Below are 57,671 nucleotides of genomic sequence, written 5' to 3'. Positions count from 1 at the left end.
TTTTTATCAAAAAAGGGGGATTTCACTTGAAAAAAGTATATTCTGAATATAAATTTTTTTTGAAAGTATGAAATATCAAAGGGGATGTTAATCAATTATTAGACTATATAGAAGATGTCAATAATTCCACAAAATCAGATGAGGATAAAACTGTACAAATTTTTGATAAAGCACTTGAAATATCTGAAGAAAATGGTAATGGCTCTAAAGTTAGGTACAGCTATTATTATCCAAAGTTAACACTTGCAGAACTATACTTGGTTAAGAAGTATCCATGGGCAGTACCTACAGTTAATGAAACAAAGAATTGGGCATTAACTATGTCAAGACAAATGTATCCACATGATGACGGTCTGTGGGATCATCAAGATGCTTTTAGACATGCTCACTGGAACGAACACATGGCGCATCGACTTGGACAAGGTATAGCTGCTGAATTCGCTACTGCCCATGAATCAACTAGTAGCGGAAATGATAAGAAGATGGATTTACACAATAATGCTGTCGGAAGAGCACACGCTGGTGAGGGCCATGATAAATTAAGACAATTAGCAAGATGGGGTTATTTTAGAGTATTTGGTGGAAATGGAGATTTAGTACCTATTTGGTATTAAATTCCTTTTTATCTTTTAAAATTACAAACAAGAAAAGAGTTTAAATGATGAAAAAAAACAAATGGTTTTATACGATTTTAGTAGTATTAACTATCTCGACTATAGGAATATTGTATTTTGTATTTTTTAATCATGGTTTTGATATTACAATTACTAACAAATCAGATCAAGATATTAAGAATCTTATAATTATTGATGGTGGGAAAACTAAACAAATTACAATACCTACTATTAATTCTAATAAACAATATAAAACTAAAATTTATTTAAAAGATGTAGGAGAAAATAGTTTAACTTTAAATTATCAAGATAATAATAAAAAAATGCAAAAAGTGGTTATATTTGGTTATTTTGAAGGTAAAGGTAAAGGTACAATAGATATTGTTATTAAATCTGTTCGTCAAGATGGAACGTTAGACATACAAGTAAAGCAAAAGTAGCTGAATGGGGTCACCGTACACTGAAGTGCATCCCAATTGCTAGACACAGTCTAACAATTGGAGGTGCACTTTAATTAGAGCTGACTATTTTATTATCTCAACCAATTTACATAAGACTCATCAAAATACATCCAACCTTCCACACCTTCACCCGTTACATAAATCCAATTTTCATAACGATAATGAACATCATAAGCGGAACGCTTGGTAATTTTATTGATAACAGCGTCACCTGTACTTGCACCTTTTCGCAAGTTAACATCAGTTGCATTGACCCATACAACACCTGTTGACTTGCGATCTTTATTAATTGAAGCGACATCATCACGTAACCAATTTTCTTCTAATACTTTGTACCAAAAATGAGAGCCGTCATAATGCCATTCATAATACGTATGCCCTTCTCCTTTTGTAGCTTGACGCATAATAGGTGCATTTACATTAGGTTCTTTACGAATATTAGCTACATCACAGTTACCAATTCCCTCTAATCTAAAACGCTTTTTAGTAGATAAAATGCTTAAACAACTCACAACTACACAGTCCGACTTTTACGTATTTCACAGAAAAAGCTCTATTCTCCATTTGGAGAGTAGAGCCTTTTCAATTACAAGCGTACATGTTACTTCTTATTACGATCTGCATACACTGCCATCGCATCACACATAAACTTCGCTAATCCTTCACCGAATTGATCAATATTCTTTGTAAATCGTTCATCATCGACATACATTTGTCCTAAACCTTTAAACGCATCCAATGAGTAATGACCAAAGTTCTGTAAATAGTTATACCATTCTTGAATTGCTTCTTGAGCCTGTTCTGATTCAGGTGAATCATTACGAAGCGTTGCAAGCTTTCTATAAATCGCATTATATTCTTCTTGTTTCTCTTTCGTCATACTGCTCGCTGCTTTATTAGCCTTATCAACCGCTTCATTTCCCCACCTTTCACGCGCTTCTTGCTCATACGGATTTTGACTAAAATCAAACCCCTCAAATTTTTCTTTGTTTGTCATTTGAATTTCCCCTTTCGAGTGTTGAATCGTCTTATCAATTGTCGCAATCACTTTGTCTAATCTAGAGCGCTTCTCAAGCAACATTTTACGATGCAAAACAAGTGCCTCTTGTCGATCAAATGAAGGATTATCGATAATTTCTTTAATTTTCTTTAAAGGGAAGCCAAGTTCTTTAAAAAATAGAATTTGTTGCAACGTCTCCAGATTATCATCGGAATAAAGGCGATAACCAGATTCGGTCGTCTCCTCTGGGGCTAATAACCCAATTTCATCATAATGATGTAGTGTGCGCACACTAATACCAACTAAATCTGCAACTTCTTTTACTTTCATTGTCATTGTTTTTCCCTCCCTTAATTCATACAATAAAGTATAACGTAACGTGAGAGTCAACATGAAAAGATAAAAATTTCTAAAGTCGCAGTTGCATATATGTTTACTTCAAATGTAGATAATACACATGAAAACAAACTGTGATATTCCCTGCAGAAGGATTATATAAAAGAAGGTTGATAACATTGAATCAAAACAACATTGTAAATGTAAATATTTTATTAACGAGTGATATTCATGGTACGGTTTACCCGATACACTATCAAAATAACGAAAATGCAGAACTAGGACTAGCAAAGGTCGCAACGCGCATTGCACAGGAACGCATCCAGAATGATCATGTTCTCGTAATTGATAACGGTGATTTCATACAAGGAACTCCGTTTACTTATTACTACGCCAAATATATGCAGAATGAAGAAAATCCAATGTCGATTCTCGCCAATCATATTGGTTATGATGCAGCGATTATTGGAAATCATGAATTTAACTACGGAATGGACGTATTAAATAAAGCTGTTGCTCATGCAAATATGCCTTATTTAGCCGCTAATATTATAAATAAACAAACAAGGGAACCTTACTTTGGAAAGCCATATATAATTAAACATATACATCCAGATATAAAAATTGCTGTTTTAGGAGTAACAACGCATTACATTCCAAATTGGGAACAGCCTCATCATATTGAAGATGTAATATTCGAAAATGCACTCGAAACAACAAAGCAGTGGGTTTCCTATATTAAAGAGCATGAACAACCACATTTACTCATTGTAGCCTACCACGGCGGTTTTGAACGTGACTTACAAACCGGAGAACCAACAGAGATTTTAACAGGTGAAAATCAAGGATATGCAATGTGTCAAGAAATTGAAGGAATTGATATTTTATTAACGGGGCATCAACATCGCTATATTGCTCATACAAAAGTAAATGGTGTAACTGTCCTACAAACTGGATCTAATGGCCGTTCATTAGGGAAAGTCCATGTCACTTTAACAAAGAATCAAAATCAGTGGATGATTGAAGAATGTCATTCTGAATTATTACCTATTGAAGGTATTCCAGCAGATGAGAAGGTGCTTTCACTTGTGTCGACATATGAAGAGCGAACGCAAGAATGGTTAGACCAACCTATTGGCTCCATTGTTGGTGATATGTTGATTCACGATGCGATGCAAACTCGCTTACAAGATTGCGCCTTTATCGAATTTATAAATAAAGTACAGATAGATGTATCCGGAGTAGATATTTCATGTACAAGTCTGTTTCATAACGAATCTTCCGGCTTTCCAAACCAGATTACAATGAGAGATATTGTTTCGAATTATATTTATCCAAATACATTAAAAGTTGTTCGTGTTACAGGAAAAGATATAAAAGAGGCACTTGAGTTAACTGCTGAATATTTCTCGTTAGATACAGATGGAAATATCATTGTAAACCCTGCATATATCGAACCAAAACCGCAGCATTATAATTACGATATGTGGGAAGGCATTTCATACATATTAAACATTTCAAAACCAGTAGGGGAAAGAGTCGTTTCCCTCCAATATGAGGGGTCTTCTATTCACTTGCATCAAGAGTATGAAGTTGTCATGAACAATTATCGGGCAAGCGGTGGCGGAAATTATGCTATGTATCAAAATAAGCCCATTATAAAAGATATACCAATTGATATGTCTGAGCTCATTGCAAATTACATATTAGAACGAAAAACAATCGAAGCGACAACGAATCATAATTGGAAAGTTGTCACCTAACAAATTTTCCTATCAAACTAAAAAAAGATGGGCTGCGCCCATCTTTTAATTTAATTTTGCATTATTTTGTATTTTTAATTCTTTTAACTTCTTCGGCGTAATGTCTTTACCTTCTTCGTTAACAACTTTAATTGATTTCAATTCGTTTAACATATTTTGACGAAAACCTTTTAAATATTGTTCACGGAGCGATTGACGCTCACGTTGCTCTTCTTCTGTTAAACCTTCTGCTTTAGCTTTTTTCGCTAAGAAATTAATGCGTTCAATGAGTTCGTGACTTAGCATCTCGAATCCCCTTTCTACTACAAACTGATTATTATCATACAATAGTTACCCTTGTTTATCAAGCGATTGCTTCGTATACTCCACATAACGGCGATGGACCGTTGCTTTTGATACATCATGACCAAAACCACGGAGCGTTGCTGCAATTTCTTCAAATGTTAACTCATTGCGGCGCAGACGAACAATCTCTTCAATAGGTACTTCTTTTTTCTCACGCCCTGTGCTTAAATGTCGATTCTTTAAGTTTTTTTCGGGACGAAATCCATTTTCTACAGCTCTCTTCATTCCTCGTTTAATCTTTAAATTATGAATCTTTCTCTGATATTCCTCTACTATACCAATAATATCAAGAACCATTGAATCTGAATCAGAAAGCTGTAATTCGCCATTATGTGCATGTGTATATACTTTTACCTCTTCTTTATTCAAACAATGCATTAAGGCAATTTTCGCGTTCCCTCTTCCGAGACGCGTTTCATCTTGAATAAGGAGCACATCAACATGTTCATCACGAATGGTATCTAACACTTCCAAAATCCCATCCCGTTCTATGCTATATCCGCTCGCTTTCTCTTCTACTACTCTTACGACATTCATTTGATACTGCTTAGCTAAATGCAATAATTCATCTTTTTGGCGTACTAATGATGTTTCCTGTGCTTCTTTCGTCGTGCTCACACGTGCATAAATAATCGCATTCATTTCAACCCTCTTCTCTATCTCATTTTTTACATCTTAGTGTATCACAAATCCAGCTTTCGTTCGAACTTACGTTTGTAGAATGGTTTCTTGCATGTTATAATAAAAATAAGAAAATTTATAGAAAACGAGGTGTGAAAAATATGGAGAAGTTAACGAAACGGCAACAAGATATTCTTGACTTTATTAAACAAAAAGTACAAGAAAAAGGTTATCCACCTTCCGTACGCGAAATCGGTCAAGCAGTCGGCCTTGCTTCTAGCTCTACTGTGCACGGACATTTATCTCGCTTAGAGGAAAAAGGATACATTCGACGCGATCCAACAAAACCGAGAGCAATTGAAATTTTAGGAGACGACACTACTCAAACAGATACGCAACCAGTCGTTCACGTACCGATTGTCGGAAAAGTTACAGCTGGTTTACCAATTACAGCAGTTGAAAGTGTAGAAGAACATTTTCCACTTCCAGCGAATCTCGTTTCGGGTTCAGATCAAGTATTTATGTTACGCATTTCTGGAGACAGTATGATTGAAGCAGGAATTTTCGATGGAGACTTAGTTGTTGTTCGCCAGCAGCAATCTGCATACAATGGTGAAATCGTTGTAGCTTTAACAGACGATAATGAAGCTACGGTAAAACGTTTTTACAAAGAAAAAGATTATTTCCGCTTACAGCCAGAAAACTCTTCTTTAGAACCTATTATTTTAGATAACGTTTCTGTTATCGGAAAAGTAATTGGTGTATATCGTCATTTACATTAAAAAACAGACCAAATTTGGTCTGTTTTTTAATCCACCTCGATTTTTATAGAGCCCGCTGATGTTTTCCCTTTAATCTGCACCTTTCCGTTACCTAAAGTTATTTCTTTATTTTCTTTTCCAAAAATCTGTACCTCTCCTACATTAGCGGAGCCTTTCACAACAGCATCTTTCGGCATTTCCTTCAGCTTAATATTGACATCTCCCGCTGCCGAATCCGCCTCAACACTATACTCTGGATTATGCTGCGCTATCTCTACACTTCCTGCTGCCGAATCTGCACGCACTTTTCCTTCTACTTTATGAAGAACAATATCTCCCGCACTAGATGACACTTTTACATTTTGCGCTTTTATTTCCTTCATTTTCACATCACCAGCTGCTGAATGCGCAGATATATTTCCACTTTGAATATTTTCTACACGAATCGTTCCCGCTGCTGTCTCTGCTTCAATTTTATTATATACACGTTCAGGCACAATAATTGTAAGGGTATCGTCTTTCAAATCAAATGAAAAAAAGGAAAAATCAAATATATGTTTCTTTTTCATTTTCACTTCCACTTGCAGCATTTCACCGTTCTCATTTACATTTAATTTTCGCTTTTCCTGATCACTGCTATATCGAACCTCAAACAAATCAGTCTGACCTTTTTCAATGACAACATCTCCAACATCTGTGTCAACATGAATATTTTTAATTTGCTCATTTTTAAATTGTTTCTGTTCCAATTTCTTTGTTTCTACCGCTCCATTCGCAGCTTTAATAAAAAAGGCTGAGCTTGTAATAAATAAACCGATTCCCCCAATCGCAATACAAACAAACGCAATCAATACAACTTTCCTCATCTTATCTACTCTCCTTTAATTACTTTTAAATTCCAATTAGCGTATTTAACAAATAGTACTTTAAACCAAATCGTACAATAATACGCACCAACCCCTAAAAGTAAACCAATGCCGAAGAGTATAATAGCGACAAATACATCAGATACAATAAAAATTTGGGCGAAAACTATTTTGATTAACAAAAGTAATGGTGATAATATACATGCAACACTCACTGTCCAAAGTGATAAAATAAGACTACCAATTGCTACTAACGGACCTAACATAATAACCAAATTTAAAAAACTAAGTCCAATAATTGCTACAATTGCTCTTGATACGTTAAAAATGGTTGGATTATGCTTCACTTGCTCTATACGATGAGACGCTAACGTTTCCTTAGCAATTACCTTAGGAGAACCAAGCGCTTTTATAAGTTCTTCCTCTGTTTTCCCTTCTTCTATTCCAAATTGGAAATGTTCTCTATAATCATATAAAATATCGTTTCGTTCTTCTTCTGGTAGTTTTCTAAGATGTTCCGATAATTCTTGAAGAAATTTCTCTTTAGTCATCCCCTACACCTCTTCAATAATTTCTTGTACTCCCCTTGCAAAATCGCGCCACTCTGTCACAAGTGCATGAAGCTGAGTTGCACCTTCATTAGTTAACTGATAATACTTACGCGGTGGCCCTTCCGAAGATTCTTTTAAATACGTCTGAAAGTACCCCTCTTTCGTTAGACGACGTAACAAAGGATACACTGATCCTTCTGATATGAAAAATTTATTTGAAATTTGCTGAACTAATTCATAGCCATAGCAATCTCGTTTCTTTACAAGCGCAAGAACACAAAGCTCCAATACCCCTTTTTTAAATTGAACATTCAAAAGTAATCCTCCTCTCCATCTAGTACTATTCAATGCAAGGTACCTTATTAATTATAATGTACCACTCAGTATTGAATAATACAAGGTACTGTTCCAATTTTTACAAATCAAAGCGAAGTTTTGGTTCACTGATGTCTTCTCCAACCTCTAACCAAACCACAATTATTGACATATAAAAGTTTTAAAGAGACTGTTTTTTATAAGGTGGTATTTTAATGATATACAATTGTTATCCAACCCCAACAATAGTTCCTTATCAATATGTTCCTTATTATATGGCACGTGAGACTCCATCTTTAACATATTCCTATCCACTTGTTCCAAATACACTTTCTCATTCACATTATGCGGAAACCATTCCTATCCTTCAAAGGAATCCGCCAGTTAGGGGGTCATGGACTCCTTTTTCATGGGTAGAAAAATACGCATATGCATTTGCAGGACCTTATAACAAGGCCGAAGTTGCTCTCACATTCGATGATGGTCCAGATCTCGTTTACACTCCTCAAGTATTAAATAAATTGAAAAAATATGGTGTAAAAGCGACATTTTTTCTATTGGGTGAAAATGCTGAGAGATATCCTGAAGTTGTAAAACGCATTGTTAACGAGGGGCATATTGTAGGAAACCATACTTATAATCATCCTAATTTAATAAAAATAGATGATAAGCAATATCATGAACAGCTGTTAAAAACGGAAAAAATATTACAAAAGCTAACTGGATACTCCCCTAAATTCTTCCGTCCTCCTTATGGGATTATAAATGAAAATCAGATGCAGTGGGCTACTGAACAGAACTTTATGACTATTCAATGGAGTGTAGATACATTAGATTGGAAAGGCTTAAATGCCCGGGAAATTACAAACAAAGTATTAGGAAATGCATTTCCTGGAAGTATTCTCTTACAACATACTGCACCTGGGGGGAATTTACAGGGGTCTGTAGACGCCCTCGATCAATTTATTCCTAACCTTACATCGAACGGAGCGCGATTCGTGACTCTCACACAAATGTTTAATACCTCAAAGCAAAGAAAATAAAATAGAAACCTTCATCAATAGGGAGCAAAATAGTTAAAAAGATGGTAAAGGCAAGATAGATTTGATAAACTTGGAGAAAAAAGCGAAAACTCCTCTCGTGTTTTGTCTAGTCAACAATTACGATACGGGATTTTCGCTTTTTTATAGTCTCTTATGAAAAATAATTTAATTCCTCTTAAGATTTGTGTTTATTTGGGTGCTACTATCCCTAAACACTAACTTCAACTTGATTTCCTAACAACTTACTAAACATACCACTTTCTTCTTTCGCCAATTGGATAAAGGCTCCTTTTTGAACGATTTTTCCCTTATCTAATACAATTACTTGATCAGCATTACGTATCGTTGATAAACGATGAGCAATCACGATAATGGTCATTTTTCCTTTTAATCTTTCTAGAGCAGATTGAATTTTTGCTTCGTTTTCCGTATCTAACGCACTTGTCGCTTCATCTAATACTAGAATTGAAGGTTTTCTTAAAATAGCTCTTGCAAGTACAAGTCGCTGTCTTTCTCCTCCAGAAAGCCTCACTCCGCGATCTCCAATAAGAGTATCAAGCCCGTGTGGTAGTCTTCGTACAAATTCAGCAGCAGCTGAAAATTCCAGCGACTCCCATATTTGTTCTTCACTTGCATTTGGTTCAACCATCAACAAATTTTCTCTTATGCTTGCATTGAATAAAAATGGATCCTGTGAAACATAGCTAATACATTTTCTGAATGATAATAAATTATCATTTGTGAGAGGGATTCCATCTATTAACACTTGTCCTTTTTCTGGCTGCATAAGTCCCATTAAAATATCAATTAGTGTACTTTTTCCAGCACCCGATTGTCCGACAATAGCAGTCATACAATTGGAGTTTATTTGGAAATTAATATTTTGAAGAGCATATAAAGATTCCTTCGAATTGTAACAGAAATAAATATCCCGACATTCAATCCCCTTATCTATAGACATTGGTTTTGCATCTTTATATTGTCGTTCTAAATCATGCAGTTCTGCGGCTCTGTGACAGTCTTCTTGTAATTCGATTAAAGACTTAAACGCAGGAACACTTGCAGCAAGTTGTTCCAGGTTAGACTGAATAGTTGTAAATCGCGGCCATAATCTAGAAAAAATAAGGATAATTAATATTAATTGTCCAGGCTGAGCTTGAAATAGTTTTACAGATGTAAAAATAAGAAATGCGATTAGAATAGACGATGTAACTTTATAAAAAAGTTGTGAGCTATTTTTCAATTTTATAAATGCCAATTGCTCTTGCTCTATCCTTTTGCACCAAGTATGCAACCATGTATATCTGGATTCTTCCAACATATTACTTTTAATATCTTTAACTCCATTAAAATAGTCTGTTATACCACCAAGATAACTTTTGGCTATCTCCGATGTTTGATTCCCTAACGTCCTTGACTTTTTTATAAAATGTCTAGAAAAATAAGCAAGTACTAAACCAGCGAATAGTACAAAAATTGTTATTTTTACAGATAGCCATAAGGCGATTCCGAACTGTATTATTGTAAAAACAAGTGCAGTTAACATCTGAAAAAATAAGTTTGTTCCATTTATAACGCGTCCTAATTCTTCAGTCATCGCATTGATAAGATCAGACTTCCTCTTTTTTATAAAAAAAGACCAATTTGCCTGTAATAAAGAACGATAAATTTCCAATCTTATATAGTTTGTAAAATTCATAAGAATTTTTGTATTGCGAAGAGCAAGATTTTGTTGCAAGAGGGACTGAGCTATTACCAAAAAGATATAAATGCCTAAAATAAGCAACAAACTTATTGTTTCAGGGATATTATGCAAAAATTTAAACATCTCTGGGACTGGGGTTGAACCACTATTTACCTTTACAACTCCACTGATACTTATCATAGGAATTAATAAAAGAATTCCTACCCCCTCTAAAAGACTGACCAAGGCCATTCCTAATAAATTTATATACAATATTTTCCCAGAAAAAGAATGTAACTTCTTTGCAAAATATAAGAGATGCTCCACTATTTTGTCCTCCTCATGTTAATTCGCGCTTTCTTATTTTTCTCCAGATGCATAAAATAGGACGTAAAGGAAAGTACAACATATGAAGTTGCTTAGGTAACGGCAATGTTTCAGCATCAATTGGATAAGGATAAAGGCAACTCATAATATATAAAAACTTTTGCTGATAAGACATTAATGAAAATAAATGCCGACTATGGTACATTGCTATATCTTCCGGAACAGGATCTGTATGTAAGTTTACCATTCTTTCCAAATAAAATACCGCTTCCTGCGCTAACATCTTCGGACGGTTACCAGATAACAATGGTTCCACTTCTTCAATTAATGGAGTCTTTAGTAACTGCGAAGTTAAAAACAATGCTTGACCACCTATATGAAAGTAATAATTTTTCTTCAATAACTTAATAGTTTTTTCCCAATCAAGTTTTTGCTTTACAATTTGATTAATGTCTACTAACCAACGTAGCCTTGACCAACCATGACGTGCACCATGAGAAACTAGAAATAAAAATAAATCCTCTCTACCTAAAATGTAAACAGGGGCACTAGTAAGAGAACTTATTCTCTTTCGATTCCATAGTTCCTCAAAATGTGGTTCCTTTCCTGGACCAGGATTTAATCTCCAATGAATTTCAATCTTAATGTTCTTCTGAGGATGAATATATGTTACATGATGATGTCTCCATTTCCAGTCGTTTAAAACGCTCTCAATATAATCATCTTTCACATAGCCAAGGTTCAATAAAAGTTCTTCCGCTCTATCGAGATGATGTAAAGGAATGAGAACATCCAAATCACTCGAAGTACGTAGAGAAATATCACCATAAAGATCATCAGCAAGTACAGGACCTTTTAATACAAGGAGACGAATTTCGTTTTGTGCAAACAATTTACTCATATGTTCCATTTCTGCACTTAAATGAAGCATTTGAAATGTATTCATCTTAAAATATTGATGTAAAGTTTGTATGACATATACAGGAACCAAATTCCCATCCAATTCTTTCATCTTTGGATAAATGAACGAGTACACACGGTGATGAATTGTTAATTCGAGAAATTTATCCCAATCGATGTTTGCAAACCAAGCCTTATCGATTTCTTGTAGCTCCGCAGCAGTTTCTCTTTTCATAATTTCCAGCTGCAATTTGAGCTCCTTAGTCACACAATTTAAATCAAGCCCACAACTATTATGCATGATATTCTCCTTCAAGATTTTTTAACCAATTTTTCTAGCAAATTTATTTACTACAGTGAATCTCTTCATTTCTTCTGCTCCAGTAATATAAAAAGGACCACTACGCAACCATGCATGAGCAATCATATTTCCGTTCTCATCCTTCGCAGTTCCTAAATATAATGTACTCTCCATTTGTCGTCTCTCTAGCATTTTCATTCCAGCAATTGCCCTTACAAGACACTTACTTTCCCAAAAGGTATGACGGCTCATAATATGTATTGCTTCGGAAATATCTCTCAATACAAATTTATTAGACTCATTATAACTTAAAGATGTTTCATTCATAGGAACACCTAATGTAGGAGCAATCTTAGAGAATGGCCTACCTTTAAGAATACGAGCCCACCCCAAATAAATATAAGCCTCTATAAATAAAGACATTGTTTTCATATCTAGTGAAAGAAACGTTCGCATCTTTTTTATACTATTCATACACACTTCCCTACTTCTTATCTAGGATAAAATACTAGATTACTCGGCTGTCCCGTCTACGATTTCAACCAAAGCTTCATCTAACAAGAGTTCCAAAAAAGAAATAACTTGCTTTTCACATGTAGACTGATCAATCTCATATTCTTGCATTAATTCAGTAACCACTTTCGTAACCGATATGGGTTTCTCTATAAGCGCCCAAATAGTTCCACCTACTGCACCTAGATTGTAGTATTTCCCATTAGAAATACTTAACATTACTTTTTCTCCATCCATATCACTTACTATATTCCCTGGGACTTGTGCAATAAATTGATTTAATAAAATATCCTGTTTTTTCGACATCACTTATTCTCCTTTTTTTACAGTGTTTATTACTAGGTCTACTAGTTGCGGAGCACTAAATCCAGACAACGGTCGACATAATCGATAAACAGCAAGGTTGTTTATCATATTTGTAGAAATATGAAAGTGCCAGTCCATTAATCCTAAGCGTGGAATAAGAAAATTACGATAAGTTTGACGGAAAATGGTATGTAAACGCTCAAGTTTTTCTATTGGTTGTAATTCAACCATTTCATTCTCTGTCTTTACTAATTCAAATACACCTGCAAGTGGTACTGGCTTAGAAAAATAATGAGAAGAAACTGGAACACTGTATTTATTTTCTCTACCATATATTGATTTATATTGACTTTTATCCATACCAAAATTATCAAGACTTTCTTGCCATAACTTTTGCTGCGGATATGATGGTGTTACGATAGGAACATTATCATTAGAAAGAGATACAGGTATTACATCATCACTTAGAAGTTTATATCCTTTCTTCATGAACGCCGAAGCTAACGTCGACTTTCCAGCACCTGACTCACCTACAAAAGCATATGCTTTCCCATCAATTACTACAGCACTGCCATGCAGTGGAAGTATTTTTTTTTGCATCAATATTACACCCATACATGTTCCAAGAATATAGAGCCTCACCAAACTATCATCTGCACCATCGAGCGGGCAAACTGCTATCCTTTTTCCCGCTTGAGCGGAAAAAAAGCCCACATCAGGAACATAAAACATCACTTGATTATCTTTAACAACATGTTTAAATGGTGTATCTACTAATTCAGAGGAAAAACTTAACATATTATCAATTTGAATTTCAATGTCTATTGAAACCTCTTGTTCATTTATTCGATGTAATTCCGGCAAAGGAATCTCACTTGAAATTTTGAAATCAAAGGCTTTATACATTACCTTTTTTTCAGTTTCTAGCATTATTTTCACCCCAATATATCCATGGTTAAATTAAAGACCTTTATACAATATAAAAGTATAAAGGTCTTTTTAGCATATACGAACTTAAAAATAAGAACATTTTACATATTTTCATAGATATACATTCAGCAAGATAAATTGTATATGCTAATCCTTACTCAGCTAGTAAAACGGTTCCAAGTATCAGGATTTTTTGGATCAACAGGGTGACCAGGGTTGTATGCTTCATCAGTATATGGACCATAAACTGTTGAAGCCATTGTCATGTTAACATCAAGTACTTCTAATACAGGTTGTTGCCATTCCTTTTTCATATTCTCACCTCCTTTCAAGTAAATTGTTGAATAAATCGATAAACAATTAAGCTACGCATTAAAATCTTATAATCAGGATCGATTGCACGTTCTGAAAGTGGCCCCTCTTTAGCTTTTAGAAGAGCTCGATTTATTACTTCACCATCTAAAAATTCTAAAGCTTTTTGGTCTGTACTCATTCGCTCTAACTCTTCTATAAACATATTCCAGTGCGGGCTCATTCGATGAACCCAATCCGCTCCTTGTACACCCTGAATATTTTGATTTAATCGTACTTTATCAGGCAAATACTTTTCGGTAGATCTACGAATCAACGCACGATCCACACCGTTTTGTACATATTGCTCTTCTGGTACAGATAAACAATAACGAATCACACGTATGTCATTACTTGGATCGCGTTTCCATAATGAGTAATTCAATGATAATTTCGTTGCCACTGTATTACTTGCATTCCAATAAAACAACTCTTCAAAATGGCTTTTTCTTTGTTCAAATAAGTTCGTTGTAGAAGCCCATTCCGCTTCATCAATGCCATTTTCTCTAAGTTTATTAAACACATCCATCTTTTTCGCAAAATCTGGATTTATTATCATCGGAAATGTATACGGCGCACCTGATGAAAGCGCTTTATCAATAGACGGAAATGCCAATCTCGCAATGTATGGTAACCTCCGTAATCTAGCTCCACCTACATTTTTACTATATTGATGCAGTTCTTGACCTAGGCGAATCCACTTTAGCCTTTTTAAAAGAAGAGCATAATAATCCAGAGCTGATCCCCATGATATAGATAGATTTCCTCTTCCACCATTTAAAAGGACTCCAACTTCTTCCTTGTATCCTTCCTCAAACATACCTTTCAGCCAAAAAGAATTCTCAAAGAATTTATATGGCATCTCCATTATTTCGAGAAAATCCGTTATTTCAGAAAAAGGATCTCTTCCCTTAAAATCTAAATAATTATCTTTTATACCTCCTACATGTCGTACCGTTTCTTTAATAAGCGGTCGCTCATCCGGCATTAAATGTTTAGGTGTAAAATCCTCGAAATCATTTGGTGGTATGTAGCTAAATGTATGTAATGGTTTGTTTTCTTCACGTAAAGCTTTGGCAGCAAAGCTCACAATAGAACCCGAATCCAATCCTCCACTTAACTGTGCTCCAACTTGTCGGTAAGTTCGTAATCGGGATGTAACAGCCTTTTGAAAAACATCTTGAAATGCTTCTACATATTCTTCATTTGACTTTAAGCGTAGCTTTCTTTCTGAAACTAACGTACAATATCTAGAAAGCGTTACTTTATTCCCAACTACTGTAATGCTATGTGATGGTGGTACTTGTTCTATATTTTTATAAGGCGTTATAGTAGTATCGGCTACATCGACAATTCCACATATCGCCAAGTATTCAGCAAGCCACTGTTCATTTAATTGCTTTTGTACATAAGGTAATGATAGCAATGGTTGTATCGTCGTACAAAAAGCGAATTGCTGTTGATTACAACAATAATATAGCGTTCGGCCCCCAGAAAAGTCCCTTGCTCCAAATAATTTATGATTTTTTTCATCCCAAATCATAAAAGCAAAATCGCCTACCAAATATTTAGGGCTTTCTTCCCCCCATTTTTGATAGGAGAGCAAAATCAACTGACTATCTGTTATCCTTTTCCTATCAACATAATCAACTTGCAACCTCTCAAATAACTCCTCACGATTGTCGATAATAGCATCTGCTGTAATTGCCAATTTTCTTTCATTATCATAAAAGGGCAATTGTTCACCAACGGACTCTGGTGTGATCCATTGTGCATGACAGCCGAGGAAAACGTTTTCTTTGTGCCATATTTGAATATCATTAGCAGGATATTTTTGCAAATCCTTCATTAATCTAATACCATATTCAATTGGTATAGACTCATTGTTAAAATGTAAAATTCCAGTTATAGCACTCATTTTTTCCTCCCGTTATGCAACAAATAAGTAAAATCCAATCGGATAAAGTGACACGGTTATCAAAGAGGTTTTCTTCACCTATTTTCTCTGAATTTCTCAGAATCTGAAGGTAAAGGTTTCCGACCGTTAATACAGGATAAATTTCCGCCAGTTTATAATGAATCTTTATATCATTAATTCCATTCATTCTCTTTAAAGAACAATCCTATATTATTTTACAAAAATGACAGATAAGATCTGCGAATTGATTCTATACATATAATTTTTTTACATCACCATTTTGTTCTATAAAAAGAACAAAATGGTGATGTGAATTATTATCCCATTATACAATATCATTATAATAACAAGAATTTTTCAGTTTAAAAAGTTTTTTTTCTTAAAGTTATTTTATAGAGAATATTTATTTAAAAAGTATATTTTATCCATTTTTCAACCGTTTATATACAAGCTGAATTAAGATTATACATTTTACTATTTAAATAATTATATTTCTTTAAAGAAAACATTTAAGTTAATTTCTGTTCTGTATAACGAACTTGTTTTTATTTTATATAATGATATTCAGTTTGTAAATATCTTTTTATAAAATTTGAAATAAATTTAGTTAAAGCGACCTTCTTTCCGCCTTTTTCTTTGTAATTTAAACGATTATGATTTTTTTGGTTATTCAGAATATTTAGTTGTTTATCTCTTACATAATTTTTAGTCGATCTTCAAGATGTGAGGTATTACTGTCACGTTTTATAAAAACGCTTTCATTTTTAGATGAAATAAAACATATTATATATAGTTATCTGAATGATGGAGGTGAAAAGATAATTAGAATGCCACTGTTAACATCGTTACATACGTTGTGCAAAACATATGTACACCAACAACAAGTTTGTGTAATCATGGGGGTATTCTTCATTTCTCTATAAAGTCAGCACATTAGAAAATGAAGAGACATTAATCTTTGTATGTACAATTTCTAAATGAAGCTACATTACTTAACATATTGCATACTTTCTCTGCCTAATTTACCCCTGAATTCTGCCATTTAATAAAATCGATTAATATTTTATAATCCCCGAGCTTTTCTTTATTAATCCCTGCCTTTTTTAATTCATAAACAAAATCAACCCACTCTTTTTCAATCTGCTGTATTGTTTCTGTATTTGCATTCATTTCGAGTAATGTATTAAGATCTGCTTCTAATACTAATCCTATCTTTTCTAGCACCTGGATAGACGGATTCTGATTTATACTTCTTTCAATATTGCTTAAATAAGATTTTGAAATTCCAGCCTTCTCTGCTAATTCGGATAAAGTAAGTCCCCTTTTCTTTCGAATTTGATAAATATTTCTCCCAATCATCCGTTTACAGTCCCCCTTTATAAATGTTTCTTAGCCCTATTTTCTGCATCATATAATTCTCTATACAGGAAACGATAGAAATTCATTGTGACTTTATAACATGCAGATCATGTTGTTCTTCCTAGTTTTAACTAAGTATGTGACAGAAACAGGCCCTCCGATTTTATACATGGTCAGATGCTACCTCTCCCTTAAAAGAAACTTTCATGTTCATTTATCAATTAGTATTTATATATTCCTTACAATATCATTAAATCATAATAATCGAAATGTTTAAAGGTTAGTAATACAAAAAATTTACATATTATTCATTTCTTTGCACCTATACCATTTAATGAGGAGGTGCGATTCAGCACTATGTTTTCACTTTTAATACGTTCATATAAAAAGTGAAAGAGAATTTTCCATATAGTTATGTATACTTATAACTATATTCTCTATAGGGATTGCCTTGATATTCAATTAAAAGAAAAGTTCTATAAAAAATGTACATACCATAAAAAATAAAGTGAAACTTTAATCAGTGGGGGCTTTCTTCATCCCCCACTGATTATTAGTTGAACCAATCGGGCGCATGCCAGCAGTTTATCTCCCGCCTAACTTCTTCAGAAAAACGGAAGCGGCTCGCTCAGAATCGCAGGACGTTGGAGCACCCGACAGGGAGGCGCTTTTTGCCTCGTCCGAGGGGGCGAAACGACCGGAGATTCTAGTCGCTAGAGCTGGGCAACGCTTTTACTGAATTTTGAGGCGGGAGTATTACTGCCCGTTAATGCGGGATAAATCCATCTACTTCTTATCATATTTAAGCTTCTATCAAGTAAAAAAAGCCTTCTGAATTTACACATTTCATTCAGAAGACTCTTTCATTTTATAAAATATTTTTAATGCATTGAATAACCTTTTGTTGATCCGTCTCTGTCATGTTTGAACTAGAAGGAAGGCATATACCTGTTTTAAATAATTGTTCAGACACATTGTGATTTTCACTATGAGAATAATATTTCACTCCTTCAAAAACCGGTTGCATATGAAGGGGCTTCCACACAGGACGAGATTCGATATTCTCTTCGGCTAGTGCCTCCAATAACGTTTGAATAGATATCCCTGTTTCTTTTTCATCAATCGTTAAAGTTGTGAGCCAACGATTTGAATGAGTATTTTCTAATTCAGGCATAAAAGAAAATCCTTGTATATTAAATAATTCTTGGTAATATCGTTCAAATATTAATCTTCTAGCCTTCACTCTATCTTCTAACACCTCTAATTGAGCTCTTCCAATGCCAGCTAATATATTACTCATTCGATAATTATATCCCATCTCGCTATGCTGATAATGAGGTGCTACATCCCTTGCTTGAGTTGCAAAAAATCGCGCTTTCTCTAGCGCCTGGGCGTCATCAGAAATAAGCATTCCTCCACCAGAGGTTGTAATAATTTTGTTTCCATTAAATGAATAAATACCAAATTTTCCAAATGTACCACTAGCTTTTCCTTTATATGTAGAACCTAAAGATTCTGCTGCATCCTCAATAATAGGAACATTATATCGATTTGCTAGAGAACAGATTTCATCCATTTTTGCACTCTGTCCATATAAGTTAACTGTGATAATAGCTTTTGGCATTTTGTCTTCTTTTTGAGCATCAATTAACGCACGTTCTAAGGCCTGTGGCGACATATTCCATGTTTCTGGCTCTGAATCGATAAAGATTGGTTCTGCCCCTACGTAAACAATTGGATTAGCACTTGCTATGAAAGTAAGACTTGAGCAAAATACTTTATCTCCTTTTTGAACCCCTAATAACCGAAGAGCTAAATGAATAGCTGCAGTACCAGAACTAACTGCCGCTGCATCTTTCACTCCAACAAATGATGCGAGTTCTTTTTCAAAAGCGTCTACGTTTGGACCAAGAGGAGCAATCCAGTTTGTATCAAATGCATCTTGAATATATTTTTGTTCGTTACCACTCATGTGTGGAGTAGAGAGATAGATTCGTTTTTTCTGCTGTGTTATTACCATTTTTTTCACTCCTATTAGTTCAATTACTTTATTACTTTGGCAGGAATTCCAACGGCTGTACAATTAGAGGGAATGTCCTCTATAACAACCGCTCCCGCTCCAATAACCGACCATTCCCCAATTTTAACACTTGGAATTAAAGTAGCCGCTGCCCCTATATGTGTCCCTTCTCCGATAGTGACAGAGCCTGTAAGTGTGGCATGTGGAGAAATATGGACAAAATCACCTAGTACATTGTCATGTTCAACAACAGAACCCGTATTGATAATAGCATGATTACCAATTTGGGTATCAGCATTAATCACTGCCTGAGGCATAACAACTGTACCGTTTCCTATCTTAGCATTCGGACTTATAACGGCTGTTTTATGTATTAACGTGACATAATAATTGTCAGGAAGGTCCAATTTTTCGGAAATTTTTTTTCTAACTTTATTATTTCCTATTGCAATAACAAATTTTGCTTGATTAATTTTGTTAATCATTTCATATGCACTTGAAATCGGGCCGCAAAAAATATGATCTACTATAGTTAAATCTTTATATTGATCATCTAAATATCCAACGATTTCAAATCCCTTGTTTGACAAAATAATATCCTTTATAACTTTACTGTGACCACCTTGTCCAATCATTATAATTTTCATTTGTTATCTTCTCTCACAGTCTAATTCATCCCTCTAAAACGTTCTATTGTTACATGACCATCCTGATTTATTCCTTCTGATTTAAACACTTTTATTATTGTAAGAAATAATATTTTCATATCAAATAAAAAAGATTGATTATTTACATACCATACATCTAATTTAAATTTTTCTTCCCAGGTAATTGCGTTCCTCCCATTCACTTGTGCCCAGCCAGTAATTCCAGGTTTTACATCATGTCTTTTAGCTTGTTCACTAGTATATAAAGGTAAGTATTCCATTAACAATGGTCTCGGTCCTACTAAACTTATATCACCTTTCACAACATTTATTAATTGTGGCAATTCATCTAAACTATATTTCCTAAGAAACTTCCCAAAAGTAGTTAATCTCACTTGATCAGACAAGAGCTTCCCCTTATCATCTCTTTCATCAGTCATTGTGCGAAATTTGTAAACATGAAACGGTTTGCCATATAGTCCTGGACGTTGTTGTTTAAATATGATAGGTGATCCTAACTTCAATCTAACCAAAACGGCTACTACAAGAACGACAAAGGATAAGCATAATAACAAAAACAAAGAAATCAATAAATCAAAAGTTCGCTTCATTAATAATCATACTCCTATCCAAGATTTTTGCGAGCACCTTTTCACAGATCAATAGTATGAAAGGCTTTCGTTATATATAAACCTTTTTGATTTTTCAACATATAAATTGCCGCTATGCAGAAAAATAGAACCTATACTCATTTTCTCTCTTTTGTTTCAATTTGAATGTATCAGAAAAAGTGCTGATCACATCTACACATGACCAGATTCTATTTCATTTAAAAGAACGGTTTTATGTCAATTTTCAATTCGTATTTATATAAATTTCATTTCACAATAAATCTTAGAATCAATTTTTTATCTCTATTTATTTTTTAGATTTATAAATTATTTTGATGTATTCATAATCGAAATAAGGTATTGTTTAATTTCTTCTATTAAACGTTTTACTTCCACATTGTTTGACTCTTCACCTTTCATGTATATATACATGAGTATCTCTTTAAATTGCTGCTCAGTTATTCTTTCAGAAATGTTCATGTTTAAACCCTCTTTCGATAAATCTGTTTCCATATACAAATTCTTGCTATTTTAATTGAAATTTGTATTATTTTCTACTCTATTACCAAAAAATTTTTACTCACTTACATCCCTTTTAATATATAATTTTATTCCTCATAACCATTTGGATTATTAAATTGCCATCTCCATGAATCTTCACACATTTCTTCAATCCCTCTATTAGCACACCATCCTAACTCTAATTTAGCTTTTGCTGCATTCGCATAACAAATAGCTACATCACCCGGACGACGATCTGCAATTTTATAAGGAATTTTCCTACCGGATGCTTTTTCAAACGCAGTGGCCATCTCCAATACACTATAACCACATCCTGTTCCCAAATTATATGCTTCTACCCCTTGAGATTTCGATATCTTTTCAAGTGCTTTTAAATGTCCCATCGCAAGATCTGCAACATGTATATAATCCCTCACAGCTGTACCATCTTGTGTTGAATAGTCATTCCCGAAAACACTTAATTGACTTAGCTTTCCAACGGCCACTTGCGTAATATACGGAATAAGATTATTTGGAATGCCTTTTGGATCCTCTCCAATTCGCCCGCTTTTATGTGCTCCAATTGGATTGAAATAACGTAAAAGAGCAATGCTCCATTCATGATCAGACACATACAGATCATGTAATATTTCTTCAATTATTTGTTTTGTGCGCCCATAAGGATTCGTTGCCTTAAGTGAAAAATCCTCGGAAATCGGTACTTGTTCTACCATTCCATATACTGTTGCTGAAGAACTAAAGACCATATTCTTTACACCATGCTTTTTCATGACTTCACATAGTACAAGAGTGCCTGTAATATTATTATGATAATACCAAAGTGGTAACGTAACTGACTCTCCTACCGCCTTTAATCCTGCAAAATGAATAACCGCATCAATCTGATTTTCACCAAAAATGCGATCTAACCTCTCTTTATCTAATATATCTGCTTGATAAAATGTGAAATCTTTTCCTGTAATTTCACGAACACGTTTTAAAGCTTCTGGTTTACTATTTGAAAAATTGTCAACTACAATTATCTCATACCCCGCATTTAATAATTCTACACACGTATGAGTTCCGATATACCCTGCTCCGCCTGTTACTAAAATTTTCATATATTTTTCCTCCTTGTTATCAATATCCTTCTCCATACATTTTTTATTGAAAAGTGTTTAACTTTTACATTAGGTATAAAAAAACATCCCAGTTCGTTGTTGTATAATAACGAATTGAGATGATTTTTTAGTTTTGTTTCTTACTGACTAAACAAGCGATCTAAAACAATACATAAAATCTACAATTAATTAATAACCGTATTATCTACCAACCTAGTACTTGTATTTATATCAGTAGATACATTGTTAAATACACACCGTGCTATCGTTACCGCTTTGTCCTTCGTTAACCACCGCAAGCTAACTACTGTGTCTTCTAAATAACTATGTGCAATAACGGTAACTGTAGAACTATCTGATTTCTTGATAATTGAGTTTAAAAATGTACTGCGATTATTTACAACGTTTCCTTCAAAATTTATGCCCACGTTTTGAAATAAGCAGTTGTCGGCATTTATTTTCCTCGTATATTGGACATTATTAGAACCAAGTGATATATCTCCACCCATTCGACTAGTTTTTGCTCTTAAGAACTTGCCGTTACTTAAATTACAACATTCTATATCTGCAGCACCTTCTATCAAAGTTAATCCTTCTACTGTGATAGGTCGTCCGGCATAATTAGCAGGTGGCTTGATGTTAATGTCATAGTTCTTGACGATAATGTTCTTAAGAACCCCTCCTGTCAAAAGTACTGAGAAGTTTTGTGCTACAGTATTATCGCTTCGCCACTCTCTTTCAATAGTAATATCTGAGATATAGCATCTGCCATAATCATATCTACTTATATTGAATCCCACTTTTCCTGCATCTGTTATCGCTACTGATGGTCCATTTAATGTTTCAGACACTTGAAAACTCGTCGGTGTTACATTTACCGTATAATACAGCTTATCTACACTAATCCCAGTGGGAACTTTTCCAACCCATTGTTCGAAACATATCTTTGCACCATTTCCCATTCCATGCGGTGAACTATAAGTAAATGTCCTAGTAGTGACATTTATAGCAGGAGTTCCAAAGTAGCCATAAATACTCGAAGCGGAAAATGAGCCATTCTTTATTTGACAATTTGTAACGACCGCTCCCCTAATATCTTGTAACTTTATATTTCCGTTATTACAAACTATTCCATCGACAAAGTTATCTCCTTTAACAGTGAGTTCACATCCAATAAAAGTGTTATTGAGATATTTAATATACCAGTTATTCTGATATGAACTCACCCCACCAACATTAGAACCTTCAAATATGTTATTTTCTATAACTACATGAATACCATCAACGTTTACAAAATGCCCACGCGCATTGTTATAAATGTAATTATTATAAATATAAATTCTAGTGTTCAATTCAAGTCCTGATTGATTTAGTTCAGGTCGCCATGTTGGTATATTACTTTCAGACCACAAAGACTCAATATCTATGCCAAACATTGGGGCAGTTCCATCCACTGTAACGCCATCATCAGCCTTACCAATAAGGTAGATTTTGTTATCAAAAATGTAGGTATCATTTGAACTACCAAGAGTAATACCTTGTCTTCTGCAGTTGTGGATATCGCAGTTATGAATGTAAATATGCGATCCCATTTGTTCTTGCGTATAGTCAGCTGGATTCGATTTATATTCTAACCAGCCTGTGGAAACGGCATCGCCAGTACAATCACTTATTTCTACATGATCGATTTCAACTTGACTTGAACCTTTTATTTCTATCCCTTGTCCCCACTCATGTGTATAGTTCTGACTATCAACTTTTGCACTAATTTTTGCAATTTGAGCATCACTCATAGGTGATGATGTGATATCAATAACAAATATCATCTTATTGGCATCTTCTATCGGAGCAAACCAACCTCTTCCTGTTGGAGAAGTTGGAGCAAATTGTCCGTTTGTTCTGACTCCGACTAACGTACTAGTTGAAATGGTATCTTTATATTGATAAAAACTATATCCCGTTGCAATTACTTCAGGAATAGACCATAATCTAAAAGATTTTAGTAGTCCTGGATTTTCATACCGATCTACTATCTCACTACGGATAAAGTTCGGATTATTATTTAATGACCCGTCAGAGTTTACACCTCCCCTAACAAACTTTACACCTATTTGATATATATGCTCCTTTTTGTCTCCGACTATTTTCCCACCAGAAATCCTAACATTTTTATTGCCTTTAACGTCAAATATTCTATACCAGGGGGATGAGTTCGCTTCTAGCTGTAATACGCATCCATCAGCCATTTCAAAATGCATATTACTTTGCATAACAATACACGAAAATGATGTACTATCAATCTTTAACTTATATGTGCCAGATGGTAATATAACATGATTATACCCTTGAGACTTTGCCCAAATTACTGCTTGATTTATACCTAGTGTAGTAGAAACAGAATTCGTCCCATCATTTTTAATACTCCATCTATCTAGTTCTATTACATATACAACACTTGTGGCATTATCTGCGCTTGAAATTGAAAGCTTTTTAGGAATCCACTTTGATTTAACATCATCATAAGTTAATACATCACCATGGGCAGGAGACATATTTGTTAAATCAACATCACTCATATCCCCAAGATTAGCGTTTAAATAACTTGTCATATATTTACACCCTTTCTCTTTTATATATTATGCTTCTAGAGACTAAATAGATTGGGTGTATGAGTTATAATAAAAAAGGAAAAAACCATTTTATGAATTTTCCCTTTTCAACAAATTTATTAAACTAAAAAATCCTCTCTGAATATGTTCATCATTTTAACCTGTAATTGTCACTATAGTTAATATGAGATTCCTTTTCCTAATTTAAAACGCTTCAATAACTTGCCCACAATACTTTTAAAAACACCTGACAAATACTTAAACTCATCTGTCTTACGAAAAATAAGCACATACATTATATTGGGCACTATTAGACAAACAATGCCTTTTAAAACTAAACCTAACCAACCATCTAACGCTATAAAGTTACTTATAAATTTCGTTATTAGATAGGTCACTATACATAAAACTACATAATACGAGTACGTTTTATAATAATTAATAATAGGTTTGTCAAACACTTTTTTATACACTAAATAAGGAGTAACCCAGAATGGAACAGTTAATACACTAATAAGTGTTCCTATAAAAACCCCTACTATACCTATATACTGAACTAAAATAATAGATATAATAAGGTTCACAGCAGCTTGAAACAAGGGAGCGTATCTATCCTCTTGAAAAATTCCTGCTGTAGTCTTCACTGTGGTTATCGCATTTCTCATTCCTCTTTCATAGAAGATCGCTATTAATACATATAATATCCCTTCACTCATTAAGAATTTTGGACCTATCCATAAAGTAATAAAGGGCTCTATAGTAATACACAACAGTATGCTGAAAAACGAATATAACCAAAAATTGAGGAATGTATAGACTTTATAAATACTATAAATTTTTTCTACACTCTCTTTTGCGACTAAATTTCCTACACTATGATAAATATTATTAAACACCTGATAGGTAAAGGTTCTACAAATCTCAATTAACATATTGTAGTTGGAATATAGTCCAACCGCTGCTACACTCACAAACGATGAAATGATAATATTATCTGTTCCTAATACTAGGTAATTCCCTATATTTTGTAGAACAATCGCTTTTACATTTTTTACAATACTATTTTTCGTTTCGCTATCTAGTTTACTAGTCACTTTTTCTTTTAGAAATGGATACAATTTACTTACTATAACTGCTAGAAGGATACTTGTAGTTATGGTAATAATACTATCTATAATTAGATAAAGAATGTAATTTTTTGTAAAATGCAATACTCCTATCTTAAGACTAGTGGATATAATGGAGGATACAGAATATACCCCTGTTACAACATACCCTTTCTGACAAACACTTAAAAACGAACTTCTATGTGAGTACAAATACGGTGCAACTGTATTCAGTAAAAATATTGCATAAATGAGATGAATATTTTCAACATTCGAATTTTTAACGAAATAACCTAGAAAAGGCATTAATGCGAGCCCTAGCAACAATACTATTAAGGCAATTACCAAGTATGCATTTCGATACAAGCGCATAAGCATATTTATTTTCTTCTGATCATTCTCGGCTACTGGTTTGTAAAGACTGTACATTATACTAGAACCTATTCCTGCCTCTGCTAAAGACAGCATAGAAAGTATATTAGTAAGTAATCCATTTATTCCTAGGTACTCGACTCCTAAACTATTAATGAACACAGTTCTTGAAATAAAGCTTAATGCCGTAATAATGATCTGATTACCAAGACCAGCAGATATATTAATTATCGAACTTTTTACTCTCATATTTTAAAACCTACTCATTATGATTTTCTTACATTTAACTAAGAATATAGAAAAGATTAAAGTAACAGGTTGAATCTCTAAGTATTCTGCAGCCTGCCTCAATTTAAAATTAGATTTTACAAAATCATAGTATAAATTATAATAAGATAATCTGCCTTTTAAGTTACATTCATAAAACTTAATTTGTTGTTTTATATAATACGCTGTACCTTTAGGACTTTTAGCAAATATCTCTTTCATATTATTCGTTAAGCCATCCTCGAGATAATCGCATATATAAATAGTTTTATTAAACCACCTTATTTTATATCCATCATGGGCCATTTTCTCCCACACTGTAGCCTCTGATATAAATTTCTCTCCTTCAAATTCATGAAACTTATATTTTCTAAGTATGTTCGTATAAAAGACTTCTGCTTTATCACCGGTTATATTATATTTTGTACGTTCAAGTGAAGTTGCATCCAAATAATCACCTTCAAATGTTGTTCCTAAAAACTCATTCGCTTGCTTTCCTCGATTACCAGATACACCACAAAATAGTTCTTTATTTTCCAAGTTTCGTTCCCAATTGTCTATACTTTCTAATGCATCTTTTGTAAGATAATCATCAGAATCTACAATGAAAAACAATTCTCCTTCTGCTAAGTCAGTAGCTTTATTAATCGCTCTATGTTTTCCACCATTTTCAATTTTATAATACCTTATGGGGAATGGATTTTTCTCTACTGTCCACAGTCTAAATAACTCTTCCGTGTTGTCACTTGAGCCATCATCAATAACTAACCATTCAAACTCCGTATATGTTTGTTCTTGTAATGATCTGTACAATTTTTCTATAATATAGCCTCTGTTGTATGCTGGAGTGAATACTGTTATTCTCATTTAACCCTCCCATTTTTACTGATCATAATTTTTTCTTTTCATCTATTTACAATAATGATTGAAAAATAAGCCCTTAGTTAAGGACTTATTTTGATAAAGGTACTTGTATTTTATGCGTTTGTTTTCGGAAACCAAAACGAATTTTCTTACGTAATGGCTCTTCGTAAAATTGATAAATGATTGAACTGAATAATAAAGAAATTATTAAACAAATCAAAAAGTTATACGTATTTGCTAAATGAAGAAAATTTAAATATCGAATCACTAATTGATGGATCATATAGAATGAGAAACTAATTTCACCCAAATAAACAAAAAACCTTTGTGATAATATTTTTGAAATCATACCACCTTGAAATGCAAAGATGAAAATTAACAAACACCATAATGGAACAAAATACACACCGCGAACGATTCCTACACCTAAGTTTACCGAATACAATAATAAGACTATGAATAACAATAAACATAGTAGTTCTAAAACGGTGAATATAGTCTTGTTTAAATGTACTTTGTTGGCTTTTTCAATATAAATTAATCCTAAAAGCACCCCTGTTGAAAATTCGAAAAACCTAACTACCGGAAAGATATGTAGTAACCAAATGTAAAATGAATTATCTACATCTAAATAATTATTTAATAGAAATAACACGCCCCACACTATCCAAAATATCAATACAGATTTAACTATATTTTTGTTAACTTTAAGTTTTGTAAATATCCATAGCAGAAAAGGAAACATAACATAAAAGAACGCTTCAACTGATAGCGTCCATGAAACACCATTAAAATTAAAATAAGTACCTTGACTTGGAAAAAAACTTTGTAACAATAGCAAATTGATAATTGACATAAAAGTAAGTTTTACAAAATATAAACCATTGGGGTGAAAGTATAAAATAACCAACGGCACAGAGAGCAAAAACGTCAATATATGAACCGGATATACTCTTGAAAATCTTGCTTTATAAAACTTTTTGATATTGTTTTTATTGATTTCTATAAACTTAGAATGGTAGTTATAGGCTAATATAAAGCCAGATAAAACAAAGAAAAACTGAACACCCGCTGAACCTAATTGGTACTGGCTGAACACCTGCATATGGAATAAGAACACCATTAATGCAGCAATAAATCTAAATGAGGTTAAAGAATTTAACAAATAAATTCCTCCTTTTTTCATTCTCCAAAAACAATTTATTTGAATTCTCTAACGAGCCATTACCTTTGTTAATTGGATATTTCTTATACAAATATAAGTAAAAGCTTATCTCTTACCTACATATAAATTGATTAATCTCATACAAAACCCTTGCGTAAACGGCAGTATATTAAACAACATCGAATATACTCCTATGTCTTTTGTGTCTCCTTGTGAAAAGTCAACTGCTCCGTTTCTCCTTGTAACTTTCATCAAATGATTTATAGCTTTATCTGTACCATTTAAACATTCTTTCGAAATCTCATCTATTTTTGAAGCGTTTAGCAGAAACCAGCCTAATGTAGCTGTAGCAGACGAATCCGGCCTACATTCATTCCTTGTTACAGTCCAATTCCAGCTTCCATTCTCTTGTTGAAAGTTCAAAGCAGCTTTTGCAAATTTCTTTACACTTTCCTCTAAAACAATTTTATATTGATTATCTTGCGGTAATTCACTCCATGCATCTATAAGGCCTATAGCAAACCACCCAAGACCTCTTCCCCATCCATATAATCCAAGAGGAACTTTATTCTCTATTTTATATACATGACTCGGGATATAATGCTTGTCTAACATTCCATACTGCTCATACTCTTTAATTTGCTTTACTGCTAAATCCACGCACTCTTTTTTATTATATTTAATGCCGTAAGCCACTAAAAATGGACATATAAAGCCGATAGTATCTACATACCTATAACTTTTCATATACTTTCTATACTCTACTGATCCATCTTCACCTATATGCTCTTTTATCATTTCCCAAACAGAGTCCAATGCTTTCTTATACTTATCGGTCTCTATAAAATCTACCTTCATAATAGAATATGCTAGTATAGCCCCATCTACATACTTTGGTTCTTCTATCCATTGACCATTACTATCAAATTTTGCATTCAAAAATTTCACAACTGCTTTTTTTACTTCCTGATCATCATGATTTTTTAAGTACTCAGATAGTCCTAAAACTAATGATGCTTCTTGCCAATGTTGTATCGTACTTTTTGTATAGTTTTTCTTTAGCATATCTATTACGACTAATCTTGTATTATCTGTTACTTTTATTTTTGGTACATGTAATAAAAATTTAGACCCTTTATTCGTGATAGCTTTATTCCATAAAGACTTATCATCGTATCTTCCCATATGAATTCTTAGTACCCAGTCTTTTAATAAAGGTACTAAGTCTATAGCCATCGTTATTAAAAGAATAATAATTATCGTGTAACACAAAATTTGAAATATCATCTCTATAAAGCCCTTTCAATATAGAAATAGTTTAGTTTACTTAACATATCCTATAGTATTCTTCAACTCTTCAGCCATCTTATTACCCATGTCTAGCGTTATATTACCACCTATTGTCCAATCATTATCATATACATGAGCAGTTTCCATATTTAATCTGTGCTTGTTTATATAATCTTCAGTTTTCCCGATTATTCTTGCTGGATTACCGCCAACTATAGACCCTTCAGGTACCGATTTAGTTACGATACTACCTGCAGCTACAATAGCATTCTTCCCTATTGTCACTCCGGGCATAATTAAGGCCCTTGCTCCTATAAATGCATTGTTTTCTATTTTTATTTTTGCTATTTTTGTATAATCTAAATACCGTTTCGTACTAGCGTCATGTGCAAGAAGATATACTTGTGGTGCAAACGTAACGTTATCACCAATTTCTATTAACCAGCAATGTGCATAATCGATTGTGCTCCCAGCTAACCCGGAACAATTTTTCCCTACCTTCATACCTCGTTGCAAACATGCTTCTACTGTTAGCTCTTCACGGGATAGCATTCCTAATCTTATCATTAACGACTTTTTTATTCGATTAAACATTGTTACCCCCATAATTATATTTTACTATTTATTAATTTGTACAAATTACCAATTTCATCTTCTGTTCCTAATTCCTCTTCTGTAAGACTATTAATAAACTTCCTTCTCAACATTTCATCATTTATTAATTTTTCAAGATGATCAGCTACTGAGATAGAATCCATTTCTGCAATCAATCCATCAATATGATTTTTTATATGATTATCAGCTGTTTCGAAATTAGTAATTACTATTGGTTTTGCCAATATTTTCGCTTCATCTATAGAAATTGATTTGCCTTCATATCTCGAGGTTTGTATATATATATCTGATTGTCTTATATAAGGATATGGATTTTCTTTTAAACCTAATAGTATTATTCTTTCTTCTAACTTTCTTTCTTTTATACTTCTTTCCAATTCTTTTCTTACATTACCTTCTCCAATTAAATACCACTTAATATCGTACCCTTTTTTAACAAGCCTATCGACTGCCTCTAAGGAAATATCTAATCCCTTTTCTTTCGCCAATCTGCCTACAGAAATTAATGATATACTTTTGTCACCTTCTGTTTTAAACTCTACCTGCTCTAATGACATTTTCCTTATCATTTTTGAAGAAACTATATTGTGTATACATACAAATTTTTCTTCATATTCAGGAAAGTTGCTTTTTAGAATATTCACTAATTCTTCCGATACAGTAACGATGTAATCTAATTGACCGAAATAAACTTTCTCTTTTCTAAAATCAATGCCTAACTTATTATAATCTGTATGTATCCATCCAATTTTTCTGTTTGCTTTTACCTTATCAACACAAAAATATATAGGGTTTTTTTCTTGAAACCCTATAACTGCATCGTACTCTTTATTAATTTCGTCTATCGATCTCGACATGTATTTCCATACTTTTTGTTCGATGATAGCTCCATTATTTTCTGTTTTAGCTAAATATCCTAATACCATTCTATAAAAAGATGTTTTAAAATCTCTTTTTTTAATTAACTCCATTAATGATTTTTTTATAGGCATATCAAAATATTTATAGTTCATAGGCCCCTGTAGTAAACGAACTTCTTTTGGTAGCTTATTTATAAATATTCCTTCATGTTTAAATAAAAACAAATCGACATTGTATAAAGAATAATCTATCGTTTCTAACAAGGATATTAGCGATTTCTCAGCCCCACCACATGTTAAATTATTCATTACAAATAATAAATTTTTTTTCATGAATGCCACCCACTAAAAAGTCTCATACAGCTTATTTATTTCTCCTTCTGTTCCTAATTTCAATTGGGATAAGTTATATTCTAATTGTTCTCTTAAACCTCTATCTTTTACAAGTTTTTCAACCCCATTTGCAACAGCATCTGCATCCATATCTACAATTAGGCCGTCTATGCCATCATTTATCTGATCTTTTGCTGTACTAAAATTAGTTACAATTATAGGTTTGTTTAATATTTTTGCTTCATCTATTGCGATAGACTTTCCTTCAAATCTAGATGTTTGTATATATATATCGGCTTGCTTTATATATGGATATGGATTGGACTTTAAGCCTAATAAACGAAAAGTTCCTTCTAATTTATTTTCTTTAATTAAATTAGTTAGTTTCTCCCTCTCTTCTCCTTCACCGATAATATTCCATTTTATGTTATATCCTCTGTCTATTAGTTTTTTACAAGATTCTATAGCCAACTCAAAACCTTTCTGATAATGTAATCTTCCTATAGAAAGAAGTACAATTTCATTTTCCTTCCTATCATACACATCAGTGTTACTTTGATTTGCCATTTTATTTATCATTGTCGGTGAAACGATATTATATATAACCCCTACTTTATTCTTTTGGCTTGGGAACCTATTCTTCAATGTATTTGCGCATTCTTCCGAAACAGTAACGATATGGTCTAATTTTTTAAAATAATCAATATCAAAATTTGGATCCATACCTAATTTGTCATAATCAATATGAACCCATCCTATTTTTTTAAAAGCATTTACTTTATCTACACAAAAATATGTAGAAGTTTTTTCTAAAAATCCGATTGCAACATCATATGTTTTAGGGATATTATCCAAGGATTTAGAAAAATATTTCCAGTTATATTGTTCTCTTATTGATATATTTCTAGCATTTCTATTTCTTATAGAGAACATAACTCGGTTATATGCTAGTGTCATTTTACCTTTTACAATAAGCTGCTTAACAGATTTAAATAATGGTAAAGTAAATAAGTGATAAGTTTCTGGAAGTGATAGAATTTGTACCTCTTTTGGTACAAATTCCATAAACATTCCATCATGTTTTAATAAAAACAAATCAACATTATATAAATTGTAATCTATTTGAGATAATAAATTCACTAAACTCTTTTCTCCACCAGCAGCTGTTAAGCTAGGTATAACAAATAACAAATTCTTTTTCATTGATACACCTCACTAAACTAGTTCAGTTAAATATTCTACTGCTTTATACGACATCTTCTTTATATTAGGGATAGATTTCTGTAATGTTTGTCTCAATTGTATTTCTTCGCTTACCATTTCATCAAATTTAGCCTTTAATTTCTCACTGCTTGATATCTCTTCTAACCCTAAAACTAATTTTTCTTCTCCAAATATATCTTTCGATATTCCTTTTGACTTTATGCTATACCCTAACACCATAGTCGGAACACAATTCGAATAAGCTGCTATAGTCGCATGTGTTCTAGCTCCTATGAAGAATCTCATTCTAGCAATATATCCCTTATATTGTATTGCATTTAAATCATTTGGAAGTATGATTACTCGCCCAGTATTTTTGAATTCCTCATAATATTTATATAAAACTTCATAATCGTTATTTCCATCCATTATTACATGAGGTGTAAGAGCAATTGTTGAATCTGTAGTATTTAATATATGATTTATTAATTCTCTTACTGCAGCTTGGGAATCTTTATTTCTCTCCCATACAAGTGGGCTAAAGTTTAATCCAACTGTATTTCCTTCTTGCCATCCCTTAGGAAGGTCTAGTTCCTCTTTGGCCATAGTAAATGCCGGATCAGCACATAATTTAACATTATTGAGCCCCTTACTTTTTAACATATTATAAGTAAGGCTTTCACGAGCTAATATTGCATCAAACAACTTTAAGTCTTCTAATTTTTTCTTAGACATGTCCTCTTCACCGATAGAACATCCCCATAAAACTAATTTTTTCCCTTGTGCCTTTACTCTTCTATCTATCTCATACAATGCGGGCTGCTCTCCATAACAATAGTTGTCCCCACCTATAGATAAGCATACATCTACATCTTTTATACGTTTAATAATGTTATTTTCCATTTTAGCTAATGCATAAGATTCATCATTCAAAAACTTTACTTTAAGTAAAGCCATCCACCAATCATAAGAATACTTCTTTATACTACTGCTAGAACCTTCATATATTTCATCCAATTGGGGAATTATCTTGTCCGTTTCTGGTTTACTTGATACTAAGTACACTTTTGTATCATCTATTTTTTCTTTTATAATATTCGTAGAAGAACGAACGATTGCTTCGCATCCTCTATTTAAACTGCCTCCATGGGCAAACATCATAATTTTCATTTTAAACTCTCCCAATATTATTTACTTCGAAATCTACTGTAAGCAACTGCACAATATAGTCCGATTGTTAACTTTTTTCTCATCATGTTTATTACAGCTTTTTCATATCTTCCTAATTCACTGTAATTTTCGCTACAATAAACAGGTAATGCCTCTTGTACATGTTTATTTCGAATCATATTTTTTACATATCTATACCTCGTACTAAAACTTACCTTTTTAGATGGAGTAAAATAAATATATATATAAGACATTACACTGTTTATAAATTTTATTGATTTTAGCTGATGGGCCCTTACTTTGTCGACCTTATCAGTATATGTTTGTGGCAAGTCCATGTTATACACTTCCATAGCCCTCTTAAAATAATCTTTTTCTACTATATTTCTAGTAGCACTACCAGTTACCTCTCTATAATGGTATCCAGCATAATTTATATATTTCATACTAGTTGCATTACTAAAGAATTCGATATTAAACATACCGTCTTCTCCTAACGCAACTTTCTCTGGAAATTTCACATCATTTTCATTTATTATTTTGGTTTTATAAATTTTATTCACAGCAGTATTTAAATGATCTGTCTTAAGAAAATAAGGCAATAGCTCTTGATCTATATATTCTTTTTTAAGAACAGTATCTACTGGAAATGGATATTTTATTGCTACCTTATGTCCGTCCATTTCGCCGTTAATATTTGATATAACTACGTCACAATCAACTTGCTTTGCAGAGTTATATAATATTTCATACATATCTCTCTCTATGTAATCATCAGCATCAACAAATCCAACATATTCCCCAGTCGCTACACTCAATCCTTTATTCCTTGCAATACTTACACCCTGATTTTCTTGATTTATAAGTATTATTCTACGATCTAGTTCTTTATAACTCTCAATAACTTCGCTACTATTGTCCGTCGAACCATCATTAATAAATATAAATTCACATTGCTCTAGTGTTTGATTTAAAAGTGATTCCACACACTGTGTAATATATTTTCCTGCATTATAAACCGGTATTATTACACTTACTTTTATGCTCATGCCTAAATCCCGCCTCTACCAGGAAACCCTGCATTATAATAACCAATTATTATCTCCTAAATAATTTGTTTTAGGTTTCTATAATTTTATATAATTTATTTAACTCATAGCTATTACTATAATCTCTACCTTTTAGATGATGAATCAATGTATTTCTGAGCTTATCATCTTTATATAGAGTTTCAATTCCTTTAACTAATCCCTCAATACTTGAATCACATGTTATACCTTCTACTCCATCTTCCAACTGACTACCTGCAGTAGGATAATTCGTAATCAATATAGGTTTCTCAAGTATTTTAGCCTCTGTAACCGTAACTGCTTTTCCCTCGTATCTAGACGGCTGCACGTATAAATCGCATGCTTTCATATATGGATATGGATTGGCTTGCTTGCCTAATAGTATAAAACTATCTTCTAAATTATTCTTTTCTATAAGTTCTTTAAGAGTAGTTTCATCTGAGCCATATCCTATCACATACCACTTTATATTATTAAATCCTTTGTCATGCAAAATTTTAAGTGCTTTTATAGCACGATCAAACCCTTTTGCGTAGGACAATCTTCCAACCGATACGATATTAAAAGTGCAATTATCTTCCTTATTAAAATCTACAACATTATCAGCCATTTTCCGAATAAACTCTGGTGAAGTAATATTTTCTATAAGCAAGATTTTCTCTTTCAGTGATGGGTATACAGTCAAGAACGTTTTTGTACATTCATCCGATATAGATGCAATATAGTCATACTTATTCCACATAGCAAGATCTATTTCATTATCAATTTCTAGCGTACTGTAATCTGTATGGATCCAAGCTACTTTTTTATCAGCATTTACATTATCAGCTAAAATATCGTGTGGCCATGCATAACTAATTGCAAAGTCATACTTTTTTTTCTGTTTAGGCAAGAAATGTGATACATATTTTGAAACAAGCTGCATCTGAATGTATCCTGATCCTTCTTTAAATTGCTTTTGTTTTGATTTCCTGCCTGCGATATACTTGCTTACTATTCTTATAAATGGTGCTAAAAAATAGCCTTCTTGTATGCATTGTCTAATAGATTTTCTAAATACAGTGTATTTACCTATTTGCGGTAACACATTAACCTTATTAGGAATTAAATGTATGAAATCTCCTGTGTGATTTAATATAAGTAAATCTACGTTATATTTGTCATAGTCAAAGGTCTCTAACATATTAATTAGGCTTCTTTCCGCACCGCCGATTTCCATATCATAAATAGAAATTAAAATATTCTTTTTCATGTAATTCCCCGCGTTCATATTTTGTTCTTGATTTAAGTGAAATCATTATACATTATGAAAGTATATAGACGACACTTTCACATGAACCGCTTCAACTAGTGCGATTGATACATACGTTTTCTCGTTTATTTACAAACAGCGTATTTGAAGGAATATCTCCTTTTACAACACTGCCAGCGGCTATCACAGTATTATCGCCAATAAACGTATCTCTCAATATAACTACATTAGAACCAATCCAAACATTCTCTCCTATCTTTACTTCACCCTTTATTAAATGACTATCTTCAATGTTCTTATAATTATGATCATGGTCATTAATACTTACATTAGGAGCTATCTTTGTGTTTTTTCCAATTGATATTTTATTGATACAATTAATGTTACAGTTATCATTAATAAATACTTTCTCGCCTATATTTAGTACCCCATTAAAATCAATACGAATACTCGTATTTCTTCTGACAAACACAAATTTTCCAATATTGATTTTTGAATGCTTATTAAAAATCTCTATCCTACTTTTTGTTTGAAGTGCAAAGATTGAGCAATTTATATTACGGAAGTATATTAACTTATAGAAAGCGCCTCTTAATACACCGATTAAATGTGAAATATTCATCAACACTGCAAAATATAACCCTCTGTTACGACTTTCTGTAACTAGCGTCTGGAATATTTTTTTAAATATATTAATCATGCATTTTCTCCTTAAAAACTTCTTTTCGCCCCGCACGTTGCCTTAACTTAGCAATATTATCTCCACCTATAATTTTTGCTAAAATTAATTTTATTTTACCCTTCACCCGCGCTTTAGCTGGTAACCAACTCTTATGAAAATGATGCATGGCATATGTATTTTCCGTTATAAATTTTCTACAATTAATATAGTCATATGGTGAAAAATATGTTTGTGGATAGAAGGTTCCTATCCCTTCTATTTCCTGATACTCTCCATCTGTTTTTAAACCTAAATTTTTTAATATCTCTGTCACAATAGCCACATTCGTCAAATCATCGTAAGTACCATCCTCTTTAATGAAACCCTTTTCTTCGTATGAATCTAGGAATGTTTTTATAAGCTTATTTCCTTTAGCCGCTCCTATTGTGCTTGTAGCTATGTAATTTTCTTGTTCAAATCCCCAAAATGAATCATGATGCAATAGATTATTAAAAGATTTAAATACTTCCACATCAGTATCCAAATAAATACCGCCATAATAATATAAAGCATGTACTCTAACATAATCACTTACAAATGCAAACTTACTAGATTTGTATGCCTCTGTTACATATGAATTACAGCTTATATCAAAATTATCTTCATTCCATTCTATTATTTCATAGTCTGGGAGATTCTTTTTCCAACTCTCTATACATCTTTTGACAATATCAGGTTTTTCATTTCCTCCAAACCAGCAATAATGTATAGTCCTGGGTATTTTTTCAAGTTTTTTCACTTTAAAGCCTCCTCTTTAAAGTAGGAAGTCCCCTTTTTATGCTATATTCGTTATACTTATTCGAATATAGTTCTAAAGTTTTATAAAGTCACTTCCATATCCAACGCCTGCAAGGCTTACTACACATTCATAGTAGTAATACATAATATAGAATAATAAAATACCATAATAAATAAGCTTTTGATCTTTTTCCCTAAATAATTTTACAACCCAAGAAATTAATATAAGTTGATACAATCCAAAATAAATAGAAAATCTAGCAAATATCCAGTTTTGTGTTGAAATAATCATAAAGACAAGCCCTAATATAGACATATTTACAACAGCATCACTTTGAGGAAACAACTCTCTTAATCTATCTTTTCCTAAGTAAGCGAGAATAATTGGTACGGCATAAACAATAACCCTAAGTATATTTGCACCGCCCTCAGAAAAGTTTTTGTACTCACTATATTGACTATTTTCTATAACCGCAAATAAAGCATCCATAAATTGATTAAATCCTATTACGATAAGTACCGCACAAACGAGAAGAATATACGTTTGCTTTGACCAGGCTTCTTTCCTAACTATAAAATAAATAGGAATGAGGATAAGCGCAGTCTGATGTACAGTTGATGCAAGTAGGATAATTAAAATATACTTTTTCCAATTACCTTCAAATATATATTTTGTTGCAGCAAATACAATTGCAGCTGCTAAAAATTGCCTTATTCCATTCATTGAAGTTAAAAACATACCACCTGTTATATAGACATATAAACTTAACTCAAGCATTCTTGCATGTTTATATAAAACAAGCACGATTAATAAGTTTGTAATTAATGCTGTTACAAAAATCAGAAGTTGCGGATCATGGGAAAAATTTTGTAAAAACATTTGATAAATATTAAATCCAAGATCCTTTTCCGACTTAATAGTTTCCCAGCTAAAATTGAGGGTGGCATATGAATGCATATAGGCAAAAGTATCTCCAATATTATTACGGAGGCCAGATACTAATATTAAAGTTGTCATGGCACAAAATGTTAAAAATTTATTTGGTTTGATAAAAGATCCTCTCATAATAACCGGTTTAGAAAAATACCTTGCAAAAAAAGAAAAGAAATAAACTAAAGCAAGATTCAACCATAATTCAGTCATTACCAATCACTTCCACATCTTAAGCGTATATAACTATATACCTATTCTTTCTACCTATACCTCTCTTTGTTTTATTTACTTTTCAAAACAGTAGCTTTATGTGTGTTCAAAATATAGCAATAAAGTAAAAAACCAAATGGTGTTGCTAGGAAAGTAGTCCATTTACATGGTGACTCTTTTAAAAACCCATAGTTTTTTATTATCAAATTACTAGACACATAATGCATACATTCTCGAAATTTATCTTTAAATGAAGGTGCATATTGCATAGCGATTTTTCTAAAAAAAGAAAACCCACGTGGATTTCTCTTATATTGCTTAATAATGTTCATACTTGACCCATCATCTAAATATTCTACAAAGCACAACACTTCATTCATTATAAGTAAAGGACATTCTTGATCAATAACAATATACTTATAACTAAGTGGGCAATACTTTTCCCCTGGAAAAACTGGATACGGCGGGGAGTTTCGTGTCAGTTCGGATCTGTATACAAGTTTTTTATCGCCTTTTACTTTATGTTTCACATATAAATCTGAAAGTTTAGATGCCGTTAAACCTGGCGGCATTTTTGTTCCGATAATTTCTCCATTTTGATTAGCATCCAATCCTACTATACCAGCATAACGATCACTTCCATTTTGTTCCCAAAAGGAAAGGATTCTCTCCACAGCATCATCAGCCATATAATCATCGGAGTCTATACAAACATTGAGTTCTGTGTCAATTAATTCATAAGCTGCATTGTGAGCCCCGTGCATTCCCTGATTTTCTTGATAGTGATAACGAATTGGAACTAATTCCTCTGAAATCCACTTTTCCACAAGTTCTTTTGTGTTATCCGTAGATCCGTCATCAATAATTAACCAAATAAAGTCTTTAGAAGTTTGTCTTTTCAAACTGTCGTAGCATAGATGTAGTGTATACGCACGATTAAATGTAGGTGTAAAGACAGTTAAAGTATGACCCATCACAAAACCTCCAGAAATCTAAGTTTGTTTTACATGTAACTATGATTTAAATAATAATCCGTTAGCCATTTCGCCATCGTAGCAGTGTCATATCCGTTTTTACGTAATAAACCGGACGTATCTTCATGGTCATATGATGAAGTAAGAATTTTTTCTGCCCATACCTCTGGCGTTTCCTTTAAGCCCACAAATTCTATTCGACCTGACACATCCGTTTCATCAGTTATCGTATCGGATACAACACATTTTAAGCCAGCAGCCTGCGCTTCAACCAGTACAACAGGCAATCCTTCAAATAGCGAAGGAAACAGAAATAAATCGAACCCTTGCATAAGGAATGATATATCTCCTCTAACTCCTAAAAACCTTACATGAGACGATAACCCTAAGGCAGCTACCTTCTTTTCTACCAATGGTCGTAATTGACCATCTCCTACCATAACAAGCAGGGAATTAGGATTCTTATCGTGCACAGCTTTAAACACATCAATTAGGAAATCGTGATTTTTTTGCTTATTAAATCTTCCGATATGTCCTAATACTAATTTATCTTCTGCACCTATTTCTTTCCTTATTTGCTTCCTAATTTCTTCATCATATTTAAATTCCTCTACATTAACTGCATTGTTCAGAACAGTTACTTCCTTAGATTCACATACTTTCCGTCCAAATAACCATTGGCCTGCATTTTTTGAACATGCAAAATACTTGTTAGGATTATCCTTCATAGAAAATCTCGCATACAAACGAAATGGTAGCTTTATATCTATACCCAAATCACTTAAATGACTATGCGCAATACGGCAAGGAACACCCGCACGTTTGGCTGCTCCAAGTACAAAACTGCTATTTTCGTTAATATGAGAATGTACTACTTTATATTCAGGATGATCAAGAAAGAATGTATCGAGTAATTTGAAATATGAACGATAATTGCCAGGTCTTATTTGCGGCATTCGATAAATTCTTCCGCCAAGACTTAATATTTCATCATCATAATGCCCTTTTTCTTCTCTATGTACCATGAAGTCAAACTGTATCTTATTGCGATCAAGCTTTCGATAATAATTCATTAACATCGTTTCAAGCCCGCCACGATTCATGATTGTCACTACTTGCAATATACGATTAGGTTCCAAGATTCTCCCCCTATCTAACTATTTTTCTAAGTTTATCAATTACTACCAAAATAAAATAATATCCTAGTGTGAATCGGAATTTTGCACAAAAATAAAATACCCTCCAAGCAATTGAAAAATATTTAATTTCAAATTGCCTAAAGGATTCTTTGATGCGTTTATCCTTTAATATGGAATGCAACCTACTGATTTTCATCAAAGTAGATCCCTTATTTTCTTTGCTTATTGTGTTTAAGCCGAGCCCTAATGTACCAAGACATATCCGATTATTTAAGGCTATATAAAAGTCTTTTTCCATTTTCTTATTATCTAAGAAGTTTTCAATTATACCGTAAAGATTGAACCATTGATTCATTAAATTGGGCTTATAAGACGTTGTAACTGATGTAGTGTTTACTCTCCAATAATGATAATAAGGTTTATTTATAAAAACAAAAGTTTTTGCATAATAAAAAGCGTATATATTAAACAGGGAATCCTCATTAGTCCCTATTTTGCTTAAATCTACAAATTCAAGATTATTTTCTTTAAGAATATCTAAGCGATATAACTTTGACCATACTGTCCCCCATGCATCGAGAAGTTCTGGATTTGCTATTTCTTCATTTAAAGGACCAATCAAACGTCTCATAACTTTTAATTGGACTTCTTCATTGCGATAACAGACCTTTTCAGGAAGGTTGAATTCTTTTATCTTTGAATGAGTACCAAACTCTCGAATATACGTACACATAACAATATCAGCTTTTTCCTCAACTGCGCTTTTATACATTGATTCATACATATCTTTATCTACCCAATCATCTGGGTCAACAAAACCAATATATTCTCCTTTAGCTGCACGTATCCCCTCATTCCTAGCTGAAGAAACCCCACCATTTTCCTTTTCTATCACCACAATACGACTATCTTTTTTTGCATAATCGGAAAGTAATTTTGCACTTCCATCTGTTGAACCATCATTTACAGCTATAATTTCTACATCATTAAAATTTTGTGATAATAAACTATCCAAACATCTACTTAAGTATTGTTCAACATTATATATAGGAACTATCACACTAATTTTTGGTTTCATTTACATCCCTCAACATATATTGTGTATAAATATTATTCAATTCAGTACCTACTTCGTCAACCGAGTATTTTTTTACTCTATTTACATTTTCAATCTTAATCTTTTCTCGTAGTGTTCTTGAATGAATACACTCTAGTATTCGTGATGCAAAAAGCTCTACCTCTCCAGGTGTTACAAGATAACCGTTTGTTGTATCTATGATTAGCTCCCTATGCCCTCTATTATCAGTAGCTACAACTGGAAGACCACAAGCCATAGCCTCCATAATATTTACAGGCAATCCTTCTCGAAGACTAGATGCAACAGCGAGATCACACATTGATAATAAGGAAGCAATATCAGTTCGATAGCCGATAAAATGAACCATTTCTGCAACTCCTAGATGAACAGCCAGCTGCTTACACTCGTCCATTAATGGACCGTTTCCTGCAAGTAAAAGCTTTGCATTCGGAACTTCATTCTTTAATAAAGCTAATGATTGAATCAAGAATTGCTGATTTTTATTTTTGTTAAACTCAGCAGCATAAAACATTAGGAAATCATCTGGTTTATAACCAAACTTTATTTTTAAATCTTGTTTATATTCATCTTCTACCAATTTAAATTGTTCTATATCTACGCCTATTCCATGAACATGTTCAATGCACTTTGCTTTAAAGCGATGTTTCACCGCAAGATTATAATCTTCTGAATTGATTGTTATGAGACAATCAGTATAAGAAGCTAATCCTCTTTCAATTGGATAATATGCAAGCCAATTTATAAGGGGAGCACCCTTACAAAAATGAAATCCATGAGCTGTATAAATCACCTTTGTTCCTTGTTTTCTTGCTTTTTTTGCAGCTAAGCGAGCAAGAACTCCTCCCATAGGTGTATGACAATGAATAATGCTGTACTTATTGTTATTGATAATTGATGAAAGCTTCTTATAGGCCTCAAAATTTTGCAGTCTAAAAGGTGATCTCTGAATAGGAATATCATATTTTTTATGTACGTATGGAAGGTCCATATTACCACTTGCAGCAACATGTACCTCCCACCCTTGTTCTGTAAACCATTTCATATATGGTAAATGAAAGGCCTTAAAATGGTAATCTACTGTTGCACAAAACAACACTTTCTTAGACAATTAAATCACGCACCCATTTAACTATATTCTTGATTCAAGTAAAGCCTCAACAAATCGTTAACCCAATGCTGGTGTTAACACTTTCGAAGCGTTATGTCTATTAGCCAAATCTAATAATATGTTTCGTAATTCTTCTTTATCCAAATCAGAGTGTGTAGAAATAATCTTTTCGATTTCTTCTATATAAATATTAGTTTCTTTTCCTACATAAATTCTCGGATAAATTTGTTGTTCAATCATTTCATCATCTTTTAATAGCTCTTCAAAAAGCTTTTCTCCTGGTCTCATTCCGGTAAATTCTATTCCAATCTCTTCAACAGAATTTCCTGATAACTTTATTAAATTTTTGGCCAAATCAACAATTTTTACTGGTTCTCCCATATCTAATACGAAAATTTCTCCGCCCTCAGCTAAAGCTCCCGCCTGTATAACTAGTCTCGATGCTTCTGGAATAGTCATAAAGTAACGAACCATATCAGGATGCGTAACTGTAACTGGTCCGCCTTTTTGAATTTGCTTCTTGAATAACGGAATTACACTACCTCTACTTCCTAATACATTTCCAAAACGAACGGCAACAAACTTTGTTTGACTCATTTTATTTGTATGTTGAACAATCATTTCAGCCAATCTTTTCGTTGCTCCCATAACATTCGTTGGATTTACTGCTTTATCAGAGGAAATCATAACAAACGTCTCGACATCGTGCCAACTTGCTGCTTGTGCAACATTCATCGTTCCCATCAAATTATTTTTTACAGCTTCTTCAGGGTTATATTCCATTAATGGGACATGTTTATGTGCAGCAGCATGATAGACAACATTTGGACGGTATTTATTCATTACTAACATCATTTTCTTACTATCTTGTATATCGGCAATTTCCGGAATAAATGTAATCTCCATATTACCATATAGCTCTCTTAGCTCCATTTCAATGGAGTAAATACTATTTTCACCATGACCTAATAAAATTAACTGCTTTGGATTAAATTTTGCCACTTGTCTACAAATCTCTGAACCGATTGAACCACCAGCACCAGTCACTAAAATGACTTTATCGGTTATGTATTCAGAAATACTATTCATATCCAACTCAATCGGACTACGTCCTAGCAAGTCTTCTACTTGAACATCGCGGAATTCATTAACTGAAACTTTCCCTGTTACTAAATCTTCTAGCATAGGAAGAATTTGCGTCTTAGCTTTTGTCTTTGAACACTCTTTGAAAATAGCGTTCAATCCTTTTTTACTAAGCGAAGGAATAGCAATTACGATACTATCAATATTAAGTTCTTGAACAACAGACTCAATTTGGTTTACTCCCCCAATGACTGGAATTCCAAGAATATCAAGATTATGTTTCTTCACATTATCATCAATAAATGCAACAGGTAATAATTCTGTTTCATTGTTTTGTAACAATTGTCTTGTCACCATTGTTCCAGCTGAACCGGCGCCAATAATTAAAGTTCTCTTTTTCGTATCATCCCTTTTAAAGTATGCATCCCGAAGCATCCGCCAAATAAAACGGGATCCTCCAATTAACAAAACATGTATCATCCAAGTTATAGCAAGTAACCGAAAATAGACTTCATGTATTACTAGTTGTTGTACCAAAGCTGTAGTTGCAATAGAAAATGTAATAGCTTTAAAAATAATTAATAATTCCCCAATACTTGCATATTCCCATGCTTTTTTATACAACTTATAAATAAAAGCAAAAAAATGATGGCTACATAATAAAGTGATAGAACTAACTACAGATGTTAATGTAATAACTCGAAAACTACCATTTACAAAAAAATAACTAAAATAAATCGCACTTAATACTATAAGTGAATCCGTTAAAAGCAATAACGACAACCTTTGCCGGTACGTCATATAATTCCCACCTTTTTAATCATTACTTAAAAAAATTAAAGTTTTTAACTATGAGATCTTTCCAAAAACCCATAGTTAAAATCTTTAATAAAATTTGGGCATCAAACCCACCCTCACACCACACTCTTGACGACTAGCATCTAAGGTATATTTCAACCCACAGTATAGCCGAGTATCTCCATTGATATTGGTAAGGAGACATCACCATATTTAATCTTTCAAAAGAACCACTTTGTACTTTATAAAGAACATGTCGGTTTAAAATCTTTTTATCTCATTAAATAAATATACTTTATATTTATAGGATACTCCTATATATTAGTTGAAATTCATTTTTACACTTCTCAATTAAGTAGCCAATTATCATTCGAATTCCCTTTATTGGATACTGAATTTTATTGATTTTGACGATGAGTGACTTGTAAAAGACATTTTATTCAACTTATATAAATCCATTTTGATTTTTCAATATACAAATCTCTTCTATGCAAAAAAGTGACTTGCACTTATCTTCTCTCTTGTTTTCACTAAGTTTTGGTAGAAAAAAGCTCCCCAACCAATTCAATGCATAGCCAGATGCTCTTCCCTACCTAAAAAATGGTTTTATATCTTTTTTAATTCACTATGCCTTGTTGTTTAATATAGCTCCCCGTAGTTTCCCTTTTGTAAAATTTAGTATTTTTTTAGCTTCAATTGCATCCTCATTCTTAGTATGGTTATAGTTTACTACTAGCAATACACCATCACATTGATCAGCTAAAATACTTGTATCTGCTACCCCTAAAATTGGTGGAGAGTCAATTAATATGATGTCATACTGATCCATTACTTTTTGAATTAAATTCTCCATTGCGATCGAACCAAGCAACTCAGCGGGATTATGTGGGACTGGACCACTTGTTAATACATGTAGTCCTCCAATTTCTGTTTTCTTTACAGCCGATTCCATTACTTTTTGCTCACTCAAAATATTTGATAATCCAATTGTATTTTCAAGCTGGAATATTTCATGAAGTGCCGGCTTTCGTAAATCAGCATCAATTACTAATACTTTTTCACCTTGTTGAGCTATGGAAACAGCCAAATTTGCGGCAATAGTCGATTTTCCATCCCCAAATCTTGGAGATGTAATAACGATGGTTTTATCTTTACCATTGATAGATGAAAATTGGAGATTTGTACGAATTGTACGATATTCTTCAGCAATTTTGGAATTTGGCACAGTATGAGTAACTAGGCTTTCATTTTTACTTTCGTCTCTTTTTCTTCTGATTTTGAAAACCACTTGCCTATCCTCCTTAATGATGTAAATTTCTTTTCACTATATATATCTAGCATACTACTCTCATTCACTTTAGAAATACTTCCTAAAGTCGGGATATCTAATAACTTTTCAATAGTTCGTTCTGACTTAATCTTATCATCCAAAGAATCAAGTAGAAAAACAAGACCCACACTTAATACTAAACCAACAATGAACGCAGTCATTATCGCATTGATATGATTTATGTTTATTGGTACAGCGTATTTATTTGCTGTTGCTTCTGTTAAAATGCTAACACTATTAAAATTTAATATTCTTGCAGCCTCTTTCTTATAAACAGCAGCTGTAACATTTGCAATTTTAGCAGCCATTTTTGGGTCCATATCAACCACATTTATCTTCAAAACTTGCGAACCTTGTACATTTTCAGTACTTATTTGTCCGCTTAACGCACTTGCTGGCCTATTAATTTTCAATTCCGCAGCAACTTTCTCCATTACAACAGGTTCATTTACCAATACTTTAAGTGTATTCATAGATTCACTATTTGCTTGAATAAGTATTCTAGCAGAAGATGTGTATAATGGAGTTTTTAAGAAGAGACTATTAATCGCTCCCACTAACATAATCGTTAGTGTAACTGCAATAATTACCCATTTTCTTCTTCCTATCACAGCAAATAAATTTTTAAGATTTATTTCCTTTTCCATAGTTTCCCCCTACATTTTTAAAAATGAGTCTGACCCTTAAAACCAAACTCACTCATAAATCATTATTATGCACAGTTTATCATGCATAAAAGCACTACTTAATAAAACACAATTGTTCTATTTAAAATAAATTTTAGTTCTTTATACAGAACAAGTCAACATAAATATTCTATCAAGACATTCCCTCTTTTACAGATTTTTTTCTATCCCAACACTATTCAATATTGGTATTCTGTATTTAATAAAACTTCTTTCCATACTAATAATCCTTCTACAGAATCTACAGATAACTATCTATATAAATTCATTTTGATTTTTAGGCATATAGATTACTGCTATGCAAAAAAAGAATCCGTACTCGCTTTCTCTCTCCAATTTCCAATGCGCATATGGTAGAAAAAATCCCTGACTGCTTCTATGCATGATTATCTGCTCTCGCCCACCTAAAATGAATAGTTTTATGTCATTTCTTCACTTATATTTACATAATTCCCCTTACTAAAATGATTTTACATATCAAGTAAACATTAAAACCCCTTAACACCGAACGCGTCAAGGGATTAAAACTCTTAGTATAGATCAGTCTTCTCTCCATAAAATGAAATATAAGTTCCACCTAATCAATACTCTCATATTAGTAGGAGATCTATCTTTTACACTGTTATATAATACCTAATATTGATTTTTTTCGCGAAACCATAATGTTGCAATTCATTTTTCTCCCTCGTTTACTAAACAACCCTCATGTTTCGAGAGCAAATGTCGTTCATCAGAATCTTTTTTACAGTTTTCAAAAATTAATAACGTTCCTTCTGACGGAGCTATCTTAATATTAAGCATAGGAAAAAAGTTTCTCCACCTGAATTCACATTATTTAAATAAAGAAGTGCAGTAATAATCCTCTGTCCATTTTTTGAAAGTTGCCTTTTTCCTAGTGAAGTCAAAGGATTGAAAGCATCAAAATGAGCATCGAATTTCCCACCAACTTGATACCTTGCTATCTGTAATTGTTCAGCATAATTTAGTGGATATCCAACGACAGACGCAATGCGCTCGCATATTTGAAGAATAAGTTCGTTTAAATGATGTTGAAGCCAAGTAGTGTCTGATTTCCTTACAGTTGAAATTCCTAATCCTGATTGTCCTATAATTTTCGATGGTTGAAGATTATTTTGGGCTACATCAATTAATTGCCGACATTCTGTTTGTGTTGCAACTTTTTCATAACAAGCTATAAAAGGTTCATTATATAACAGATTTTCAGGATTCTTCATATGCATCCCCCCTCTATTCTTTAAACATGAAATTTATATGTTTATTTGATACTAATTTAATGTATGCATATGCCTAATAATAGTGAATAAGATTATGTTTCATGTCTAATTATGAAAATACAAAATCCAGAAATTAACATTTGAAATATAGTATCTATTATCGCTTCGCTAAGACCACCCTCAATTACTTCATAGCTAACAATTTGAATATAAACTCCCTTTATTTACTTATATTTGGACACATTTACCAATATTATTTTCCGAAAATTTATGTTAAATTTATTTAGTCAAGTGTGCCATTACTTGACAAATTGCCCTAAGAAGCCCCGTATACCCCGGGGCTTCTTTTTTTGACTCGATCTACAAAATGCCCGGATACCAGCAGAATCAAGGCCTTCCATTCTTATTGAACTACCCCCACCTACCGTTGCATAACCAAATAACCCGTCTAACTTTATGGAGTCACTTCATGCGCGCTTGAGGTGAGGTCTTCTCGCCAAATATGATAAAGAATCATATATTGATTACGTCCCATTGATGGACTTGCATTCTGCAACATAACCTAACTTTTTATATACTTTCACACCACGCTTTAAATAAATAAGTAACTACTCAGCCATACATTTCATTTAGAAGTTTGGTAAGAAGTATGATTCCAGTGAAAATACACTTCCACAAAAACTTTAATACCCATAAACGCCATGCAATTTCCTAGAATAACCGGTTTTCCCCTTCCCTTCCCCTCACCTTTTCTCCTAAATTTCAATATAAATACAAACATTCGATTATAACGATAAATTAATACAAAATTGTTGCTATGCAAAATTGCATAACACACAGCCATTATAATATGTTATCTTTATATAGTAATATCTTTTATCTACTTTTGTATTTGTAATGTCATAACAAATGTTTGATAAGAAAGCCGTTATCTTTTCAAACAGCAACAAAAAGCCCTAGTATACTTTTTTAAATATAGTATACTAGGGCTTTTTGTTAGTTATCAAAACTAACTTTCATATGATTTATCGAAATTAAAAATGTTTTATCCACAAAAAACTCCGATACCAGTAGTATCCAGGCTCCCTAATCTTAGTAAAGAGTCATCTATTGATCGCGTTCCTATTGATAATCTTGCGTACGGAACAGACTCTAAACCATAAATGTAAATCAATATACATTTAAAGTATTGATTTATCACCATTTCGAAAATTAGATACCTCAAAATAAATCAAAATACACTAAAAGAAATCGGGCAATTACCGGGCGTTTCTTCAAATAAAAATAAAAGAGCACAGTATGTATATATCGTAGGCCAGGTAAACACTTGCTGTACCCTCATGAGTCATTTTACATTATGCGGGATTATTTAGGGAACGTTTACCAAATTGGTGACGTTTTTTTGTTTCTGAGGGGAGACATATATAAATGAAGAAACGCATCAATATTTTAGCAACCGAAGACTCCTGCCACAATCTTTTTACATTTAAAGAAATTGCAGAACTTAACAAAACTGCACGTGAATACAGAGACATTAATAAATCGTCTATTAAGCGTTCCGATGTACACTCTAAACTTATTGCACTACTTGAAATTTTAAAGCGCCACAGCTGCAAATATGTAGGTGTTAGTTTCCTGTGTAAAAATTCAATTGCACATATAATGGAAGTTTCTTATAAAACTGTACAACGTTTAATGAAGAAACTCGTTGACCTAGGCATGAAACGTAAATCTGATATGCTGCAAACTGCTAATGCTATTATCATTCAACCTATTGTGGAAGAAATGTCCGACAAGGAACCTGTAAAAAGTCCTGCAAAGTGTCCGACCAATAAAACAACTACTCCTTCCTTAAAACAAAATATAAAAGATATAAACAAACGTAATAGTAATGATAATAGCAATACACCTGAAGAGAATATTCAACAAGCTGACTTTGTTGTTCATTGGGTACCAGAACGTTTTGTTTCTTTAGTAAGCTGTTTTTATACCAAATCAAAAACAATTCCAGAACTGCGGAAGGTCGTAAGACAATGTAACAGAGTTATTAATCATACAACAAGTGATAAAGCGTTTAGCAAAGACCAGGAGCTTGAAATCGGTGTACGTGCAATCAAAGAGTTTGTTATGAAAGTGAAAGCTGGGGTGAAGATGAAGAATGATAAGTTTGCATATTTCAACGGGATTGTAAATAACTTAATGGACAAATATTTCTTTGATGATGATTTCATGTGTGCGTAAAAAAAGAGGAGTGGCTTTTTATTGCCATCTCCTACACCAAGTCGAAAAATATGCAATTTGAGTATATGTGTGGGATAGATCGACGCAAATAGACGAAAACTCATTTCTCTATGAGTAAAATTATATTTTTAGAAGGGGTCACCATACATTTCCATCAACTTAAAATTTTATAATGCCCCCCAGAACGAAACTCTCAGCAGCTGCTAACTTTTTTGGGTAGCGTATCAATGATTTCAACGGCTACCCTCACAAAGACATTATTGCGCCACTCCAAATACATTGAGTTCAGCCACACTTGTCCATGGATTATTGTTTATCTCGCTTAAGGCACGCAGTTTAATATAGCGACCTGTCTTAGTTGCAAAACTGACTTGTTTTAAAGTGGTATCATTTGTAAAGTTACCTGTGGCTACAGCTGTTCCCCAATTCACTCCATCACTACTAACGTAGAACTCATAGTCCTTGATCGTTCCGTTCACTTGGGTGTCTTGTCTTGGCAAGTAGCTGAATTTGGAGATATTATAGGTTGCGCCTAAATCGATTTGAATCTCGTGCGGCATTGGAGCTGCGGGGCCCCAGCTCGTATGCCAAAACGTGTCTTTGTTTCCATCAAAGGCATAATTACCTAAATTGTACCAATTATAGCTGTCTACATATTTTAGTGTCCAGTTTGTTTGCGGAATCCAATTAGCTTCTTTTGTTGTGACTGCTACATTCATAGCAGAATTACTTGTGCTTGTCGTCGTAATCGTTACTCCCGATTTTTCTCCAGTGTAGGTATTACTGTTCGGATTGGTGTCTGGACCAAAGGAAGCAGCATGATTGTTATTCGTGTAATAGAATGGGTCCTGGTATTCACTGATGGATTGCTCTATATCAATGAAAGGATGAGGGTCATTAGTATCATTAATCATGGATTCATCAATATGCCAAACCGCGATGCCACCAGAATTTGTTGGCAAACTTGCATCATACCCAACTTTTTCACGATTTTCAACTAAAAAATACGTATTATCCTTTAAAGGAATCTTTAAAACATTATAGTTATTTGGGATCGCATTTAGAGTAAAATTGTTGGTAGTATTTACTACAGTTGGTGTTACAAATCCTAATTTTACTTTTGACCAGGCATCCATATGATCGGGTGTAGCTCCCTGATCTTCTCCTTGAAGACTATTCCAGGCTCCATTAGCCATTATACTTAGACCACCCACATGATTATTAGTGCCATATAGATCTGGAAGGCCAAGGGAATGGCCCAATTCATGAGCAGTGACACCAATCGTTGCCATATGACCAAATTGTTTTTCACCCTGCGTCGTATACAGACCTGATACTGTAACACCATCGTGATTTGTGTTAGGAGCATACCACTTATGTGCCCAAATATTAGGACCTGGATCACCACTAGCCTCTTCATTGCCAGCAAGAACAGTTACAATGTAGAAGCCATCTTTAGAGTCGATGACTTGATCATTATTGGTATCCAAACTAGCAAAATTCACCTGAGGATCAGCTTTAGCCAGTGCATCTGTTATAACCGTTCTAATGTCTTTTCCCGATGTATCCGGATGAGCGTAATCTAATTTTACTTTAACCACCCCATCATTTTGCGTACCATATGTTTCGGATGCCGGAGTGATCTGTGCTTTTCCATTACTCACTTCATTATAGTAATTCTTTACTGACTTTTGATTTGCAGAAAAGAATCTGTTGCTCCAATCATTCTCGCTATATGCGATATCAACATCTGTAAACCCAATTAACAAAACAAGTAATTTTTGGGGTCCTGAAACTGGAGTGACAGTTCCGTCAACATTTTCTGGTGATCCCGTAAATTCTTTCATGAGCTCCTGTTTTTTCTTTGCTTGAGGATTGTATTCCTTTATCCATTTATTCAAATTGTTTTCATCCACCGCTTTTGCAGGCTTCTTGTCAACTTTATATTTTTTCCCCGTCGATTTCAGTTCGTCTGATGTAAGTTCAGCGTAATTCCAATACCCCTTCTGATCTTGTAAAAGTACGTCGCCATCCTTTGTGCTTGCCCAATGGATCCATTCATCTCCATGCACCGTGGCTTGAAACGATTCGCCTGACGGTTGCTCCATTTTGACAACTCCATCGTATGCTGGTGCGGCAAAAGCGTTCGTTTGAAAGTACAAAACACAAATCAAAGAAAAAACGGACATGAACAGAAATTTAAAACTTCTTTGCATAAATCTTCCTCCCTTTAGTGGTTGTTATCATGTGGAAATAGTTTCCTCTATAGATTCATAAAGATCGCCTCCCCCCTTTAAAAAGTATTCAACAGCATAACTAAAATGCCATTTTGTGGAAAAAATTAAAGGGTTTAAATAAAATAAGTTGAGAAATATGATTTTATTGGAATTATAAATGGATAAAGGAATTTGTTTTGTAATTCCAATTGGCTGAACACTTCATATGTCTTCTATAGAAACCTTAATTACAAGATAAAAACTCTTTAAAAAGGAGTAAAATATATAACTGATTCCTTAACGTACAGGGAATCGGTTAAATTGTTTCTAAACGTATAATTTTCTTTTTTAATATGGTGACCCCTATAAAATGAAAAAAGTGCATAAAAAAAGCCCCCAAACGCTAAACGTTAGAGGTCGAATAAGGGTAAATTGGGAAGAAAAGCATGCAGAGGGGGGGATTCCCTACAACCGTAGTACATGTTATCATATTATTAAAATCCCTAAGATTTCCTTTAATTACAAAAAATGTTATTATATTTGTTTATTTATTTTATGTTACAGTTCCATATGTTAGTCAATTACAACACTGTTAAGAAGGAGTATACATAATGAAAGCAACGAAACTCGTATCATTAGCAATACCTATTCTATTATTAGTAGGTTGTGGGGTAGGAGATAAAGATTCTATCCCTAAGACTGAGGAAACTAGTAAAGCAATGTCGAAAACAGTAATATCTGAAAAACAGTATCCGTATTATATTTGTGAGCAACTGGTAGAGTTTCAATTCAAGAAGGATGAAATATTGTTAAAACTAGGAGAAGCTTCAAAAGATAATAAGAAATATAAAGATGTATTTAAAACAGCAAACGCTATGGATGAAGCCTTAGACCGTATGGAGAATATAATAGTACCTGATAAATACAAAGACATTCATAAACTCGTACAAGAAGGGATAACAGATGCAAGAAAAGGAACAAAGTTAATAAAAGACGCTGATAAAGACGATGGACTGAAGATTCAAGAAGCTGTATTAAAAAGTTCTCCACATATGTCAGGTGTAGATGGAGAACAGTGGAGAGAAGCAATTTATAAGTTAAATCAAGAAACCAAAGATGCCTACGCCAAAGCACTTGATAAGAAAATGGAAGAACATACAAAGTAATAGAGTAACTTGTAATTATACATACAATCATTCAACTAATAAGGGGTAATAGAAATATGAAAGCAAAGAAACTTGTAACGTTAGCACTTCCAATCATGTTATTAGGTGGTTGCGGAACAGACAAAGCAGACAGCGAAGAAAAGAAAGCAGACGTGAAAGTAGAACAAAAGTCAGATGATAAATCAGCGAAAGTAAAAGCGGATAAAGACGTAAAAGAAACGAAATCAGTAAAAGCAGACGATAAACAAGCAGAAGAGTATGTATCTACTGTCCTACATTTCATGCAGGAGCCTGGTAAACCTAAGTATATACTTCAGAGGAACGTTCAGCGTTACTAAAAGAAAACTGTAAAAAGTTAAAAGAATTAACTCCTCCTTCTAGCTTTGTAGAAGAACACAAACAGTTAGTTCAAGCAATAGACATTTTAGAAGACTCATTTAAAATGGAAGAAGCAGGTAAGACTGAATTAGCGAATGCGGTGTCGAAGGGTGCTATTAAGCAATTCGATAATACACTTAAACAGATTGAAGAAAAAGCAGAAACTATGGGATTATTTAACACATCTAAACAAAAGTAGAGTCTAAGTAAAAGGGGTATACATATGAAACAAAAAGTACTAGAATTACTTCTATACTTGACTTAAGTAAAGAGTTAGAAAGCACATTATCTACAGAAGAATTAAAAGAGTTACTTATGAATGCTAAAGTTTAATACATAGTAAAAAAGCCGACTCAATTAAGAGCCGGCTTTCTTCATCATCTAATCCAATGAACATATTCACCAAAGAACATCCAACCTTCAACGCATTCACCTGTTACATAAATCCAGTTCACATAACGGTAATGTACGTCATAGGCGGAACACTTTGTAATTTTATTAATTACTGGGTCTCCTGTGGATGCACCTTTTTTAAGTTTAACATCAGTAGCATTCACCTAAACAACACCTTTTGATTTACCATCTTTGTTAATAGATGCTGGATCATCTCGCATCCAATTATCTTCTGCTACCTTGTGCCAAAAATGAGAACCATCATAAGCCCACTCATAATACGTATGCCCTTGTCCCTTTGTGGCTTGACGTATGATAGGCGCATTCACATTAGGTTCTTTACGAATATTAGCTACATCAGCAGTCGTTGTAAGATATCCTAGTACCTCTTCTCCATTTTGTTGTGATTCTTCTTGATGTTGTTCATTACCGATAAACCATTCTAGTGACTTATCGCCAATCAGTTTATTTACATCACACTTTCCAACACCTTCTACATAACCACCTGTTGCGTTGTCAGCATATTGCCATAAGTCACATGCAGTATTACAACTTGAGGCTGGTGTCAGCATGAAGTATTTACAAGAACGTCTTGGACACGGCAGCATGCAAATTACAGCCGATGTATATTCCCACATTAGTAAGAAGTTAGATCAAGAAGCAATGACCAAATTTGAGGAACATATGCGGAATATCTTAGAATGATTTCCTAGATATTTGTGGGTATTTTGTGGGCATGAGTTTAAAACACTAAAATTATAGTTATTTTGCCCACAAATAAAAAAGCCCCGATACCAATAGTATCAAGGCCTCTCACTCTTAGTAAAGAGTCATATATTGATCGCGTTCCCATTGATGAACTTGCGTACGGAACACATCCTATCCTTTTATATGCTTTCACACCATACTATAAAACATTAATATATAAGTGTTTTCATAAAATTGATTTTCACGTTATTTTATACTAATTTCTAATTCCGTGGCTGTTTTGTGGCTGTTTTTAAGGGAACTTTGTGGCTGTTTTTCCTTTCAATTCTACATGAAATTATATTCATACTGATAAAAGACTATTGGAGATATCAGAAAGGAGATATAGATGAACATGGCTATTTAAGTCCAGCGGTTAATCGGGCTCCAGGAAGTAAAAATATAGCTGCTGATAATCGAATACAGTCTCATCACCCTATACAAAATGAGTGGGCTAAAAATGGTGACTTCGATTATAACGAAAAGAAGGCTCAAGCAATACTTTTACCATCAAGTTCTGGTTTGCCACATGCGAAAATTTCTGCTATGCAACGAAAACGAAGAAGAATTGAGGGGTATGATACTGATATACGCTATGAATTTAATGTAAGCTATAGGGAAATGATTGAGGCAGGGGTTGATTAAAAAATTGCAAGAAAGGTATTAGTTGATGCTTATAAATACTTTGATAGGTAAGGCAAAAAAATTAATTGAAAAATTAGGACCTGTTGGTGTAGCCCTAAGTGCAGTACCTACTGTTATAAATAATTAGTATTAAATATAGACACACTGGCGGTATTGTAAGTAATGAAGGTGAAGTGGATCTTCCTACACCACAAGCGTAACATTTGAATAGAGTTAAAGAACAAGCCGCCCACCTAAAAACGAGCGGCTTTCTTCATTATCTAAGCCAATTTACATAAGACCCATCAAATTTACACCTACTTGGTAATAACAATATATATTTTTTTACTTCCTTCTATTATATATAAAACAGTGTGATGAAAAAAGCCCTTCTCACATGAGAGGGCTTTTTTCTTTATTCATTAAGTCTCGTGAAAAAGTATCTTCTAAGTATCTAAATGCAACAACCTCTTCTTTTGTCATTTCCCTTACATAAATTGATTCCTCACGTGTCAATGGTTCTATTAATACTAATCCCGACATATTTCTATATACTCTTCTAAAGTTCACTTTCTCTTCCTCGCTCAGAAGTTTACTAAGAAATAGTTCAACAGAAACAGGTGTTAAAAAATTATTATTTTCATCAATAAAATTAATATCTATGTTGGCATCGATTTCCCGAATATGAAACAAGAAATTTTTATCTTGCTGCGATACTTGCACTAAGTACGCTGTTATCTTTTGTTCATCAATTACTGTCAATTCCACTAAAATCATCCCCTTAATTGTTATTACATGTAAAATTTTAACAATTAAATATTAAGGATGTGTAAAATTATGGTTAATTTATCTATAAAATCTTCTCAAAAAAAGAGCATGTGAAAGAAGAGATTATTCTCTTCTTTTTTTATTGTATTTACTTTTATTACTCTTTTAAATCTATATGTAAAATTCCAGTTAGTAGATACTAATAAAATATAAAAATAGTATAAATTTCTTACTTAATATAATCCATCTATATATATCCATTTTAATTTTCCGTCATCTTTGTCTAGTTCCAGCGGCTAGAACAGTCGGTGGCTTCGCGTCTTCCGCCGAGTCAAAAAGCGTCTCTATGTCAGATGCTCCATCCCCTTCTTGTTCTGAGCGAGCCGCTTCCGCTTTGCTGTTATGCCGAATGAAACATGACAGCTTCTATGCATGGCCAGATGCTCTCAACCATCTAAAAGAAAGAGGTTTTTATGCCGGTTTTTTAATTTGTATGTATATATGATTTACTAATATGGTATAATTTTCATAGTTAACTATATAGAGAAAGGATGCAAGCGATGGGAAAATTTCAAAGTAATTTTCAAACGGCAAGGCAAATCGCAACGCAAATGGGTACCGCTGCTGATGCCATTCAAAGTGCCACAAATAGATCCATAACAAGATCATCACGTACAACGTTATCTATCAACTCCAAAGTACAAGAAGCAAATCAACAAGCTTTAGATGTAACCACACAATT

At 33.2% G+C, this 57,671-nt stretch carries 57 protein-coding genes and 1 pseudogene; 12 read left to right on the top strand and 46 right to left on the bottom strand.

Annotated elements, in window-relative coordinates:
* Window positions 1–257 precede the first annotated feature (257 nt).
* Window positions 258–614, top strand: coding sequence for a DUF6973 domain-containing protein (locus tag BM211_RS14580; RefSeq protein WP_090998199.1), 357 nt, complete (start codon window positions 258–260; stop codon window positions 612–614).
* A gap of 47 nt (window positions 615–661) precedes the next feature.
* Window positions 662–1,054, top strand: coding sequence for a hypothetical protein (locus tag BM211_RS14575; RefSeq protein ID WP_090998196.1), 393 nt, complete (start codon window positions 662–664; stop codon window positions 1,052–1,054).
* A gap of 92 nt (window positions 1,055–1,146) precedes the next feature.
* On the opposite strand, the gene BM211_RS14570 is transcribed toward BM211_RS14575, so the two are convergent.
* Both BM211_RS14570 and BM211_RS14565 read right to left on the bottom strand, forming a co-directional pair.
* Complete coding sequence (locus BM211_RS14570) at window positions 1,147–1,587, bottom strand: SH3 domain-containing protein (RefSeq protein WP_256217116.1); 441 nt, start codon at window positions 1,585–1,587, stop codon at window positions 1,147–1,149.
* Window positions 1,588–1,676: 89 nt separating this feature from the next.
* The gene (locus tag BM211_RS14565) at window positions 1,677–2,411 is read right to left on the bottom strand and encodes a MerR family transcriptional regulator (protein ID WP_090998193.1); all 735 of its coding nucleotides are present in this window, start codon (window positions 2,409–2,411) and stop codon (window positions 1,677–1,679) included.
* Window positions 2,412–2,590: 179 nt separating this feature from the next.
* On the opposite strand from BM211_RS14565, the gene BM211_RS14560 reads away from it, so the two are divergent.
* Window positions 2,591–4,174: a bifunctional metallophosphatase/5'-nucleotidase gene (locus BM211_RS14560; RefSeq protein ID WP_090998190.1), complete on the top strand. Its 1,584-nt coding sequence runs from the start codon at window positions 2,591–2,593 to the stop codon at window positions 4,172–4,174.
* A gap of 45 nt (window positions 4,175–4,219) precedes the next feature.
* Here the strand turns inward: BM211_RS14560 and BM211_RS14555 are convergent, their stop codons facing one another.
* Both BM211_RS14555 and BM211_RS14550 read right to left on the bottom strand, forming a co-directional pair.
* Complete coding sequence (locus BM211_RS14555) at window positions 4,220–4,459, bottom strand: DUF896 domain-containing protein (RefSeq protein ID WP_035436955.1); 240 nt, start codon at window positions 4,457–4,459, stop codon at window positions 4,220–4,222.
* Window positions 4,460–4,504: 45 nt separating this feature from the next.
* Entirely contained in the window at window positions 4,505–5,161 is a 657-nt protein-coding gene (locus tag BM211_RS14550; protein ID WP_035436952.1) for a YneB family resolvase-like protein, read from the bottom strand.
* A gap of 140 nt (window positions 5,162–5,301) precedes the next feature.
* On the opposite strand from BM211_RS14550, the gene lexA reads away from it, so the two are divergent.
* Window positions 5,302–5,922, top strand: a complete 621-nt coding sequence (lexA, locus tag BM211_RS14545; RefSeq protein WP_035436950.1) for a transcriptional repressor LexA — start codon at window positions 5,302–5,304, stop codon at window positions 5,920–5,922.
* A 26-nt stretch (window positions 5,923–5,948) separates the two neighbouring features.
* Here the strand turns inward: lexA and BM211_RS14540 are convergent, their stop codons facing one another.
* Genes BM211_RS14540 through BM211_RS14530 form a run of 3 tightly spaced genes read right to left on the bottom strand, consistent with a single transcriptional unit; the run spans window position 5,949 to window position 7,633 of the window.
* A complete protein-coding gene (locus tag BM211_RS14540; protein ID WP_090998187.1) occupies window positions 5,949–6,767 on the bottom strand; it encodes a DUF4097 family beta strand repeat-containing protein in 819 nt (272 codons plus the stop codon).
* Between the two features lie 5 nt (window positions 6,768–6,772).
* Window positions 6,773–7,318 carry a DUF1700 domain-containing protein gene (locus BM211_RS14535; protein WP_090998185.1) on the bottom strand — a complete coding sequence of 182 codons (546 nt, stop codon included), beginning with the start codon at window positions 7,316–7,318 and terminating at the stop codon, window positions 6,773–6,775.
* A 3-nt stretch (window positions 7,319–7,321) separates the two neighbouring features.
* The gene (locus BM211_RS14530; RefSeq protein ID WP_090998182.1) at window positions 7,322–7,633 is read right to left on the bottom strand and encodes a PadR family transcriptional regulator; all 312 of its coding nucleotides are present in this window, start codon (window positions 7,631–7,633) and stop codon (window positions 7,322–7,324) included.
* Window positions 7,634–7,851: 218 nt separating this feature from the next.
* Here BM211_RS14530 and BM211_RS14525 point away from each other — a divergent pair, with 218 nt between their 5' ends.
* The gene (locus tag BM211_RS14525; RefSeq protein ID WP_231559749.1) at window positions 7,852–8,676 is read left to right on the top strand and encodes a peptidoglycan-N-acetylglucosamine deacetylase; all 825 of its coding nucleotides are present in this window, start codon (window positions 7,852–7,854) and stop codon (window positions 8,674–8,676) included.
* A gap of 208 nt (window positions 8,677–8,884) precedes the next feature.
* On the opposite strand, the gene BM211_RS14520 is transcribed toward BM211_RS14525, so the two are convergent.
* The 35 genes from BM211_RS14520 to BM211_RS14360 all read right to left on the bottom strand — a co-directional run bounded on the left by BM211_RS14520 (window position 8,885) and on the right by BM211_RS14360 (window position 48,396).
* Window positions 8,885–10,687: an ABC transporter ATP-binding protein gene (locus BM211_RS14520; RefSeq protein WP_035436939.1), complete on the bottom strand. Its 1,803-nt coding sequence runs from the start codon at window positions 10,685–10,687 to the stop codon at window positions 8,885–8,887.
* Window positions 10,688–10,700: 13 nt separating this feature from the next.
* Window positions 10,701–11,888, bottom strand: a complete 1,188-nt coding sequence (locus BM211_RS14515; protein WP_090998179.1) for a nucleotidyltransferase domain-containing protein — start codon at window positions 11,886–11,888, stop codon at window positions 10,701–10,703.
* Window positions 11,889–11,909: 21 nt separating this feature from the next.
* Window positions 11,910–12,362: a lasso peptide biosynthesis B2 protein gene (locus BM211_RS14510; RefSeq protein ID WP_035436935.1), complete on the bottom strand. Its 453-nt coding sequence runs from the start codon at window positions 12,360–12,362 to the stop codon at window positions 11,910–11,912.
* A 39-nt stretch (window positions 12,363–12,401) separates the two neighbouring features.
* Window positions 12,402–12,707 carry a lasso peptide biosynthesis PqqD family chaperone gene (locus BM211_RS14505; protein WP_051957385.1) on the bottom strand — a complete coding sequence of 102 codons (306 nt, stop codon included), beginning with the start codon at window positions 12,705–12,707 and terminating at the stop codon, window positions 12,402–12,404.
* A 3-nt stretch (window positions 12,708–12,710) separates the two neighbouring features.
* Window positions 12,711–13,637, bottom strand: coding sequence for a phosphoenolpyruvate carboxykinase (ATP) (locus BM211_RS14500; RefSeq protein ID WP_035436932.1), 927 nt, complete (start codon window positions 13,635–13,637; stop codon window positions 12,711–12,713).
* A gap of 158 nt (window positions 13,638–13,795) precedes the next feature.
* Entirely contained in the window at window positions 13,796–13,951 is a 156-nt protein-coding gene (locus BM211_RS26025) for a paeninodin family lasso peptide (protein WP_141771646.1), read from the bottom strand.
* A 14-nt stretch (window positions 13,952–13,965) separates the two neighbouring features.
* Window positions 13,966–15,906 carry a lasso peptide isopeptide bond-forming cyclase gene (locus BM211_RS14495; RefSeq protein ID WP_035436929.1) on the bottom strand — a complete coding sequence of 647 codons (1,941 nt, stop codon included), beginning with the start codon at window positions 15,904–15,906 and terminating at the stop codon, window positions 13,966–13,968.
* A gap of 1,017 nt (window positions 15,907–16,923) precedes the next feature.
* Window positions 16,924–17,265, bottom strand: coding sequence for a helix-turn-helix domain-containing protein (locus BM211_RS14490; RefSeq protein WP_035436928.1), 342 nt, complete (start codon window positions 17,263–17,265; stop codon window positions 16,924–16,926).
* Between the two features lie 868 nt (window positions 17,266–18,133).
* The gene (locus tag BM211_RS14485) at window positions 18,134–19,285 is read right to left on the bottom strand and encodes a DegT/DnrJ/EryC1/StrS family aminotransferase (protein ID WP_035436926.1); all 1,152 of its coding nucleotides are present in this window, start codon (window positions 19,283–19,285) and stop codon (window positions 18,134–18,136) included.
* Between the two features lie 23 nt (window positions 19,286–19,308).
* On the bottom strand, window positions 19,309–19,932 hold the full coding sequence (locus BM211_RS14480; RefSeq protein ID WP_035436924.1) for an acetyltransferase: 624 nt from the start codon (window positions 19,930–19,932) through the stop codon (window positions 19,309–19,311).
* Window positions 19,933–19,952: 20 nt separating this feature from the next.
* Window positions 19,953–20,543 (bottom strand): sugar transferase, encoded by a 591-nt coding sequence (locus BM211_RS14475; protein WP_035436921.1) that lies wholly within the window; start codon window positions 20,541–20,543, stop codon window positions 19,953–19,955.
* A 327-nt stretch (window positions 20,544–20,870) separates the two neighbouring features.
* On the bottom strand, window positions 20,871–21,023 hold the full coding sequence (locus BM211_RS26500) for a YwzD family small protein (protein ID WP_156107972.1): 153 nt from the start codon (window positions 21,021–21,023) through the stop codon (window positions 20,871–20,873).
* A gap of 128 nt (window positions 21,024–21,151) precedes the next feature.
* Window positions 21,152–22,165: a UDP-glucose 4-epimerase GalE gene (gene galE, locus BM211_RS14470; protein ID WP_035436918.1), complete on the bottom strand. Its 1,014-nt coding sequence runs from the start codon at window positions 22,163–22,165 to the stop codon at window positions 21,152–21,154.
* A 185-nt stretch (window positions 22,166–22,350) separates the two neighbouring features.
* Entirely contained in the window at window positions 22,351–24,774 is a 2,424-nt protein-coding gene (locus BM211_RS14465) for a right-handed parallel beta-helix repeat-containing protein (RefSeq protein WP_035436916.1), read from the bottom strand.
* Window positions 24,775–24,953: 179 nt separating this feature from the next.
* The gene (locus tag BM211_RS14460) at window positions 24,954–26,501 is read right to left on the bottom strand and encodes a lipopolysaccharide biosynthesis protein (RefSeq protein ID WP_035436913.1); all 1,548 of its coding nucleotides are present in this window, start codon (window positions 26,499–26,501) and stop codon (window positions 24,954–24,956) included.
* 3 nt (window positions 26,502–26,504) lie between these two features.
* Window positions 26,505–27,386: a glycosyltransferase family A protein gene (locus BM211_RS14455; RefSeq protein ID WP_035436910.1), complete on the bottom strand. Its 882-nt coding sequence runs from the start codon at window positions 27,384–27,386 to the stop codon at window positions 26,505–26,507.
* A gap of 85 nt (window positions 27,387–27,471) precedes the next feature.
* Window positions 27,472–28,548, bottom strand: coding sequence for an acyltransferase family protein (locus tag BM211_RS14450; RefSeq protein ID WP_035436907.1), 1,077 nt, complete (start codon window positions 28,546–28,548; stop codon window positions 27,472–27,474).
* A 105-nt stretch (window positions 28,549–28,653) separates the two neighbouring features.
* Window positions 28,654–29,784 carry a glycoside hydrolase family 88 protein gene (locus BM211_RS14445; protein ID WP_371261883.1) on the bottom strand — a complete coding sequence of 377 codons (1,131 nt, stop codon included), beginning with the start codon at window positions 29,782–29,784 and terminating at the stop codon, window positions 28,654–28,656.
* A gap of 87 nt (window positions 29,785–29,871) precedes the next feature.
* Window positions 29,872–30,432, bottom strand: a complete 561-nt coding sequence (locus tag BM211_RS14440; protein WP_035436904.1) for an acyltransferase — start codon at window positions 30,430–30,432, stop codon at window positions 29,872–29,874.
* A 14-nt stretch (window positions 30,433–30,446) separates the two neighbouring features.
* Window positions 30,447–31,646 carry a glycosyltransferase gene (locus tag BM211_RS14435; RefSeq protein ID WP_090998177.1) on the bottom strand — a complete coding sequence of 400 codons (1,200 nt, stop codon included), beginning with the start codon at window positions 31,644–31,646 and terminating at the stop codon, window positions 30,447–30,449.
* Between the two features lie 12 nt (window positions 31,647–31,658).
* Window positions 31,659–32,849: a glycosyltransferase gene (locus tag BM211_RS14430; protein WP_090998174.1), complete on the bottom strand. Its 1,191-nt coding sequence runs from the start codon at window positions 32,847–32,849 to the stop codon at window positions 31,659–31,661.
* Window positions 32,850–32,861: 12 nt separating this feature from the next.
* Window positions 32,862–34,019: a polysaccharide pyruvyl transferase family protein gene (locus BM211_RS14425; protein WP_090998171.1), complete on the bottom strand. Its 1,158-nt coding sequence runs from the start codon at window positions 34,017–34,019 to the stop codon at window positions 32,862–32,864.
* A 17-nt stretch (window positions 34,020–34,036) separates the two neighbouring features.
* Window positions 34,037–35,068, bottom strand: a complete 1,032-nt coding sequence (locus BM211_RS14420; protein ID WP_035436896.1) for a glycosyltransferase — start codon at window positions 35,066–35,068, stop codon at window positions 34,037–34,039.
* Between the two features lie 70 nt (window positions 35,069–35,138).
* A complete protein-coding gene (locus tag BM211_RS14415) occupies window positions 35,139–36,341 on the bottom strand; it encodes a glycosyltransferase (RefSeq protein ID WP_035436893.1) in 1,203 nt (400 codons plus the stop codon).
* Between the two features lie 91 nt (window positions 36,342–36,432).
* Window positions 36,433–37,041 (bottom strand): acyltransferase, encoded by a 609-nt coding sequence (locus BM211_RS14410; protein ID WP_035436891.1) that lies wholly within the window; start codon window positions 37,039–37,041, stop codon window positions 36,433–36,435.
* A complete protein-coding gene (locus BM211_RS14405) occupies window positions 37,034–37,801 on the bottom strand; it encodes a glycosyltransferase family 32 protein (protein WP_090998168.1) in 768 nt (255 codons plus the stop codon). Before BM211_RS14405 ends, BM211_RS14410 begins: the two co-directional genes overlap by 8 nt.
* A 72-nt stretch (window positions 37,802–37,873) precedes the next feature.
* Entirely contained in the window at window positions 37,874–38,944 is a 1,071-nt protein-coding gene (locus BM211_RS14400; RefSeq protein WP_035436885.1) for an EpsG family protein, read from the bottom strand.
* Between the two features lie 71 nt (window positions 38,945–39,015).
* Window positions 39,016–39,918: a glycosyltransferase family 2 protein gene (locus BM211_RS14395; protein ID WP_035436882.1), complete on the bottom strand. Its 903-nt coding sequence runs from the start codon at window positions 39,916–39,918 to the stop codon at window positions 39,016–39,018.
* Between the two features lie 29 nt (window positions 39,919–39,947).
* Window positions 39,948–41,057, bottom strand: a complete 1,110-nt coding sequence (locus BM211_RS14390) for a glycosyltransferase family 1 protein (protein WP_035436880.1) — start codon at window positions 41,055–41,057, stop codon at window positions 39,948–39,950.
* Window positions 41,058–41,067: 10 nt separating this feature from the next.
* Window positions 41,068–42,135, bottom strand: a complete 1,068-nt coding sequence (locus BM211_RS14385; RefSeq protein WP_035436877.1) for a glycosyltransferase family 2 protein — start codon at window positions 42,133–42,135, stop codon at window positions 41,068–41,070.
* Window positions 42,119–43,264 carry a glycosyltransferase family 4 protein gene (locus tag BM211_RS14380; protein WP_090998165.1) on the bottom strand — a complete coding sequence of 382 codons (1,146 nt, stop codon included), beginning with the start codon at window positions 43,262–43,264 and terminating at the stop codon, window positions 42,119–42,121. Before BM211_RS14380 ends, BM211_RS14385 begins: the two co-directional genes overlap by 17 nt.
* A gap of 57 nt (window positions 43,265–43,321) precedes the next feature.
* Window positions 43,322–45,148: a polysaccharide biosynthesis protein gene (locus BM211_RS14375; RefSeq protein ID WP_090998162.1), complete on the bottom strand. Its 1,827-nt coding sequence runs from the start codon at window positions 45,146–45,148 to the stop codon at window positions 43,322–43,324.
* Between the two features lie 622 nt (window positions 45,149–45,770).
* Complete coding sequence (locus BM211_RS14370; RefSeq protein ID WP_090998159.1) at window positions 45,771–46,433, bottom strand: CpsD/CapB family tyrosine-protein kinase; 663 nt, start codon at window positions 46,431–46,433, stop codon at window positions 45,771–45,773.
* On the bottom strand, window positions 46,382–47,122 hold the full coding sequence (locus BM211_RS14365; protein ID WP_035436866.1) for a YveK family protein: 741 nt from the start codon (window positions 47,120–47,122) through the stop codon (window positions 46,382–46,384). Before BM211_RS14365 ends, BM211_RS14370 begins: the two co-directional genes overlap by 52 nt.
* An 821-nt stretch (window positions 47,123–47,943) precedes the next feature.
* Window positions 47,944–48,396 carry a prolyl hydroxylase family protein gene (locus BM211_RS14360; protein WP_256217114.1) on the bottom strand — a complete coding sequence of 151 codons (453 nt, stop codon included), beginning with the start codon at window positions 48,394–48,396 and terminating at the stop codon, window positions 47,944–47,946.
* Window positions 48,397–49,824: 1,428 nt separating this feature from the next.
* Here BM211_RS14360 and BM211_RS14355 point away from each other — a divergent pair.
* A complete protein-coding gene (locus BM211_RS14355) occupies window positions 49,825–50,637 on the top strand; it encodes a cytosolic protein (RefSeq protein WP_090998156.1) in 813 nt (270 codons plus the stop codon).
* A 257-nt stretch (window positions 50,638–50,894) separates the two neighbouring features.
* Here the strand turns inward: BM211_RS14355 and BM211_RS14350 are convergent, their stop codons facing one another.
* Complete coding sequence (locus tag BM211_RS14350) at window positions 50,895–52,853, bottom strand: M6 family metalloprotease domain-containing protein (RefSeq protein WP_090998154.1); 1,959 nt, start codon at window positions 52,851–52,853, stop codon at window positions 50,895–50,897.
* Window positions 52,854–53,464: 611 nt separating this feature from the next.
* On the opposite strand from BM211_RS14350, the gene BM211_RS14345 reads away from it, so the two are divergent.
* The 3 genes from BM211_RS14345 (at window position 53,465) to BM211_RS27175 (ending at window position 54,596) form a co-directional block, all read left to right on the top strand.
* Complete coding sequence (locus BM211_RS14345) at window positions 53,465–54,019, top strand: hypothetical protein (RefSeq protein WP_090998151.1); 555 nt, start codon at window positions 53,465–53,467, stop codon at window positions 54,017–54,019.
* Between the two features lie 56 nt (window positions 54,020–54,075).
* A complete protein-coding gene (locus tag BM211_RS14340; RefSeq protein WP_090998148.1) occupies window positions 54,076–54,357 on the top strand; it encodes a hypothetical protein in 282 nt (93 codons plus the stop codon).
* 104 nt (window positions 54,358–54,461) lie between these two features.
* Complete coding sequence (locus BM211_RS27175) at window positions 54,462–54,596, top strand: hypothetical protein (protein ID WP_256217113.1); 135 nt, start codon at window positions 54,462–54,464, stop codon at window positions 54,594–54,596.
* A 178-nt stretch (window positions 54,597–54,774) separates the two neighbouring features.
* Here the strand turns inward: BM211_RS27175 and BM211_RS27170 are convergent, their stop codons facing one another.
* On the bottom strand, window positions 54,775–54,954 hold the full coding sequence (locus tag BM211_RS27170) for a hypothetical protein (protein WP_256217112.1): 180 nt from the start codon (window positions 54,952–54,954) through the stop codon (window positions 54,775–54,777).
* Window positions 54,955–55,362 carry a hypothetical protein gene (locus tag BM211_RS27555; protein WP_371261882.1) on the bottom strand — a complete coding sequence of 136 codons (408 nt, stop codon included), beginning with the start codon at window positions 55,360–55,362 and terminating at the stop codon, window positions 54,955–54,957.
* Here BM211_RS27555 and BM211_RS14330 point away from each other — a divergent pair.
* Both BM211_RS14330 and BM211_RS14325 read left to right on the top strand, forming a co-directional pair.
* Window positions 55,325–55,495, top strand: a pseudogene (locus tag BM211_RS14330) (site-specific integrase); the annotation flags it as partial. The gene BM211_RS27555 and the pseudogene BM211_RS14330 overlap by 38 nt on opposite strands.
* A 285-nt stretch (window positions 55,496–55,780) precedes the next feature.
* Window positions 55,781–56,182 (top strand): hypothetical protein, encoded by a 402-nt coding sequence (locus BM211_RS14325; RefSeq protein WP_256217111.1) that lies wholly within the window; start codon window positions 55,781–55,783, stop codon window positions 56,180–56,182.
* A gap of 372 nt (window positions 56,183–56,554) precedes the next feature.
* Here the strand turns inward: BM211_RS14325 and BM211_RS14320 are convergent, their stop codons facing one another.
* Window positions 56,555–56,929: a hypothetical protein gene (locus BM211_RS14320; RefSeq protein ID WP_090998145.1), complete on the bottom strand. Its 375-nt coding sequence runs from the start codon at window positions 56,927–56,929 to the stop codon at window positions 56,555–56,557.
* A 560-nt stretch (window positions 56,930–57,489) separates the two neighbouring features.
* On the opposite strand from BM211_RS14320, the gene BM211_RS14310 reads away from it, so the two are divergent.
* On the top strand, window positions 57,490–57,671 hold a 182-nt coding region (locus tag BM211_RS14310), incomplete at its 3' end, for a TIGR04197 family type VII secretion effector (protein ID WP_090998142.1).

This window comes from Bacillus sp. 491mf, assembly GCF_900112415.1.
Taxonomy (GTDB): Bacteria; Bacillota; Bacilli; order Bacillales; family Bacillaceae_G; genus Bacillus_A.
Note: the sequence above shows the minus strand (reverse complement) of the source record. Positions and strands in the feature narration are given on the sequence as shown.

Bases quoted from the DNA above. Each gene is read 5' to 3' on its own strand.
- BM211_RS14575 (WP_090998196.1), top strand. From the start codon at position 662: ATGAAAAAAAACAAATGGTTTTATACGATTTTAGTAGTATTAACTATC.
- BM211_RS14565 (WP_090998193.1), bottom strand. From the start codon at position 2,411: ATGACAATGAAAGTAAAAGAAGTTGCAGATTTAGTTGGTATTAGTGTG.
- BM211_RS14555 (WP_035436955.1), bottom strand. From the start codon at position 4,459: ATGCTAAGTCACGAACTCATTGAACGCATTAATTTCTTAGCGAAAAAA.
- BM211_RS14550 (WP_035436952.1), bottom strand. From the start codon at position 5,161: ATGAATGCGATTATTTATGCACGTGTGAGCACGACGAAAGAAGCACAG.
- lexA (WP_035436950.1), top strand. From the start codon at position 5,302: ATGGAGAAGTTAACGAAACGGCAACAAGATATTCTTGACTTTATTAAA.
- BM211_RS14540 (WP_090998187.1), bottom strand. From the start codon at position 6,767: ATGAGGAAAGTTGTATTGATTGCGTTTGTTTGTATTGCGATTGGGGGA.
- BM211_RS14535 (WP_090998185.1), bottom strand. From the start codon at position 7,318: ATGACTAAAGAGAAATTTCTTCAAGAATTATCGGAACATCTTAGAAAA.
- BM211_RS14515 (WP_090998179.1), bottom strand. From the start codon at position 11,888: ATGCATAATAGTTGTGGGCTTGATTTAAATTGTGTGACTAAGGAGCTC.
- BM211_RS14510 (WP_035436935.1), bottom strand. From the start codon at position 12,362: ATGAATAGTATAAAAAAGATGCGAACGTTTCTTTCACTAGATATGAAA.
- BM211_RS14505 (WP_051957385.1), bottom strand. From the start codon at position 12,707: ATGTCGAAAAAACAGGATATTTTATTAAATCAATTTATTGCACAAGTC.
- BM211_RS14500 (WP_035436932.1), bottom strand. From the start codon at position 13,637: ATGCTAGAAACTGAAAAAAAGGTAATGTATAAAGCCTTTGATTTCAAA.
- BM211_RS26025 (WP_141771646.1), bottom strand. From the start codon at position 13,951: ATGAAAAAGGAATGGCAACAACCTGTATTAGAAGTACTTGATGTTAAC.
- BM211_RS14495 (WP_035436929.1), bottom strand. From the start codon at position 15,906: ATGAGTGCTATAACTGGAATTTTACATTTTAACAATGAGTCTATACCA.
- BM211_RS14490 (WP_035436928.1), bottom strand. From the start codon at position 17,265: ATGATTGGGAGAAATATTTATCAAATTCGAAAGAAAAGGGGACTTACT.
- BM211_RS14485 (WP_035436926.1), bottom strand. From the start codon at position 19,285: ATGGTAATAACACAGCAGAAAAAACGAATCTATCTCTCTACTCCACAC.
- BM211_RS14480 (WP_035436924.1), bottom strand. From the start codon at position 19,932: ATGAAAATTATAATGATTGGACAAGGTGGTCACAGTAAAGTTATAAAG.
- BM211_RS14475 (WP_035436921.1), bottom strand. From the start codon at position 20,543: ATGAAGCGAACTTTTGATTTATTGATTTCTTTGTTTTTGTTATTATGC.
- BM211_RS26500 (WP_156107972.1), bottom strand. From the start codon at position 21,023: ATGAACATTTCTGAAAGAATAACTGAGCAGCAATTTAAAGAGATACTC.
- galE (WP_035436918.1), bottom strand. From the start codon at position 22,165: ATGAAAATTTTAGTAACAGGCGGAGCAGGGTATATCGGAACTCATACG.
- BM211_RS14465 (WP_035436916.1), bottom strand. From the start codon at position 24,774: ATGACAAGTTATTTAAACGCTAATCTTGGGGATATGAGTGATGTTGAT.
- BM211_RS14460 (WP_035436913.1), bottom strand. From the start codon at position 26,501: ATGAGAGTAAAAAGTTCGATAATTAATATATCTGCTGGTCTTGGTAAT.
- BM211_RS14455 (WP_035436910.1), bottom strand. From the start codon at position 27,386: ATGAGAATAACAGTATTCACTCCAGCATACAACAGAGGCTATATTATA.
- BM211_RS14445 (WP_371261883.1), bottom strand. From the start codon at position 29,784: ATGGCTATAGACTTAGTACCTTTATTAAAAGACTGGGTACTAAGAATT.
- BM211_RS14440 (WP_035436904.1), bottom strand. From the start codon at position 30,432: ATGTTTAATCGAATAAAAAAGTCGTTAATGATAAGATTAGGAATGCTA.
- BM211_RS14435 (WP_090998177.1), bottom strand. From the start codon at position 31,646: ATGAAAAAAAATTTATTATTTGTAATGAATAATTTAACATGTGGTGGG.
- BM211_RS14430 (WP_090998174.1), bottom strand. From the start codon at position 32,849: ATGAAAAAGAATTTGTTATTTGTTATACCTAGCTTAACAGCTGCTGGT.
- BM211_RS14425 (WP_090998171.1), bottom strand. From the start codon at position 34,019: ATGAAAATTATGATGTTTGCCCATGGAGGCAGTTTAAATAGAGGATGC.
- BM211_RS14420 (WP_035436896.1), bottom strand. From the start codon at position 35,068: ATGAGCATAAAAGTAAGTGTAATAATACCGGTTTATAATGCAGGAAAA.
- BM211_RS14415 (WP_035436893.1), bottom strand. From the start codon at position 36,341: ATGAAAAAGAATATTTTAATTTCTATTTATGATATGGAAATCGGCGGT.
- BM211_RS14410 (WP_035436891.1), bottom strand. From the start codon at position 37,041: ATGATTAATATATTTAAAAAAATATTCCAGACGCTAGTTACAGAAAGT.
- BM211_RS14400 (WP_035436885.1), bottom strand. From the start codon at position 38,944: ATGACTGAATTATGGTTGAATCTTGCTTTAGTTTATTTCTTTTCTTTT.
- BM211_RS14395 (WP_035436882.1), bottom strand. From the start codon at position 39,918: ATGGGTCATACTTTAACTGTCTTTACACCTACATTTAATCGTGCGTAT.
- BM211_RS14385 (WP_035436877.1), bottom strand. From the start codon at position 42,135: ATGAAACCAAAAATTAGTGTGATAGTTCCTATATATAATGTTGAACAA.
- BM211_RS14375 (WP_090998162.1), bottom strand. From the start codon at position 45,148: ATGACGTACCGGCAAAGGTTGTCGTTATTGCTTTTAACGGATTCACTT.
- BM211_RS14365 (WP_035436866.1), bottom strand. From the start codon at position 47,122: ATGGAAAAGGAAATAAATCTTAAAAATTTATTTGCTGTGATAGGAAGA.
- BM211_RS14360 (WP_256217114.1), bottom strand. From the start codon at position 48,396: ATGAAGAATCCTGAAAATCTGTTATATAATGAACCTTTTATAGCTTGT.
- BM211_RS14355 (WP_090998156.1), top strand. From the start codon at position 49,825: ATGAAGAAACGCATCAATATTTTAGCAACCGAAGACTCCTGCCACAAT.
- BM211_RS14350 (WP_090998154.1), bottom strand. From the start codon at position 52,853: ATGCAAAGAAGTTTTAAATTTCTGTTCATGTCCGTTTTTTCTTTGATT.
- BM211_RS14345 (WP_090998151.1), top strand. From the start codon at position 53,465: ATGAAAGCAACGAAACTCGTATCATTAGCAATACCTATTCTATTATTA.
- BM211_RS14340 (WP_090998148.1), top strand. From the start codon at position 54,076: ATGAAAGCAAAGAAACTTGTAACGTTAGCACTTCCAATCATGTTATTA.
- BM211_RS27175 (WP_256217113.1), top strand. From the start codon at position 54,462: ATGGAAGAAGCAGGTAAGACTGAATTAGCGAATGCGGTGTCGAAGGGT.
- BM211_RS27555 (WP_371261882.1), bottom strand. From the start codon at position 55,362: ATGCTGACACCAGCCTCAAGTTGTAATACTGCATGTGACTTATGGCAA.